Below are 55,065 nucleotides of genomic sequence, written 5' to 3'. Positions count from 1 at the left end.
AGCCATCGCTTTCAACGTTTCGGCACTACGCGCCAACAATCCAACGTTCCAACCCTTGGCCAGAAACAGCTCGGCGGTAGAGCGACCAATGCCGGAACTTGCACCTGTGACGATGATGGTCTTCATGTCTCTTCCGCCTCCAATGTCAGTGACGCCGCAGGAATCGCACGCAAATCATCGACGCGCAGCGGATGAGTTGGCTTGGACAGGCGGTTTCGTACAACCCAGATCAACCTCTGCTGCGCGCGAGTGATAGCGACGTAAGCCAGACGTTTCCATAACGGCTGGCCTGCCTCGGTCCGACCCATGCGGGCAGCGGCATAGATGTCCGGTGCGAACACCTGAACGGTATCCCATTGCGACCCTTGTGCCTTGTGGATCGTCACGGCGGCGCCATGCAGAAACGTCGCCCCCATACGGGCTGCATAGGGGATAAATGGTTCTTCTTCGTCCGGTTTTTCGATCTGCACGATCGATGCCGCGCTGACCTGGGGGTCTTCGGCCCCCATGACGTGCAGACGCGAGAATCCGGGCTTGCGGCCCGGCCCAAGATAAATCACCTGCGCTCCTTTGATCAGACCTCGGGCTTCGAGATCCAGCCGCTTTTTGCGATGCTTGAGCGGCAATTCAATGCCGTCGCAGATCAGCGGCTCACCCTCAAGCAGTTCCGTCTCGGGCGCACCGTGCACACTGCGAAAGGCTTGGATCAGACGGATGCGGGTGGCGTTGCGCCAGACAAGGACGGGGCTGCGGGCCATCAGGTCAACCTCAACCCGTTGCCCCCACACCACCCGGTCATCCTTGCGCGCGGTATCTTCGACCAGCCGCTCGAAATCTTCGAACCCCATGGTGGCGTCCGACAGGGCATGAGCAAGGTCCAGGATCGGATTATCCGCTGTCTGGCGATGCACACGGTGCAGGGTCAGCTTGCGCGGCTCGGGCAGACCGTCAAACACCATCGAACCGGATTGATTGACCGGAGCCAACTGTGCCGGGTCACCGAACAGAAGAAGTGTGGGGAAGATCTCCTGCAAGTCCGCGAATTGCCGGTCGTCCAGCATCGAGGATTCGTCGATGAAGCCTATGTCCAGCGGTTCGTCCCTGCGTTTCCAGCCTGTTATGAAATCCGAACCCCGCAGACCTGCCGCCGCCAGCGCCCCGGGGATGGACTTGTTATTTGCATAGAACGCTGCAGCCCGATCCAGTGCCTCGTCGGTCAAACCTTCGATCTCTGGCCGTTCGTCATTTCCCGCCAGCCATTCCGCGATGCGTTCGTATTCGGGATCGTAAACCGGCGTGTAAAGGATGCGGTGAATGGTTGTTGCCGGTACGCCGCGCAACCGCAGCACGCTGGCCGCCTTGTTGGTCGGTGCCAGGATGGCCAGGCTGCGTTTATCGCGGTTCTTGCGGCTTTCGAAATCGCCCGAGACAACCTGAACACCGGTTTCAGACAAGGCCTTGTACAGCTCGGCCAGTAGCAGGGTCTTACCCGAACCGGCCTTGCCGATCACTGCCATGACGCCGGACTTGCCGCTGCCTGGCAGTTTCAACAAGGCGTCATCATCAAGATCGACACCCGCCGCCTTGAGCATCTCGGAGATACTGTCGAACGCGGCGGCCTGGTCTTCGGAAAAGGTCACAAGGGGCAAGGACATGGCGCGACCCTACAGGGCTGCGCCATCGTGGACCAGATGTGGAATTTCGAATTCCGCGCGTTTAGGCAGACAATGCAAACCGATGCTGCGCCACGTTCCCGAATGCCGTGCGGAACCACAGCCGCGAAAGCTCGCGCGGAATACCGGCGCGTTCCGCAACCCTGTTACAGTCCTCGGCCGAATAGGGCCACAAGCCCACCGAGATCTGTTCCCGTCCCTTGCCCTGAGATCCCAGAACGGTCGGTGACGACCCTATCAGGCGATAGATGCGGATCATCCGTGCATCGAAGACACCCGCGATATGAGTCAGACCGAACCCCTCCATCACTTCTCCACCGCTGAGCATGATGGCCCCGGCGGTATGCGGGCTTGCTGTACGTGAGAGGCAGAACCGCGTCACCTCCCAGATCAGGGGGCTGCGAATAGGTTTGCCGCCTGTCAGGTGTCCAAAGACGTCATTTACCATGACAGGTCCGGTTGTTGGCAGTATCCGCATGGAACCGCCATGGCTGCCGTCAGCTTCTTCCCAGATGACGTAAAGCGGGTTCAGATCGTCATATTGATCACGTTCATGTCCAAAATTGTCGACCTGAACGTCCCACCCCAGTCGGGTTTTGAACTGGTCGGCGCGGTCCCGAAACATCCCGTCGGCCAAATCAGGATATTTGTGTAATTCATCGGCATAAACATAGCGCAGCATGACTTGATCCCCTTGTCGTCCAATGGCTGGAACAAAGGGGGTACGAAGGCATGGTTAAATTATTGTGAGAGCAACGCGCGTTGCTTAAACCACTATTAACCCACGGCTTAATGCCGTGGCGATGGCATGGGTTGTGTTTTGCGCGCCCAGCTTTGAGCGGGCGCTTTCGATGTAAGCACGCAAGGTGTGCTCGGAAATGGACAGGGAATGGGCCACCTGCGCGCGACTGTAGCCCAGCGCCAACAAGGTCATCGCATCAATCTCTCGGGGGGAAAGCCCGCGTCGGCTTTCTGGTTGCCGGTCCTTGGCGAATTCCAGCGCCTTGCGGTTGAAGAAATGTGCAATCAGGATCAGATCGTGTCCATATGTCCCAACAAATGCCTGCCAGCTGTCATCATCACACGAGTGGTTCACGGTAAAAAGTGCAAACTGGCCACTGGGTCCGCGCAGAGGGATCGAATATCCCTGATTGCCTACGCCATGATCCTTCGCGTCCTGCAAGAAGGCGCGGGCGGCTTTGCCTGACCAATCCAGCTGTTTCCAGTCCACCGGATGGAACCGCTGGAAGCATCCCAGAATGACAGGATCAATCCGGTGGTAGTTTCTGTCCTGATAGCGTTCGGCCCACGCATCCGGGTAGGTCGTGAACCCGTATTGATCCCCTGCGCCATCGACCCAATGGTAAATGATGTGATCCAGTTTCAGGCGATCCCGCAAACGAACGGCAACACCAGTCAGCTCTTCAAGCGTGCTGGTGTTTTCCAAATCCTCTGGGATCCGGCTCAAATCGTATTTCGTTACCATTCGCGGGCGCCCGTGCCTCATCCTGCATGGACGCAATTTCGGCCGCGGCGATCAGCCTGGTGTCATCAAGCTGTTCAGCAAGCGCGGTCAACCCGTTCGCCACCGCAAAGGCGTTGAGGTCCGACAATACGTCCAGTATCCACTCATTTTGCGCCATCAGGGTGTCCCCGAAATAGTTAACGAAGGGTTAACACAACCATAACATGTGTGCATTAATTTGGCCTATTCACTGCTTTCTACTCCCCAGAAATAGCGGGTCTCCGGATATTAAGCCCTTGTAAAGACAATAAGTAGTTCACTAACGCAAAACACCCGCACAACGGCTCGGCGCAGTGCGGGTGTTTCGTTTTATGCGTTGGTACTCAACCGCGAGCGGCAAGAACCTCTTCCAGAGTCCGCATGCCAGTGCGTGGTGCCTGGACCAGTACCGACATGTTGCCGGGCTTATGTTCGTTGCGCATCATTTTCATGTGCGCTTCGGGCAGGTCGTTCCAGGTGAAGACCTCGGACATGCATGGGTCCAGACGGCGTTCAACCATCAACTGGTTCGCGGACGCCGCCTGTTTCAGGTGGGCAAAATGCGAGCCCTGTAGACGTTTCTGATGCATCCACATGTAGCGCACGTCGAAGGTCAGGTTGTATCCGGTGGTGCCGGCGCAGATCACGACCATGCCGCCCTTTTTGACCACAAATGTCGACACAGGGAATGTGCTCTCACCCGGGTGTTCAAAGACCATGTCAACGTTGACGCCTTTGCCGGTGATATCCCAGATCGCCTTACCGAACTTGCGGGCCTCTTTGAACCATTCGGCATATTCAGGCGTGTTGACCGTTGGTAACTGCCCCCAGCAGTTGAAGTCCTTGCGGTTCAGAACGCCCTTGGCGCCCAGGTCCATGACAAAGTCTCGCTTGCTTTCGTCCGAGATCACGCCGATTGCGTTGGCGCCTGCTGTGTTGATCAGCTGGATCGCATAGGAGCCCAGACCGCCGGACGCACCCCAAACCAGAACATTCTGGCCGGGTTTCAGGTCGTGCGGCTCGTGACCGAACAGCATCCGATAGGCGGTTGCCAGCGTCAGCGTATAACAGGCGCTTTCTTCCCAGGTCAGATGCTTGGGGCGGGGCATCAGCTGTTGCGCCTGAACATTGGTGAACTGCGCAAACGATCCATCGGGTGTCTCATAGCCCCAGATCCGCTGGCTGGGCGAGTACATCGGGTCGCCGCCATTGCAATGCTCGTCATCGCCATCGTCCTGGTTGCAGTGAATCACGACCTCATCACCGACTTTCCAACGCTTCACCTTGTCGCCAACGGCCCAAACAATGCCTGAAGCATCCGAACCGGCGATGTGGAAGGGCTGACCATGGCCGTCGAACGGGCTGATCGGCTTACCCAGCGACGCCCAGACACCGTTGTAGTTCACGCCTGCCGCCATCACGAGGACCAGCACCTCGTGACTGTCCAGCTTGGGCACATCCACGACCTCCAGCTGCATGGCAGTGTCCGGCTCGCCGTGGCGTTCCTTGCGGATGGCCCATGCATACATCTGTTTAGGCACATATCCCATCGGAGGGATTTCACCCATTTCATAGAGGTCTTTTTCCGGCGCCTCGTACGACGCGATGCCGCTGTCGATGTCCAAAGCCATGCTGGCCTCCTTTATTAGACAGTTCTCGCCGCGACGCAGAATCGCGGTCTTCCCAGCATGAAATATTAACCGGTGAGAAATATTGCAACAGTTTTTGGTGCGTATTTTGAAATTTTATGACCCAGCGGATGCAGAAAGATCTTTCGCGCCTGCAGCATCAGGGGGTTGCACCCCAGGCGCAGAGGAGGCTGCATAGTAAGACAACAGGTCCGAGCGCTGCCCGGATGGCCGCAGGATACCATGGTCGCGCAACAAAATACGCCGATCTATCAGTTGATCCACTGCGTCCCGAACTGTTTGCTGATCATCTTCCGTCAAATCGTCACCCATTAGCATAGATAGCTGGTCGGTGAGGTGATCTTCCCGAACCTCACCGTTGTCCCGCACCAAACGACACACGGCAGGGAGGGGAGCAAATGGGATCGCTTCTGCAATTCGTCGCATCAGTTCGCGTGCAAGGTCGGTGGTCAGATCGCGTTCGTGTTCCTTTCGGAATTCCCGCAAAGAAATTGGTGTACCGTAACGGACGGAGGCAACACCAAACCGCTTATATCGCCCGATCAGACGGCGCCAGATCTGTTTCAGCGTCCAACGTGTGATCACCCCGATCCGCGCCCGAAATCGCCGTTCCGTCCCAAGGGCTGCAGCCGTCAGAATCGTATCTTCCAGCACCCGGTCGTAATTCAGCGCGACAGGCACAAAGACAACGTCGCGGCCCTCGGGTTCCGCGCCATCAGTAATGTATTTCAGAAGCCCCAGCTTCGGCCGGCCCAATTGCCCGGTCAGACTCAGCCCGCCTTCGGGAAACATGGCTTGGGTTACGCCGGCTTCGGTCGCATGACGCACATAACTTGCCAATACCTGCCGGTACAGATCACTGCCGGATTTGCGCCTAATGAAAAATGCTCCCATAGCCCGGATCAGACGGCTCAGCGGCCAGACACGGGCCCATTCACCTACCGCATAGGACAAAGCCGATTGCCGTGCGGCAAGGTAAGTGATCAGCACATAGTCCATATTGCTGCGGTGGTTCATCACAAATACCACGGTCGCCTGCGGATCGATCGTGTTGATGGCCTCTTCATCCTCGTAGCCGAGTCGGACCTTGTAGAACGTGTTGCTCAGCAGCCGGGCCAGGCGAATGGCAATGCTGAAATAAATCGTCGCTGAAAAAGAAGGCACGATTTCACGCGCATACCGGCGAGCCATTTCCGAGGCCACGGCCTCGGGCACGCCTTCTTCCTGCGCGTATCGTTGCGCGGCCTTGCTGACCTGAGGATCGTAGCTCAGCCTTTGAATCATATCGTGGCGTTCCGCCAGTTTGAACGGCTGGATCGGGCGTTGCAGTCGTTTGTTGAGCCGTGCAACGGCGCGTTCCAGACGCCTGCGAAAGAACCAACGTACGGAAGGAAAAAGAAAATGCGAAGCGAAGGTGATCGTGGCAAAGACCACGATCAGCACAAACAGCCAAAGCGGAAGTTCCACGGTCTGCGTCATGGATGCACAGTGCCACCAATCGCTACCACTCACAATCTGTAGAAACAGAAAGATGCCGCGATGCAGCGAATTGACATGTCCATAAAATTGCGCTTTAGAGGCCCTGTGTGAAATTTTGTTACCCATTGGATCACGAGGCCCGCACCATGACGCAGTCGCAGAAAGATCGCCCCTGGCTCATCCGGACATACGCCGGTCACTCTACCGCACAGGCGTCGAACGCACTGTACCGTAGCAATCTGGCCAAGGGGCAGACGGGATTGTCGGTGGCCTTCGATTTGCCGACGCAGACCGGGTATGACAGCGACCACACCCTGGCGCGGGGCGAAGTCGGCAAGGTTGGGGTTCCGATCTGTCACCTGGGCGACATGCGGCTCCTGTTCGATCAGATTCCACTGGAGCAGATGAACACCTCGATGACCATCAACGCCACGGCGCCTTGGCTTTTGGCCCTTTATATTGCGGTCGCCGAGGAACAGGGTGCGGACGTCTCGAAACTGCAGGGCACGGTCCAGAACGATCTGATCAAGGAGTATCTGAGCCGCGGCACGTATGTCTGCCCGCCGAAGCCGTCGTTGAAGATGATCGCGGATGTGGCCGAATACTGCTACACGAACGTTCCGAAATGGAACCCGATGAACGTTTGCTCTTACCATTTGCAAGAGGCCGGCGCGACACCGGAACAGGAACTGGCCTATGCACTGGCTACAGCCATCGCCGTTCTGGACGAACTGCGCCCGCGCGTACCAGCCGAGGACTTCCCGGCGCTCTGCGGGCGCATTTCGTTCTTTGTGAATGCAGGCATCCGCTTTGTTACCGAAATGTGCAAAATGCGCGCATTTGTCGATCTTTGGGACGAAATTCTGCAAAAACGTTACGGTGTGGAAGATCCCAAGTTTCGTCGGTTCCGTTACGGCGTTCAGGTCAACTCGTTGGGCCTGACCGAACAGCAACCGGAAAACAACGTCTACCGCATCCTGATCGAGATGCTGGCCGTGACTCTCTCAAAAAAGGCGCGTGCACGTGCCGTTCAGCTGCCGGCATGGAACGAAGCGCTGGGATTGCCACGCCCATGGGATCAGCAATGGTCGATGCGGATGCAACAGATTCTGGCTTACGAAACCGACCTGCTGGAATACGATGATTTGTTTGACGGAAACCCCGCTGTCGACGCCAAGGTTGAAAAACTGAAGGAAGGCGCGCGCGCGGAACTGGCCAATCTTGATTCGATGGGCGGAGCTGTCGCCTCAATCGAGTACATGAAATCGCGCCTTGTCGATTCAAACGCTGATCGCCTGAACCGGATCGAAAGGAACGAAACCGTTGTTGTCGGCGTCAACAAGTGGACCGAAGGCGAACCCTCGCCCCTTCAGACCGAAGACGGCGGGATCATGGTTGTCGATCCGGCGGTCGAGCAGGAACAGATCACGCGGTTGAACGCATGGCGGGCGGAACGGAACGAAGCCGCGGTTGCCGACGCTTTGGCAACGCTGCGCGAAACGGCCCGCACGGGCGGCAATGTGATGGAACCATCGATTGCGGCTGCCAAAGCTGGAGTCACGACCGGCGAATGGGCGGAAGAAATGCGCAAGGCTTATGGAACCTATCGTGGTCCCACCGGGGTTTCGGGTTCCGTCTCCAACAAAACCGAAGGGCTGGATGACTTGCGCGCGGCGGTTGACGCGGTCAGCGACAATCTTGGACGCCGTCTGAAATTCCTGGTTGGCAAACCCGGTCTCGACGGCCATTCAAACGGGGCGGAACAAATCGCTTTCCGGGCTCGCGATTGCGGCATGGACATCACTTATGAGGGCATTCGCCTAACCCCGGAAGAGATCGTGACCGCCGCCGCCGAGGAAGACGCCCATGTCATCGGCCTGTCGATCCTGTCCGGCAGCCATCTGCCCTTGGTTCAGGACGTGATCACCCGACTGGCCGAGGCCGGTCTTGCCGACATTCCTGTAGTGGTTGGCGGGATTATTCCCGACGAAGACGCCGACAGGCTGAAAGAAATGGGCGTTGCCAAAGTGTACACCCCAAAAAATTTCGAGCTGAATGCAATTATGGGTGACATCGTATCTTTGGCAGATCCACAAAATCTGGCAGCGGAATAGTTTTTCTCCGCCCATATCTCAGGCTATTTGCGGTTAATTGGGGATAGATAATATCCGCAAATGGAATTACCGTGCGCGTCAGTTTTAAGCTCTATCTGACAAACACGGAGAGAAATGATGGGGATCAACCTTGAAAAAATGTCCCGCAAGGAATTGCTGGAATTACGGGGTCAAATTGAAAAAGCCTTGAAAAAGGCCGAAACTCGTGAACGTCAGGAAGCGTTGAAAGCTGCGGAAAAAGCAGCGGCGGAATTCGGGTTTTCATTGTCGGAATTAGCTGCTGGGTCACAACGTTCGACCAAAGGGACAAAAGCCAAACCTAAGTATCGCAACCCTGCGGACCCGGAACAAACCTGGACAGGGCGCGGTCGCAAGCCGCAATGGGTACATGATGCGTTGAAAGCCGGTGCCGATATTTCCGATTTGGAAATTTGACCTAGGGGCGTTGTGTCAAAATGACAATTCATATTGGTGCCGAAAAGGGCGAAATCGCTGAAACCGTGCTTTTGCCGGGTGATCCATATCGCGCAAAATGGGCTGCTGAAACATTTCTGAGCGACGTAAAACAAATAAATAATGTTCGCGGTATGCTGGGATTTACCGGCTTTTGGAATGGAAATCCGGTCACCATTCAGGGCAGCGGCATGGGAATGCCGTCTCTTTCAATTTACGTCAACGAATTGATCCGCGACTATGGCGCCAAAACGCTGATCCGCATCGGGTCGTGCGGCGGGATGCAGGATGGCGTTGCCTTGCGAGACGTTATTCTTGCCATGACCTCCAGCACGCTCAGCACGCCATCGCGCGGCATCATGAAAGAGCTCAACTTCGCCCCCTGCGCCGATTGGGGTTTGCTACAGGCGGCGGCTTTGGCGGCAGCAGCGAAAGGCACACCGACTCATGTCGGTGGTATTTATTCGTCAGACGTTTTCTATGACGAACGTCCTGACCTCAACGAACAGATGGTGCGCCACGGTATTTTGGGCGTCGAGATGGAGGCCGCAGAGCTCTACATTCTGGCGGCACGCCACAAATGCCGGGCTCTGGCCGTTCTGACTGTCTCGGATCACCTGTTGACCGGAGAAGCCCTGCCCTCTTCCGATCGCGAGAGCAGCTTTGGCGACATGGTGGAAATTGCACTACAGGCGGCATTTCCGAGCGCCTGAGAACAAGTCGGCAGGCGTATTTGCACGCCTGCCGATTCAGTATTGCCTATCTCCCGTGTGAACCGTCGTATCCATTCCGGGTCGGGCTCTGCCACTCGTCCAATACACCGTCAGCCGGAGCAAAAACTTCGACAAGCAGCGGGTAACATGCTGCCGTGTCCGAGGAATGCTCGGACGAGCAATCACCACCCGGACAGGCGCTGAGGTTCCCGAGCAGGTCGATTTCCGCAAAAAACTCAAGATAATCGCCAGGCCGAACAGGTGACGCTTTCATAAAATACTGACCGGTATCCCGCGTGAATCCGGTACACATGAAAACGTTCAGAACATCGTGAACCGCTGGCTCAGCCTCGGAAAGAGGTATGCCCAGATGATCCGCTAGCGCCCGCGTCAGATTAGAGTGGCAGCAATGGTGATATTGGGATCCGGACAACAGGTTTCCCGTATACGGATCGCATCGCGTTCCGATCACGTCATGAACCGATCCACCAAATTCATCGATACCGTACCAACCCAGCGTATCCGTTGTGATTGTGGCCATCGGACGCAAAGACGGGAAACTGGACCACATCCGCTCGCCCGTGGTCAGGTGAGTGCCGTGCAGGGCGCGGGTTTTTCCTGAATAGAACCGTTCGGACAGATCGTTGAGGTTCCAAAGGTTCAAATCGCCAACCTGCGGGCCCTCGACCGATGTAATTCTAAAAAAACTTCCAGCCGGAACCTCGAAACACCGCGCCTCGCGCGGTGGGATCAGAACATCATGAGTCTTTGTCGCGCCGTTTCGAATTGATTGCATCCAGGCCAGATTCGGCTTGGGCAAACTGTCATTCGGGTAGCATATTACCGGAGCGACAGCGCGACGGGCTTCGGCATCCACAGGCGGGCGATTGGTGATTCCAGAATCTGACATGGCCGGCAGAGTGGAGCAGTTTGGCGCCGCGCGAAACCCCCGTTACATAGAACCGTCAAGACTGGTCTTTCAGGCATTGCACAGGTTGCGCGTCGGAATGCGATACTGCGCCGCAATAGCTGCACCGCCAGACGCCTTCGGCCCTGTGCTGTCTCCACCGGCAATCGCGCGACAAGGACGACGTGCGCGCACGCCAGACGAAATAAGCAAAAACACCGGCAGCAAGTAAAAGCAGAAGGACAGGCATTCTTCTGCTTTCACCATTAGTGAAGGGATTTCAAGTGGTGCAGACGTCCAAGTGACGGGTTCATCTGCTAAGCAGCATTGGCATATTCGAACAGGTCGGGCTCGTGATCCGCTTCAACTGGCGTGGCTTCAGGCGAGTAATAGGCCCAAGCCTGCTCGAGCAACTCCAGCGCTTCTTCAGCCTGCGTTTTCGTGTTTTTCGTGTCCATCGGAGTGATCCCGTATTGATCCAATCACTCCTCCCCAAGCGGAAAGATAGTCCTGATAATCGGCGCGCGCATCGCCCAATTTTGCAGACTGGGGTTGCGCCTGCCGCAGACCGGCAAGCGCAGGGGTCGTGGGTGGTTAAACCGCCCGTTCGACCATCATCTTCTTGATCTCTGCAATTGCCTTGGCCGGGTTCAACCCTTTGGGGCACGTCTTGGCGCAGTTCATGATCGTGTGGCAGCGATACAGTTTGAACGGATCTTCCAGATCGTCCAACCGTTCACCTGTCGCCTCGTCACGACTGTCGATGATCCAGCGATAAGCATGCAGCAGAGCAGCAGGGCCAAGATACCGATCCCCGTTCCACCAGTAGCTGGGGCAAGACGTAGAGCAGCTGGCGCACATCACACACTCATAAAGGCCGTCCAGCTTCTTGCGATCTTCGATGGATTGCTTCCACTCTTTCGCGGGCCGATTGGTTTTGGTTTCCAGCCACGGCATGATGCTGGCGTGCTGCGCATAAAAATGTGTCAAATCCGGGATAAGATCCTTGACCACCGGCATGTGCGGCAGCGGATAGATTTTCACGTCGCCCTTGATCTCATCCATTCCGTAGATACAGGCCAGCGTATTGATCCCGTCGATATTCATCGCACAGGATCCGCAGATTCCCTCGCGGCACGAGCGGCGGAAGGTCAGGGTCGGGTCGATCTCGTTTTTGATCTTGATCAGCGCATCCAGAACCATCGGCCCGCAGGTATCCATGTCGACGAAATAAGTGTCGACGCGCGGGTTCTGCCCGTCTTCCGGGTTCCAGCGGTAGATCTGGAATTTGCGAGTATTGGTCGCGCCTTCCGGCTTGGGCCAGGTCTTGCCGGTGGTGATCCGGGAATTCTTGGGGAGGGTCAGTTGTACCATGGGTTCCTCTCCTTAGAACGTCCGCGCCTTGGGCGCGATTCTATTCAGGCTGATGCCGCCTTCATCCTCGGTCGTCAGCGGATCGACGATCACGGGGCGATAGCTCAGCTCAACCTTGTTGCCTTCGACGCGGGACACCGTGTGAACACGCCAGTTTTCGTCATCACGCTCGGTGTAGTCCTCATGCGCATGGGCACCACGGGATTCCTTGCGCGCATCGGCGCCCACGATCGTGGCCAGGGCACTCGGCATCAGATTGGTCAGTTCCAGCGTCTCCATCAGGTCGCTGTTCCAGACCAGCGAGCGGTCGGAAACCTTCAGGTCGTCCATCTTGGCCGCGATTGCAGTCATTTTCTCGACACCTTCGGCCATGGTTTTGGCCGTGCGGAATACGGCCGCGTCCGATTGCATCGTTTTCTGCATCTCAAGCCGCAGATCGGCCGTCGGGATCGCTCCGTTGGCGTTGCGGATCGCGTCGAAGCGGTCAAACGCCTTGTCAACCGACGCCTGGTTCAGAACAGGGTTCGGCGCCGTGGCATCCACGACCTTTCCGGCCCGGATCGCTGCGGCACGCCCGAATACCACAAGGTCGATCAACGAGTTCGAACCCAAACGGTTCGCGCCGTGGACCGAAGCGCACCCGGCCTCGCCAACTGCCATCAGACCCGGAACTACCGCTGTCGGGTTTTCAGGCGTCGGGTTCAGAACCTCACCCCAATAGTTCGTCGGAATACCACCCATATTGTAGTGCACGGTCGGCAGAACGGGGATCGGCTCTTTGGTGACGTCAACACCGGCAAATACGCGGGCCGATTCCGAAATCCCCGGCAAACGCTCGGCCAACGCTTCTGCTGGAAGGTGGCTGAGGTTCAGGTGTATATGGTCCCCGTCATCCCCGTGCCCGCGACCTTCACGAATTTCCATGGTCATCGAGCGCGAGACATAATCGCGCGGCGCGAGGTCCTTGTACTGAGGCGCGTAGCGCTCCATGAACCGCTCACCTTCCGAATTGGTCAGGTAACCGCCCTCGCCGCGTGCGCCTTCGGTGATCAGGCAGCCCGAACCATAGATGCCGGTGGGGTGGAACTGCACGAACTCCATGTCCTGCAGGGCCAGACCCGCGCGGGCCACCATGCCGCCGCCGTCGCCGGTACAGGTATGGGCCGAGGTTGCGCTGAAATAGGCGCGACCGTAGCCGCCGGTCGCCAACACCACCATCTTGGCGTTGAAAACATGCATCGTGCCGTCGTCCAGCTTCCAGCAGACGACGCCCTGACATTGCCCGTCTTCGGACATGACCAGGTCGATGGCGAAGTATTCGATATAGAACTCGGCGTTGTTCTTCAGCGATTGACCGTACAGCGTGTGCAGGATCGCGTGACCGGTCCGGTCAGCGGCGGCACAGGTGCGCTGCACGGCGGGGCCTTCGCCGAATTCCGTGGTGTGGCCGCCAAAGGGGCGCTGGTAGATCTTGCCTTCTTCGGTCCGGCTGAACGGAACACCGTAGTGCTCCAGCTCATAAACGGCCTTGGGCGCCTCGCGTGCCAGATATTCCATCGCGTCGGTGTCGCCCAGCCAATCAGACCCCTTGACGGTGTCATACATGTGCCATTGCCAATGGTCGGGGCCCATATTCGACAAAGATGCAGCGATACCACCCTGCGCCGCTACTGTATGAGATCGGGTCGGGAAAACCTTGGTCACGCTGGCGGTGCGCAACCCCTGCTCCGCCATTCCCAGCGTCGCTCGCAGACCGGCCCCACCGGCGCCGACAACGACCACGTCATATTCATGCGTTTCGTATTCGTATGCAGCCATTTCTTTCAGCTCCGGGGATTAAAGGGCAATGCGCGCGATGGCGAAAACACCGGCAGCAGCAGCGCCATAGGACAAACAGATGGTCAGGATAATCAGCACCTTTTCCATGGTGCCGTGGACATAGTCTTCCAACATCACCTGTGCGCCACTGGCAAAGTGCTTGAAGCCGACAATCAACGTCAGCGCAGCGACAATGGCCGGGAACGGACGCGAGTAGTAGTCCAACACGACATCATAGGGCTGGCCCAATATCGGACCAAATGTGAAGATAAACAATGGAACAAGGATCAGCAGCGCAACCGAGCTGACTTTCATGCTCCAGAAATGTGCGGTGCCGGACTTGGCTGAACCAAGGCCAATCGCGCGTTTGCGGTCGGTCAGATAACGCATGTCAGGCCTCCTTTATCCGACGATCAACAAGGTCAACAGGGTCAGGACCACCGATCCGATCACAACGGCCCAACCCAGCTTATAGGCAGTCGGAAGATCCAATCCGATCCCGTTGTCCCAGATCAGATGCCGCACGCCAGCCAGTGTGTGATACCAAATACCCCACAGTGACAAAGCCATCACCAGATCGCCCAGAACCGAAGTCAACCACCAGTTCGCGCGCTCGAACGCTTCGGGCGAAGTCGCGGCAGCGAGAAACCACCAGACGATCAGCAGCGCCGTCACGATCATTGCGTTTCCCGTGATCCGCGTCAGAATGGATGTGACCGAGGTCAATTGTGGACGATAGATCGACAAGTGCGGAGATAGCGGGCGGTTGCCCCGATTTACATCGGCCATGGCGGCTCCTTTTCGGTTGGCTACCGAACGTTTTACCGCTTTTTGCGACTCTGTCACGTGCTGCAAGTGCAAAAATCACTAAATTCGGCCCAATTTGACGTATTATGTGCAATTGTGATCACACAAAATAATGTCGTGATCACAAATCTCATTCAGCCGTGCCTATGTTAGCGTTTTCAATGCCAAAGCAATGTGATCACGAATCTGCAATCCGGTTATTTCAGCCGGGCAGTTTGCTGTGTCACTTCTCGTAGCAGCTTTTTTCGTATGCGCTCGGGATAATCGGAAAAGCCGGCTGCCGAAACGACAAAGGCGCCTTCGCCGACGATCACATTCTCAAAAAAATAGGCCGTCAGGTCCGGCTCGCTTTCTTCAATGGCGATGGCATTCACCGTAATGCCGCGGTCGCGCAACAGGTCGCGCATCTCAGATGGTTCCACCCCTTCGTTCGAAATACCGTCCCCCGACAGATCAATAAGATGCCTGCTGCATTCCGACACGGCATCGAAACTGGACACTGTAACCTCGAGCGCCTCGCCGATGGCCGTAGAGAAATTGCGCCACACGCGCGGATCTTTCGCGACTTGCTCGGCGAAGTGATCCAGCGTCGCGAAACTGTCAATTCGGGTCCAGGGAATCGTCACGCGCTGGCGCGAGCTGCCGGTCCATTGCACAAGCATCAGATGTGCCTGTCCCCGTACCAATGCTTCGGAAACGACTGGGTCACGCAAGCCAGCGGCCAGACCGTCCATCTGAATCCGAAACTCCGTTGAATCCACCGAGCCCGACACGTCGACGGCCAATGCCAGCGCCAGTTCACAGGCCGCGGCAGGTGGCGCCAGGCACAGGCACGCCACGAGATTACGGAGCACTTTCATACCTGCAGCCTAGCACGATTGGCGCGGGCTGCATTCAAATGAATGTAACCTCGGATCAGCAGTTCATCAGGTCAAACCGGCATCAATGCCCAATAATCGAGGTCCAACAGTACCTCGGGCAGGTATTTACCGCCTTCGTTTCGCAAGGCGAAAGGATCACCACCTTTGGTCGCAACCAATCTCAGGCGAAGGGCGCCAACACCCGGAACACTTGTTTCTGCCTTATCCAAAACCTCGGACCATGCCTTGATCGTGTCGCCCGCAAAGCAGGGATTTGCATGCGCCCCGCCGTTCAGGCCAACGATCATCTGCGCGTTCGCCAGGCCGTTGAAGGACAAGGTTCGGGCCATTGAAATCACGTGGCCACCATAAATCAGACGGCCTTCGGGGCGGAAGGTCAGGTCAAAATGCACCTTTGCTGTGTTCTGCCACAGCCGGGTTGCCAGCATGTGCTCGGCCTCTTCGACCGTGACACCGTCGACATGGTCGATTGTTTCACCGATTTCATAATCGCCCCAGCGATGCGACTCGCCTGCCTGCTCAAAATCGTAGTTTGAAAAATCCAGCCCCTGCGGGACCACAAGATCCTGCGCGCCCAATGCATTCTTCAGCTCGGGCACCAAAGTTTCGGGTGCCGGCGCATCAGGGTTCGATTTGCGCACCATGACCCATCGCACATACTCGATCACCACTTCGTCGCGCTGGTTCAGGCCCCGAGTTCGAACCCAAACAACCCCCGTTTTGCCATTCGAGTTCTGCTTGAGACCGATAACCTCGGATTCCGACCGCAGCGTATCGCCGGGATAGACCGGTTTCAGCCACCGACCCTCGGCATAGCCCAGATTGGCCACCGCATTTAGCGATATGTCCGGCACGGTCTTGCCAAAGACCACATGGAATGCTGCCAGATCGTCAACCGGACTTTGCGGCAAACCGCAATTCCGGGCGAATTCGTCCGAGGAATAAAGCGCGTGCCGCGCCGGGTAGAGCGCGTGATAGAGCGCGCGTTCGCCCTCTGTCACGGTGCGGGGCACTGCGTGGTGCAGTACCTGTCCGACTGAATAATCCTCGAAGAATTGACCCGGATTGGTTTTTGCCATTACTGCTGCCCCAGTTTCATGTCAGGTGAATAGTCGGCCTCGACCTCTTTGATAACCGCCTGCGCGCAGCGCATGACATTGCTTGCCGCATCGAATGCGTAGGAGGGGGAACCGTGCAGCTCCCACCCTTTGGCCAGCGCATCGGAGACCTTGTGACAGAAGGCGGACGTATCCTCCTCGGTCAGGAGTCGATAGAGTTTTGCCATAATGTCAGCTCCTTACGAGGGGAAAGGCGAGGGTCCGACCAACCCATGAACATAACCGATGATCCCGAACAACACGATGGAAGCGACAAAGAACATAGCGTCCTTGCCGTACGTGCCCGGCTCGCCGGGGGTCCATTCGGGTTCTGCTCGGTTGATCACGATCACTTCGACGACAGCCCATGCCAGAAGCCCGCCGAACAGAATGATCGAGGCCAAATCGCCATTCACCAGCAAGTGCGCAAAGGCCCATGTCTTGAAACCGGTCAGCATCGGATGGCGCATTTTGTTGAGGAGTTTGCCTTTGGTTCCGGCAGGACTCATCATGAAGATCGCGATCAGCACCAGCAGATTGTTGATATGGATCATGAATGTCGGAGGCGCCCAGACAAAGATCGTATCGGTCATCCTATATCCGAAGATCATCAACAGGATGGCGGCGGCCAGTGCCAGTGCCACTGCGCCTTTCCCGGCATCGCCCATCGCGGCACGCCGTTCGGGCATCACGCGTTTGAACAAATGCGCGGCCCACCAAAGCGCCACGCCAAGGATCAGAAGAACAAAGCCCATGCTGGCTTACCCCGCTTGCAAAGCTACAATCGCCTCTGCTTTTGCCAGAATTTCGCGGGCAGTTACAACGTGTAGGTTTTCAACGATTTTGCCGTCGACGACGGCGACCCCCTGCCCTTGCGCCTCGACCTCTTCAAACGCCGCGATCTGGCGGCGGGCAAGGTCTATTTCCACGTCTGACGGGGCGTAGGCCGCATTGGCGATATCCACCTGTGCAGGATGGATCAGGGTCTTGCCGTCAAAGCCCATGTCGCGCCCTTGCGCACATTCAGCGGCCAAACCATCGCCATCTTTGAACGCATTGTAGACACCGTCGACGATTATCAACCCTTCGGCCTTGGCGGCCAGCAGACACAGACCCAAAGAGGTCATCAACGGCATTCTGTCGGGGCGGAACCGGGTTTGCAGTTCCTTGGCCAAATCATTTGTGCCCATGACAAATCCCGCCATCAAGGGATGCGCCGCAATTTCGGCAGCGTTCAACATCCCCCGGGGGGTTTCCATCATGGCCCAGATCGGAAGATCGCCAGTGATCGCAGCCAGTGCGTCCACATCTGCGGCCCTGTTGACCTTGGGAAGCAACACCACATCAGCGCCCATCTCACGCACCGCCTCTGCATCCGCCTGCCCCCATTCAGTATCGAGCCCATTGATTCGAACGATTTTGACCCGTGCGCCAAATCCACCTGCTTCCAATGCGGCCTTGAGCGTTGCGCGGGCGTTGTTCTTTTCATCGGCAGCAACCGCGTCTTCCAGGTCGAAGATGATCGCATCCACGGGCAGGGTGCGCGCCTTGTCCAAAGCCCGCTCTTTCGAGCCGGGAATATAAAGAACCGAACGGTACGGGCGCTGACGGGGATCCATTGATTTTTCCCTTTGAAATAAAGTTGCGCGAAATGGGGCATTTTTTTCCGGAAAGTTCAAGTGGAAAATTGCCGCAATGCAGCATTCCCGCCGGTGCGGCGCAACGGGCGTTGCCTTAACGGAAATTCTTCATCGTCCCGTCACCCTTTCGGCTGCAGGTGAAAAGGGGACCGACATGAATTCCACTATGATCAAGATGACAATGGGCTTGGGCATCGCGGCACTGGCGGCGCAGCAATTGAACGCTCAGACCCGCCAATGTGCACCGCGCACCGACGTGATTGAACAACTGGCAGAGACCTATGGCGAAACACGCAGGGGGATCGGACTCGCACGCCAGGGTGCGGTGATGGAGGTTTTTGCCTCGGACGTCACTGGTAGTTGGACAATCACTGTGACCCTGCCGGATGGCACAACCTGCCTTGTTGCCTCGGGTCAGTCTTACGAAACGCTGGCCGAGGCGCTGCCACCCAATACCTGAGTGTCAGGTCAGCGCATCCCAGATCAGCTTGCTTCCCGTAATGGTCAGCAGAACATAGGCAATTCCAAAAAACAGGCGCTCGGACACCATCCAATGCGCCCGGACGCCCAACCAAGCGCCAATCACCGCAAATGGCGCCAACAACAAATCGGCCCACGCTGTGTGCCATGTAAACAGGCCTAAAAAGGCGTACGGAACGAACTTCGCAGCATTGATGACCCAGAACACCAGAACCGTGGTGGCCTGAAACTCGGTTTTCGAAAGACGTTGCGACAACAGATAGACCGCGGCTGGCGGCCCGCCAGCATGGCTGACGAAACTGGTAAACCCGGCAACGAGACCGGCAAACAATCCCGCAGGCGGCGGCAGGCGATTGGCGAACCCGCGCACCCAGCCACGCGACTGAGAGATGTGCCAGACGACGAAACCGACGGAAATCCCTCCGATCAACAGGCGCAGCAGGTCGTCGTTGGTGGCGCGAAACAGCCATGCGCCCAGCGCCACACCGGGCACCGCACCCAACATCAGAAGGCGCGAATCCTGCCAGCTCCAACGTTTCCAATAGGGCCGCAGAGTCGCGACATCGATGATCATCAGGATGGGCAGCATGAGTGCCAACGCCTGCCCCGGCTCCAGTATCAAAGCCAGAATCGACGAGGACGCAAAGGCCACGCCCGACCCGAAGCCGCCTTTTGAGATACCCGCAAAGATCACCGCCGGGATTGCCACAGCAAAAAACATCAGGTTCAATTCGAACATGCGGCGGCCCCGGAACAGCTTGCTATGATGGCCCTTTAGCGCAATCAGCGTATGCAGCGCAAACGGTATGCGGTCGCATGCCGCGCCGCAGAACACTTGCGCAATGCCGTTTAAACGACTAGCAAAATCGCGATTTCAAAACCGACCGGAGACAATCCAAATGGCCAGACCCAAGATCGCGCTGATCGGCGCAGGTCAGATCGGCGGCACGCTCGCCCACCTCGCAGCAATGAAAGAACTTGGTGACGTCGTGCTGTTCGACATCGCCGAAGGCATCCCGGAAGGCAAGGCGCTGGACATTGCCGAATCCGGACCCGCGGAAGGGTTCGACGCCCAACTGAAAGGCACCCAATCCTATGAGGACATCGCAGGCGCCGACGTATGCATCGTCACCGCCGGTGTGCCCCGCAAACCGGGAATGAGCCGCGACGACCTGCTGGGCATCAACCTGAAGGTCATGAAATCGGTCGGTGAAGGCATCGCGGCCAACGCGCCTGATGCATTCGTCATCTGCATCACAAACCCGTTGGACGCGATGGTCTGGGCCTTGCGCGAATTCTCGGGCCTGCCGCACAACAAGGTCTGCGGCATGGCTGGCGTATTGGACTCGGCCCGCTTCCGTCACTTCCTGGCCGAAGAGTTCGAAGTGTCGATGCGCGACGTCACCGCCTTCGTGCTGGGCGGTCACGGCGACACCATGGTCCCGTCGGTGCGTTATTCGACCGTCGCCGGTATCCCTCTTCCCGATTTGGTCAAGATGGGCTGGACGACGCAGGACAAACTGGACGCCATCGTGCAGCGCACCCGTGACGGTGGCGCCGAAATCGTTGGCCTGCTGAAAACCGGCTCGGCCTATTATGCACCGGCTACGTCGGCGATCGAAATGGCTGAAGCGTACCTGAAGGATCAAAAGCGTGTCCTGCCCTGCGCCGCCTACTGTGATGGCGAACTGGGTGTCAGCGGCATGTATGTCGGCGTGCCCACCGTCATCGGTGCCGGTGGCATCGAAAAGGTCGTCAATATCACCCTGAACGAGGAAGAGCAGGCCGGTTTCGACAATTCGGTCAACGCCGTGAAGGGCCTGATCGAGGCTTGCAAGGGGATCGACAGCTCGCTGGCATAAGGTCTGGAATTCCGGACCCACGACTTGAATGCGCGCTTTTCGGCGCGCATTTTCTTTCATACCTATCGCATTCGAGCATCATTCTTTCCGGTAATTATGTCATTCAAACTCACTGTTTTTTTGTTGGCCGTGCCAATTCTATGTCTGGCATTCATACGAACCTCACACTCCTCCACTGCGCGAGATTGGGCGCGCGTAATCCTGCCGTGCTATTTCGTGCTGTGCTTTCTCTGTGGTGTGTTCGGAACGCTCTTCATGATGTTTGCTATTTTGACGGCCGTTCAAACTGACCTTCCCTGGATGGAACTGCTGAGTATGGCGTTGGAAAGAACGTTTCCTTTCTTTTTGGTTGGTGCCGCAACTGTACTGATGTGGATCTGGCAGAATCGATACTGGTCCTGACTCGTCAAGAGTGCAGGTTATTCGGTTTTGTGATCACACCCCAAAATGCTGTGATCACAAATAGTGAAAATCTTCGTAAAAAACAGCGCTCCCATAAAAAAACCCTTTAAACTTGACCACTAGACGCCCCTATAACGGATAAATTCGCAGTCAGACGGGACACTTTCGATGAACATTCACGAATATCAGGCCAAAGCCCTTCTTCGCAGCTATGGCGCACCGGTATCCGATGGCCGCGCCGTATTGCGCGCCGAGGAAGCCAAAACCGCAGCCGGTGAATTGGACGGGCCACTTTGGGTCGTCAAGGCACAGATCCACGCGGGCGGCCGTGGCAAGGGTTCGTTCAAGGAAGCTGACGCGGGTGACAAAGGCGGTGTCCGTCTGACCAAATCGGTTGAAGAAGCCGCCGAGGAAGCCAAGAAGATGCTGGGCCGCACGCTGGTGACCCATCAGACCGGCCCGGCGGGCAAGCAGGTCAACCGTATTTATATCGAGGCCGGTTCGGGCATCGAACGCGAGCTGTACCTGGCCCTGCTGGTGGACCGCCAAACCAGCCGCATCTCGTTCGTTTGCTCCACCGAAGGCGGCATGGACATCGAAGAAGTGGCTGCCGCCACGCCTGAGAAAATCCTGTCCTTCTCGGTGGACCCGGCCACCGGCTATCAGCCCTATCATGGCCGCCGGATCGCCTTTTCGCTGGGTCTGCAAGGCGCGCAGGTCAAGCAATGTGTCAAGCTGATGAACCAGCTCTATAACGCCTTCGTCGAGAAGGATATGGAGATGCTGGAGATCAACCCGCTGATCGTCTCGGACAGCGGCGATCTGAAAGTGCTGGATGCCAAGGTCGGCTTTGACGGCAACGCGGTCTACCGCCACCCCGACATCGCCGAACTGCGCGACACGACCGAGGAAGACCCCAAGGAACTGGAAGCGTCGAAATACGACCTGAACTACATCGCGCTGGATGGCGAGATCGGCTGTATGGTCAACGGCGCCGGCCTTGCGATGGCAACGATGGACATCATCAAGCTCTATGGTGCCGAGCCTGCCAACTTCCTCGACGTGGGCGGCGGTGCGACCAAGGAAAAAGTGACCGAGGCGTTCAAGATCATCACCTCGGACCCGAACGTCAAAGGCATTCTGGTCAACATCTTCGGCGGCATCATGCGCTGCGACGTCATCGCCGAGGGCGTTGTCGCCGCAGTGAAAGAGGTCGGCCTGCAGGTTCCGCTGGTCGTGCGTCTGGAAGGCACCAATGTCGAGAAGGGCAAAGAGATCATCAACACCTCTGGCCTGGACGTGATCGCGGCGGACAACCTGAAGGACGGTGCCGAGAAGATCGTGAAGGCGGTTAAGGGCTAAGTCCTGATGGGCCTGTTTACACGATTTCTGACTATTGGTGCTTGCCTCGTGGGTCTATCGGCCTGCGAGGATGGCGCAGGTGGTGAGGTATCCAAGTCGCTATTGGACAATCCTGCCGCACGGCAACACGAAGCGCAGCAAGTGTTTCTAACAATGCGCGATCTTTGTCTGCGCAAGCCAGTTACGTTCGTCGACGCAAAGAATACGGCTCGACAACATGAAATTGGCTTGCTCGTCGATATCCGTGGTTGGGACGATTTCAACCACTACGGCAAAGCCAGATTCAAGATATATACGGACAAGCTCGGGCTGCGCGCTAACAATGCCAAGCCCGTACCCAAAGGAACTGTATTCGACAGATACAGTTGTTCCGCCGAGTTCAGGGGAACTTGGGCAGATGAGTTTGCCGTCGAGCTTGGAAAGGAACTCACCGCTAACGGGTTTCAAACTGTCAAACCGCTCGGTCGGACGACTGGAAACACATCCGTGGCGACTAAAACCGTTGCTTACCAAGGTACTTATCAACGCGACGGCGTGAATTTCAAAGTGGAAATCATGGAAGCTGGCGGCACAACCAAACGAACTTACGACACGGTCACACACTATATTTCAGGTACGAGGGTTAGAATCACGAGCCTGTTTAGTGTCGATCGTCTGTGACGCTCAAAATCTAATGCCTGGGGCGAGACCTTCGGCTTAAAAACAGGAGAACGCCAAATGGCAGTCCTCATCGACGAAAATACCAAAGTGATCTGTCAGGGCTTTACCGGCTCGCAAAACAGATCGCCTTTGGTATGGACTGCCTGATCTGTCTGGAAATGTAACCCTATGACCATCCCCATCTTCCTCATAGGCCTAGAACGCGCCACCGGGCGGGCGCGTTTGATGGAGCAGGAGCTGCAAAAGGCGGGCCTGTCGGCGACGCGCGTCAACGCTGTCGACTGCGATGCCGCCACCCGTGAGGATTTCCTGCGCGAGTGCAAGGCCGAGGGGCCGTGGGGTTATTTCCACACCAAGGACATGGCCTGTACGCTCAGCCATGCCAAAGCGTGGGAGGCCGTCATTGCCTCGGGGGCTGAACAGGCGTTGATCCTTGAGGATGACGTATTCCTGACGTCTGAACTGGCGGACTGGCTGAACGATCCCTCCTGGTGGCCAGCGGATGCGGATATCGTGCGGTTCGAACGCTGGCGCAGCAGCAAGCTCTACGTGGCGCTTGGGCGCGAACGGTTGTCCCATCTGGGGCGAGAGCTGCGCCTGATGCGCTCGCGCAATCCGGGCGGCGCGGCCTATGCATTGACCCGCGAGGCGGCGGAGCATTTCCTGGCGCAAAAGCCCTATGACATCACACTTGACGGTTTGCTGTTCAACCCGTCCGCCTCGGCGGCGGCGCGGCAGGTCAACATCTATCAGGTGATCCCCGCGATGGTCGAACAGGGCAACGAGGCCCCCGGTGAAGTGCAGATGGGCGCACCGCGCCATCGCCCGACCGGTTGGCCTCTGATCCGGCAAAAAGTCCGTCGGGGCATCGCTGAAATCAGCAGCGGCCTCCGCACGATCACCAATCTGGCGCTGGGACGCGCCACGCTCGAAAAAATCACCTATGCGCCGCAGGTTCTGCCAGCGGCTGAACCCCATCAATCCAACACCGCCTAGAGAAAGGGACAAAATGGCAGTCCTCATCGACGAAAACACCAAGGTCATCTGTCAGGGCTTTACCGGCTCGCAAGGCACATTCCACAGCGAACAGGCCATCGCCTATGGCACCAAGATGGTCGGCGGCGTGACCCCCGGCAAAGGCGGGATGACCCATCTTGACCTGCCCGTGTTCAACTCGGTCCACGAAGCCAAGGCCGTCACCGAAGCCAACGCCTCGGTGATTTATGTTCCGCCCCCCTTTGCGGCCGACTCGATCCTCGAAGCGATCGATGCCGAGATGGAAGTGATTGTCTGCATCACCGAAGGCATCCCGGTGCTGGACATGATGAAAGTGAAGCGCGCGCTGGAAGGCAGCAAATCACGCCTGATCGGCCCGAACTGCCCCGGTGTGATTACGCCTGACGCCTGCAAGATCGGCATCATGCCCGGCCACATCCACAAGCGTGGCTCGGTCGGTGTTGTGTCCCGTTCCGGCACCCTGACCTATGAGGCCGTCAAGCAGACCACCGATGTGGGTCTGGGTCAGTCCACCTGTGTGGGCATCGGCGGCGACCCGATCAAGGGCACCGAGCATATCGACGTGCTGGAATGGTTCCTGGCGGATGACGAGACCGAGTCGATCATCATGATCGGTGAGATCGGTGGTTCAGCCGAGGAAGAAGCCGCGCAGTTCCTGGCGGATGAGGCCAAGAAGGGTCGTCAAAAGCCGACCGCCGGTTTCATCGCAGGCCGCACAGCCCCTCCGGGCCGCCGCATGGGCCACGCGGGCGCGATTGTCGCCGGTGGCAAAGGCGGTGCCGAGGACAAGATCGAAGCCATGCGCTCGGCCGGTATCGTTGTGGCCGAAAGCCCGGCGCAGCTGGGTGAGGCTGTGCTGGAAGCGATTGGGTAAGCAGAGATGGGTTTGATTGAGACGATAACGCTCGGATACAAACGTAGCTTCGATTTCACCGGACGTTCTTCGAGAACTGAGTTCTGGGGCTTCCTAGTTTTCGTAGTTATCGTCTCAATCGCTTTCGAAGCTGTTCTAGAGTTTGAAACAGCCGCTCAACTGTTTCTTCTAGTATCAATTGTCCCACTGATCTCAGTGAGCTTTCGCCGCATCAATGACACTAGTTCGTTTCAGGTTGTTTCGAAGGTAATTCTCGGGTTCTATTTTGCATCAGTATTGTTTGCTGCGTACGCGGCCGTATCTCGAGACGGAAACGCATTGGTAATTTCACACTCGCTAGCGCCGTTTACTGGTTTGGCGATGATAGTCAGCGTGTTGCTGCTGATGCGCCCATCAGCAGCTACCGAAAATCACCCGGACTCGACTGGCGAGTAGGCATTCCAAATGTACTCAACAAAGACGGATACACACTATTCGATTAAAACTTCGGAAGAATGGCTAACTTCATGACCTTCTCCGTCGCCATCCGCACCTGTTTCTCCAAGTTCTTCACCTTCTCGGGTCGCGCCTCGCGGCCTGAATACTGGTTCTTTTTCCTGTTCATCGTGATCTGGAGCTTTATCGCCGGGATCATCGACTGGCGGTTCTTCACTCAGGTCTCGGTCGCGCAAACGGATGAGGTCAAATCTGTTGCGGCTACGTCCTCGCAACCGGTTCAGAGCATCGTGGCACTGATCGTTTTCATCCCTCATCTGGCCGTGGCCTTCCGGCGGATGCACGATACCGGGCGCAGTGGGCTATACGCCCTGCTGCCGATCCTGCTGATCGTCGGAGCATTTGCAGTTCTCGTCTTTGGCATCGGTATCGCCAGCCAATTTCACGGTGGAACAATGGATATTTTGCTGACACGCGCCACTTTGCTTATCGTAATTCCGACACTGCTGGTTTTGTTTGTGTCGCCCCTCCTGGTTCTATGGTGGCTCGCACGCCCCAGCCAACCAGGCACCAATCAATACGGTCCCAACCCAACAGAGGTAGCCCAATGACCGAACACACGCCCAACTCCGCCTTTCATGCTTCAAGCTTCATGCAAGGACACAATGCCGAATATCTGGAGCAGCTTTATGCCCAGTACACCAAGAATCCGGGTGCAGTAGATGCCGCCTGGGCCGAGTTCTTCCAGGCGATGGGCGACGCCACGCCGGACGTGCAGAAAGAGGCCGAAGGGCCATCCTGGGCCCGCACCGACTGGCCGCCGATGCCCGCCGACGATCTGACCGGCGCGCTGACCGGGGAATGGGCCGAGATCGACGCCAAGGCGGCAGGCAAGAAGATCAAGGAGAAGGCCGAGGCCAAAGGTGTCGAGGTCAGCGACGACCAGATCAAACGCGCGGTTCTGGACAGCCTGCGGGCACTGATGCTGATCCGGGCCTACCGGATCCGGGGCCATCTGGCCGCCGATCTGGACCCGCTTGGCATGCGCGCTGCCAGCACGCACCCGGAACTGGACCCCAAGACCTATGGGTTCACCGATGCCGACATGGATCGTCCGATCTTCATCGATAACGTGCTGGGGCTGCAGATGGCCTCGATGCGGCAGATCGTCGAGATCGTAAAGCGAACCTATTGCGGCACCTTCGCGCTGCAATACATGCATATATCGGACCCGGAACAGGCCGCTTGGCTGAAGGAACGGATTGAAGGCTACGGCAAGGAAATCCAGTTCACCAAGGAGGGCCGAAAGGCCATTCTGAACAAGATGGTCGAGGCCGAGGGCTTCGAGAAGTTCCTGCATGTGAAATACATGGGCACCAAGCGGTTCGGTCTGGACGGCGGTGAAAGCCTGATCCCGGCGATGGAGCAGATCATCAAGCGCGGCGGCGCGCTGGGTGTCAGCGACATCGTCATCGGCATGCCGCACCGGGGTCGACTGAACATTCTGGCCAACGTCATGGGCAAACCCTACCGCGCCATATTCAACGAATTCCAAGGTGGCAGCTTCAAACCCGAGGACGTGGATGGCTCAGGCGACGTGAAGTATCATCTCGGGGCCTCCAGCGACCGTGAGTTCGACGGCAACAGCGTGCACCTTTCGCTGACCGCGAACCCCTCGCATCTCGAGGCGGTGAACCCGGTTGTGCTGGGCAAGGTCCGCGCCAAGCAGGATCAGTTGAACGACACCGATCGCACCAAGGTGATGGGTATCCTGCTGCACGGTGACGCGGCCTTTGCCGGTCAGGGCGTCGTGGCCGAAGGGTTCGGCCTGTCGGGCCTGAAGGGGCACAAGACCGGCGGCACGATGCATATCGTGGTGAACAACCAGATCGGGTTCACGACCGCACCGCACTTTAGTCGCTCGTCACCCTATCCGACTGACATTGCGCTGATGGTCGAAGCACCGATCTTCCACGTTAACGGCGATGACCCCGAGGCGGTGGTCCACGCGGCCAAGGTGGCGACCGAATTCCGTCAGAAGTTCCACAAGGATGTGGTCATCGATATCTTCTGCTATCGCCGTTTCGGTCATAACGAGGGCGACGAGCCCATGTTCACCAACCCGATCATGTACAAAAAGATCAAAACCCATAAGACCACGCTCAGCCTCTATACCGAGCGGCTGGTCAAGGACGGGCTGATCCCCGAGGGCGAGATCGAGGACATGAAAGCGGCCTTCCAGGCGCATCTGAACACCGAGTTCGATGCCGGAAAGGACTACAAACCCAACAAAGCCGACTGGCTGGACGGGCGCTGGTCTCATCTGGACAAGAACAAAGAGGAATACGTCCGCGGCGAAACCGCGATCTCGCCCGAGACACTGGCCGAGATCGGCAATGCCCTGACACACGCTCCGCAAGACATTGCGATGCACAAAACCGTCGCCCGCCTGCTGGATCACAAGAAGCAGATGTTCGACTCGGGCACCGGGTTCGACTGGGCCACCGGCGAGGCGCTGGCCTTCGGGTCCTTGCTGACCGAAGGTTATCCGGTGCGATTGTCCGGTCAGGACGCAACGCGCGGTACGTTCAGCCAGCGCCACTCCGGCTTTGTCCATCAGGAAACGGAAGAGCGGTACTATCCGCTGAACAACATCCGCGCCGGACAGTCGAACTATGAAGTGATTGACTCGATGCTGTCGGAATATGCGGTGCTGGGCTTTGAATACGGTTACTCGCTGGCAGAACCCAATGCGCTGGTTCTATGGGAGGCACAGTTCGGCGATTTCGCCAATGGCGCGCAGATCATGTTCGACCAGTTCATCAGCTCGGGCGAAAGCAAATGGCTGCGCATGTCCGGTCTGGTCTGCCTGCTGCCGCACGGGTTCGAAGGCCAGGGGCCCGAGCACTCCTCGGCGCGACTGGAACGGTTCCTGCAGATGTGCGGTCAGGACAACTGGATTGTCGCCAATTGTACGACGCCCGCGAACTATTTCCACATCCTGCGCCGTCAGTTGCACCGCACGTTCCGCAAGCCCTTGATTCTGGTAACGCCAAAGTCGCTTCTGCGCCACAAGCTGGCAGTCAGCAATGCCGAAGATTTCACAACCGGCTCCAGCTTCCACCGGGTGCTGTGGGACGACGCACAAAAAGGCAACTCGGACACCAAGCTGGTCAAGGACGACAAGATCAAGCGCGTGGTGATGTGTTCCGGCAAGGTCTATTTCGACCTGCTGGAGGAACGCGACGCACGAGGCATCGACGATGTCTATTTGATGCGGATCGAGCAGTATTACCCCTTCCCGGCCCATTCACTGATCAACGAGCTTGAGCGCTTCAAGCAAGCCGAAGTGGTCTGGTGTCAGGAAGAACCCAAGAACCAGGGAGCGTGGTCCTTTATTGAACCCAATATCGAGTGGGTTCTCACCCGGATCGGCGCGAAACACAAGCGTCCGGTCTATGCCGGTCGCGCAACCTCGGCTTCGCCCGCAACGGGCCTGGCCAGCCAACATAAAGCCCAACAAGAGGCGCTCGTGAACGAAGCGCTGAGCATCGAAGGAAAGTAAGCGATGACGATTGAAGTTCGAGTTCCCACGCTTGGCGAGTCGGTCACCGAAGCCACGGTTGCGACATGGTTCAAGAAACCCGGCGACGCTGTAGCCGTGGACGAGATGCTCTGTGAGCTTGAGACCGACAAGGTCACGGTCGAAGTACCTTCACCTGCCGCGGGTGTGATGGGCGAGATTGTCGCCGCCGAAGGGCAAACCGTAGGCGTCGACGCATTGCTGGCCACCATTGCAGCAGGCGAGGGCGCTGCCCCGGCCCCTGCACCGGCGGCAGAGCCGGCTGCGGCCCCGGCTGCGGCGAGGGACAGCGTTGACGTGATGGTGCCAACGCTGGGCGAATCCGTCACGGAAGCTACTGTTTCGACCTGGTTCAAACAGGTGGGCGACAGCGTTGCCCAGGATGAGATGCTGTGCGAGCTGGAAACCGACAAGGTTTCCGTCGAAGTTCCCGCACCTGCTGCCGGTGTTCTGGCCGAAATCACGGCCCCGGAGGGTGCAACCGTGAATGCCAGCGCCAAGCTCGCGGTGATCTCGGGCTCGGCAGCGGGTGCTGCTGCTCCGGCCACTGCCGCGGCGGCAGCTCCTGCGGTGGCAGCAGGCACCGGCAAGGACGTATCAAATGCGCCATCCGCAGAAAAAGCCATGGCCGAGGCCGGTCTGACCGCCGATCAGGTTACCGGAACAGGGCGCGATGGCCGGATCATGAAGGAAGACGTGGCTCGCGCGGTTGCAACGGCATCGGCCCCAGCGCCTGCGGCGGCTGTGCCCGCCCCCGCTGCCCAGGCCCCGCGCGCGCCTGTCGCCGCCGAAGATGAGGCCCGCGAAGAACGGGTCCGCATGACCCGCCTGCGCCAGACTATCGCCAAGCGCCTGAAGGACGCGCAGAACACCGCCGCCATCCTGACCACCTATAACGAGGTGGACATGACCGAGGTGATGGCACTGCGTAATCAGTACAAGGAGCAGTTCGAGAAGAAGCATGGCGTGCGTTTAGGTTTCATGTCCTTCTTCACCAAGGCCTGCTGCCACGCGCTGAAAGAAGTACCCGAGGTGAATGCCGAGATCGATGGCAACGACATCGTCTACAAGAACTTCGTGCATATGGGCGTTGCCGCCGGTACGCCGCAAGGTCTTGTGGTTCCGGTTATCCGTGATGCTGACAGCATGTCTTTTGCCGCGATCGAAAAGGCCATCGCCGAGAAAGGCAAGCGCGCCCGCGACGGCAAACTGAGCATGGCCGAGATGCAGGGCGGCACCTTCACCATCTCGAACGGTGGCGTCTATGGCTCATTGATGTCCTCGCCCATCCTGAATCCCCCGCAATCGGGTATTCTGGGTATGCACAAGATCCAGGACCGTCCGATGGTCATCAATGGTGAGATCAAGATCCGCCCGATGATGTATCTGGCGCTTTCCTATGACCACCGGATTGTTGATGGCAAAGGTGCTGTGACCTTCCTTGTTCGCGTTAAAGAGGCGTTGGAAGACCCGCGCCGTCTGCTGATGGATCTGTGATCATGGCGACTCATGTACTCTGGCAGGCCGATGTGGCCGATTTCGATGTCTGGCTGAAAGTGTTCAAAGAAGACAAGAAGATGCGGGAGGCCGCGGGTATACGCGATCTCCACATCTGGAAGGACCCGGATCAAAAAGATCATGCAGTGGCGCTGTTCGAGATCACGGATCTAGACCGGGCCGAGAGCTTCATCGAATCTGAGGAACTGGCCATGCACCACGAACGCGGTGGCGTTGCCCATATTCAGATCAAGGTGCTGGAGCCGGTTTAGACAGAATTCCTGGCCATCTAAATCTTTTAGGTTGCCTGTTTAACAATAAACTCCTCGGGTTTTAGGAGAACAAAATGGCAAATTATGACGTCATCGTAATCGGCGCCGGTCCAGGCGGCTATGTCTGCGCCATCCGCTGCGCGCAACTGGGCCTGAAAACTGCCGTGGTCGAAGGGCGCGACACGCTGGGCGGCACCTGTTTGAACGTAGGGTGTATCCCTTCGAAGGCGTTGCTGCATGCCAGCCATCAACTGCATGAGGCCGAGCACAACTTTGCCAAGATGGGCCTGAAGGGCAAAAGCCCCTCGGTCGATTGGAAGCAGATGCAGGCCTACAAGGAAGAAACGATCGAGGGCAACACCAAGGGCATCGAGTTTCTGTTCAAAAAGAACAAGATCGACTGGCTAAAGGGCTGGGGCTCGATTCCCGCCGCAGGTAAGGTGCAGGTCGGCGATGAAGTGCACGAGGCCAAGAACATCATTATCGCATCCGGGTCCGAGCCCGCATCGCTGCCAGGTGTTGTGGTTGACGAAAAGGTCGTTGTGACTTCGACCGGTGCGTTGTCGCTGGGCAAGATCCCGAAAAAGATGGTGGTCATCGGTGCAGGTGTGATCGGATTGGAGCTGGGCTCGGTCTATCAGCGTCTGGGCGCCGACGTGACTGTGATCGAATTCCTGGATGTCATCACGCCCGGAATGGACCCCGAGGTTCAGAAGACCTTCCAGCGCATCCTCAAAAAGCAGGGCTTGAAGTTCGTCATGGGCGCGGCGGTGCAAAAGACCGAAGCCACCAAGACCAAGGCCAAGGTGACGTATAAGCTGCGCAAAGATGACAGCGAGCATGTGATCGACGCCGACACGGTACTGGTTGCCACCGGTCGCAGGCCCTATTCCGATGGTCTGGGATTGGAGGCACTGGGCGTCGAAATGACGCCGCAGGGGCAGATCAAGGTGGGCTCTGACTGGCAGACCAATATCCCGGGCATCTATGCCATCGGCGACGTCACCGAAGGCCCGATGCTGGCCCACAAGGCCGAAGATGAAGGAATGGCTGCTGCCGAGCAGGTTGCGGGCAAGCATGGCCACGTGAATTACGGCGTCATTCCAGGTGTGATCTATACCTGGCCCGAAGTGGCCAATGTGGGCGAGACCGAGGAGACGCTCAAGGCTGAGGGTCGTGCCTACAAGGTCGGTAAATTCATGTTCATGGGCAATGGCCGTGCCAAGGCAAACTTTGTCGCAGACGGTTTCGTGAAAATTCTCGCCGACAAGGAAAGCGACCGAATCCTAGGTGCGCATATCATCGGCCCGGCGGCCGGTGATCTGATTCACGAGGTTTGCGTAGCGATGGAATTCGGTGCTTCGGCAGAAGATCTGGCCCTTACCTGCCATGCCCACCCGACCTATTCCGAGGCGGTCCGCGAGGCCGCGTTGGCGTGTGGCGACGGGCCGATTCATTCGTAAACTGCCGCAAGACCGAACCGGAGGAAGCGAGGCTCTGCCTCGCGCTCCGGGATATTTTCGGCCAGATGAAGATCGGGTACTTATAGATTTCTTCGGCCGAGGTTCTTCACGAGCGGCGCGGAGGAGTCACAGGGCTGTTACCACAAGGTTTTGGCCGCCCGCGCGCCCCATTCCGTGTCATAACGATCCCCGCCTTCTTCGCCTTTCGTCATTTCGGCCAGAATGGACCCGGCGCTGGGCAGCTCGGCACTTTCGTCTCCGCTGACCCACGTACGTGCGCGCATGAGCGCTCGGGCGCATTGTGTGTAGATTTCGCCGATTTCGACGATGATGACCGTCGCCGGGCGTTTGCCCTGTTTTTCGAATTGAGAGCGGAGCGCCACGTCCGCGGTCAATCGGGCGGATCCGTTCAGGCGCACCACAGTATTGGACCCCGGCACCAGAAACATCAGTGACACGCGTGGGTCGCGGACGATGTTTCGCAAACTGTCCAGCCGGTTGTTGCCCCGCCAATCCGGCATCGCCAGCGTTCCGGGATCAAGTTCGACTACCACCGGACCATCATCGCCGCGCGGACTGCCATCGACGCCCTCCGGCCCGACGGTGCTCAGCACGCACAGGCGCGATGCCATGATCCACTGGCGGTAGAGCGGTGTCAGCCGGTGCGCGACCTTGCGGATGGCCGGAGTACCCGGTGTGCCATAAAGCGCTTCGAGTGCTGCGATGTCTTCAATGTACTCCATCCGGATCAAATCCTACTTCCCGCATCAATTCATTCGATCGTGTCTCGATATCCTGCTCCAGACGACCCAGAAAATCCTTGCGCTCAACGCCCGGTTCAATTGGGTTCAGGAACTCGACTATAGCCCGGCCAGGCTTGCGCAGAATACCGGTACGAGGCCAGAAAACGCCCGCGTTCGTGGCCGCCGGAATACAGGGATAACCCAGACCTTCGTACAAGACCGCGGTTCCGACCTTGTAGGGTTTGTGGGCCCCCGGTGCGACGCGTGTGCCCTGCGGATAAATCACCAGCTGACCGGGTTCCGAGAATTCGCGTGCAACATCCTTGACCATCTTGGCAACGGCAACACCCTTTTTGCCGCGATCAACCGGGATGCAGCCCAACCTGCGTGCATACATACCGATAACGGGGGTCCAGAGGAGTTCACGTTTCATGATGAACTTGCCGTGGGGGATGGCGTCGAAAATGATGATGATGTCCAGAAAGGATTGGTGCTTGGCGCCGATCACAACTTCGCCCGTTGGAATGGCTCCGCGAACCTCGGTATGGATGTCCACCATCCAGCGCGCCAGCCACCGCGTTGTTCGTGCGTAGGTCTTGCAGGCCCGCAGCGCGCCGCGCTTGGAAAACAGCGCGTAAGGAGCAAAGATCAGCCCAAGGATCAGCATCCAGGCATAGATCGTGATCATGAAGATCAGGGACCGTATCCATTGCAGGGCCATGGCCATCAAGAAAGCTCCTTCAACTTGCGACGGGCTGCGGACCAGGTCGCCAGAAATGCAACGGTCGCGCCCAATAGTGGGATCAGCGCGGGCAACAACCATCCAAACCCCTGAAAGCCCAGGCCGGTCAGAAAACCGCCTTCGTTCGACGCTTCGGGCAGCAACAGCACGCCGGACATGCCCAGCAAAGTTCCGATGGCAGCCCCGAACAATGCCCGGAATGTGAACCTGCGAACAAAAGCACCGGCGATGAAACGGTCCTGAGCACCAACCAGACGCAATACCTCGATGATCTGCGCATTGGCGGCAAGAGAGGCATTGGCCGCCAGCGTGATCATTGCCGCTGTGGCGCCACCGATCAAAAGAATTGACACCCACCCGAGCCGCCGAAGCGAGGTCGCGGCATCAACCAAGGGCTCACGCCATCTGGAATGGTCGTCCAACACTGCGCCAGGGACTTCGGCCCCCAACCGCAGGCGCAGGCCAGTCGCATCCAAGCCAGGCTCACCAATGGTGATTTCAATCAACTGCGGGACAGGCAAAGTGTCCAGCGGCAGGTCAGGGCCAAACCACGGCGTCAATAAAGCCGCCTGTTCCTCGGTCGTCAGCGCGCGGGCCGATGCCACACCGGGCGTCTGACTCAGCACGGTCAGGGCCGCCGCGGTCTGCGCGGCCTGCTGCTCGGCCGGGGCGTTGATCCGCAGGGTTGCAACCCCCGCAAGTTCTGAAGCCCAGCGATCGGCCAATCGTCCCGAAGCAAGCGACAGGGCCAGCGCAAAGACCGCGAGGAAAGCCATGGCGCCCGACACGAACAGGGTCAGATGCGCGGTGAACCCAGTTGGTGGGACGACCCGGTCCGCACGCCTGTCCCGGCGCAACATGCCGCGGATGTCTCCCTTGCTCATAGATCGGCCCCCGCAAGGTGCAGTCTGCGCTGCGAGATGCGAAGAACACGCGCCTGAACCTGGCTTTTGGCAGCTCGGATCAGGCTCAGGTCATGCGTGGCGATCAGGACGGTTTTTCCCATTCGGTTCAGCTCGATCAAAAGGCGTAGCAGACGCTGGGACATCTCCCAGTCGACATTGCCCGTGGGTTCATCCGCCAACACTACGTCGGGCGACAGAATGACCGCGCGTGCCAGCGCCGCACGCTGGCGTTCACCGCCAGACAGCTCGGGGGGGCGGGCCTCAAGCCGCGCGCCCAGCCCTACCCAGTTCAAAAGCTCGGTCAGGTTGTTCTGCTCGGCCTCGGCCGCGCGTCCAGACACCATCATCGGCAATGACACGTTTTCGGCCAGCGTCATGTGATCCAGAAACCGGCAATCCTGATGCACCACGCCGATACGGCGGCGCAGCAGCGCCATCTGGTCCCGGTCAAGCCGCGCGACGTCTTCTTCGAACACGCTGAGACGCCCTGACGTCGGTAGCAACGCACCATAGCAAAGCTTGAGCAGCGTGGTCTTGCCCGCACCGGAAGGACCGGTCAGAAAATGGAAGGATCCGGGTTGCAGACGTACAGACACATCGCTCAACAGCTCTCCGCCGCCATAGCTGTAGCTGACATTTTCCAGCTCGATCACGCCTGCCCCCTTTTGTTCTGAGGCTTGTCTTGCCTTAGTGCGGCCGTGGTTTCAATGCCTCTACCGGTCCCATTTGGTGACACTTAACCCCCTGAAACCGAAAACACGCTTTGCTGATAGGGTTTAACGGAATATAATTCCTGAAAAAACTAGTATCAGGCCGACAGGCAGGCCAGGAGGCAGTATGCGACTTACATGTCCGAATTGCAGTGCCCAGTACGAGGTTCCGGATGACGTGATCCCCGAAGGTGGGCGGGACGTGCAGTGTTCAAACTGCGAGCAGACGTGGTTTCAGCCCAAGCACCCGGAAGCACAAACCGAGGCGTCCGAGCCAGAGGTTCACGAAACCGCTGAGCCTGTGCCCGAGGAGCCAAAGGAACCCGTTGCGGACGCTTCAGAAGCCATGGCTGAATCTACCGCGAAACCGGAAGAACCCAAGGTTGAAGAAGCCCCGGAGCCGGCCGCGAGTACAAGTAACGTTGATCCCGCCGTGGCGAATATTCTTAAGGAAGAAGCCGCGCGCGAAGCCGATCTGCGTGCCAAGGAAGGCGTGAGTCTGGAAAGCCAGCCGGATCTGGCGCTCGACCCGCCGGTTGAACCCAAGGTTGAGCCGGAAAGACCGACCGCGACCAAAACCGCCACTGATGCCGGTCAAAAAGACGCCCTTCCAGATGTCGAGGCGATCAGTTCCGGTTTGCGCAGCGATGATACTCCAAAGGCTGCCGAAACGGAGCCTCCTCCTGAACGGAGATCCGGTGGGTTCATGCGTGGCTTTGCCCTGATCGTGATCATCGGTGTTGTGCTGATCCTGATTTATGGGAATGCAAGCCGGATCAGTGAAGCTGTACCGCAGGTCGATCCCGTGCTGCAGTCCTATGTCTCACTGGTCGATCAGGCGCGCCTGTGGCTTGAGGCTCAAACCGGCAGCGGGGCGCCTCAGAACTGAGGCGCTCAGAACCGCTCAAGCAGCCTTTTCAGGTATTCCAGTTCGATCTGAGGCCGGTCGGATTCGCCGGTGCGGCGGCGAATTTCATCCAACAGTTCGCGCGCACGGCGGTATACGTCTTCGCCTTGCAACAAGTTGTCGTCGGTCGAGATGGACCCGGCCGAACCCGGCGTCCGCCCCAGCGGATCACGATTCTGGGCTTGCATGTCACCTTCCTGAGTGCCCTGCCCCGGCTGGTTCTGCTGGTTTTGCGCCAGCGCCTCACCCAGCGACCGTATCCCTTCGCGTAAGGCTTCCATAGCCTCGGACTGGCGATCAATAGCTTCGGCCAGATCGTCGCTGCGCAGAGCGTCTTCAGCCTCGTCCATGGCCCGTCCGGCCCGGCCCAGCGCCTCACGCGCGGCTTCACCCTCGGGTGTCCCGCCACCCGGCAAGCCCTGTTCCTGACGCCGCAACTCCTCTCGCAGCGCCTGCTGCCGGTCCGCCAGTGATCCCTGACCCTGCTGACCGTCACCGGCCTGATCAGAGCCCTGACCCTGACCGCCCTGGCCTTCGTGACTCTGACCGCGGCCCTGACCACCCGAGCGACCCTCGTTGCCCTGATTTTCACCCGCCTGCGCGCCTGGGTTGAACTGTTCCTGCAGATCCCGGAATGCCTGATCGCTAAGACCCTGTTGTTCGCGCAGAGTCTCGGCCAATCCCTCCATCGCCTGCTGGCCTTCGGACTGTCCGCCTTGCCCCTGACCTTGCGTGACACGCATGTTTTCCATCATCTGCTGGAACTCTTCCAGCGCCTGCTGCGCCTCGGCCATACGGCCCTGTTCCATCAGTTCCTGAATGCGATCCATCATGCGTTGCAGGTCGTCCTGCGTCATCTGCAAGGTTTCACCACTTTGGCCGCGTTGGCGTTCGTCAGATTCGTTTTCCTGCGCCAATCTCTGAAGCTGTCGCATGTAATCCTGCGTGGCTTCGCGCAACTCCTGCATCAACTCCGCGATTTCTTCGTCGCTTGCGCCGTTTTTCATGGCTTCGGTCAGACGCTCCTGGGCGCGGCGCATCCGCTCCAGCGCATCGGCCAGAGTGCCTTCTTCGATCAGAATCGCCAGATCCCAAAGGGCCTGCGCAATTTCCGCCTGCTGTTCGGGTTTGAGGCCATAATCCTCGAACGCCTCCAGCCGGCGCAGCAAGACCCGCAGCCGCAGGTAAGCGGTTTCTGATCTGAACAGATCTTCAGGCAAATGCGACACGGCGCGCAGCACCTGAGATACGCGCAGCGCATTTTCCCGCGACCAAAGCAGGTCACGCCGCTGTTCGATCACGGCCGCGGCCAGCGGGTCAAAAAACCGTCGCGCGGGCAACGCGGTCGCGTAAGGTTCAGAGGCAGACTGTTGATCAGCCGCATCCTGCGCCATCAAAGTGATCCGAACCGGCAGATGTGCCCATGGGTGCTGCGAGAAGTCTTCAATCAGGTCTTCGGTGAAATCTGTGCGTTCGCCGGTAATGGGCATCGGCAGTTGAACCGAGATTTCCGCGCGGGGTTCAGGTTCGGTTTTCAATCCATATCGGCGGTCCACCGCCGCCAGATCAAGCTCGATCAGCGCTGTGCCAGAGACAATGCCGTAGTCGTCGCTGGCAGCAAATGGCAGTTTCATCTGACCGCCAGCCTCAGCCTCGGCTGTGCCGGCGACCGAAATCTGTGGAGCCGCATCAGAGACCATGGCAACCGACCAGCCCCGACCAGCAGGACCATCAATCGTCAACTGACCAGAACGTTCAGCGACAAAATCCTGTTCCGGACCGGTCGCTGCCTCGGCGCCTGCCGCTGAAGTGGATTCAGTCAGACTGTGCGCCCCGACCTCGCCATAAAACCTTAAAGTGACCCGGCTTCCCTGGGGAACCGTCAGCACCGGATCATCTTGATCGGCCAGGTAAAGCGTCGGCAGGCCCGTGTAACGGGGTGGTTCGACCCAGCCTTCCCATGTCGGACCTTGCCCTGCGACCGCAGTGCCGGGCGTCATTTCTGCAACTGAACCAATCCGCCAAATCGATCCAAACAGCGTTGCCACAACCAGAGCCAGCAGCGCCGCGTATCGCAGCGCATAGGGATCCCGAGCGGCAAGCCTAAGGTCCGGCTTGACGGGTTCGGCTTGCGCCGCCCTTTGCGACATACGCGCCTGATGAGCCTGCCACAGCGCGACCGAATCAGCATCCATCGCACCGATGGCCTGTTCATCCATCAGCGCCTGAATGGGGCGTCCTGGCAGGGTTTCGTCCAATCGAACCAAGGCTTCGCCCCGCGTCGGCAGATGCAGACGCCGCACCCCGATTACGGCTGCCGCCAGCAAACCCAAAAGCGCCAAAATACCGGCAATCCAGACGGTTTCGACGTTAACTAAGTCCTGAAGACCCAGCATAAGCGCGGCCATTATGGCCATCAGGATTGAAAAAACGGGCCAGAATGCCCGAAGAACTTGCTCGGCCAGCATCCCTGCATGCGTCAGCCACAGGGACAATCTTGGAATTGGCAGGTTCGATAAGTTGCGCAACGCGGGCCTCCTGACCGGGCCCGCGCGGTTATCGCGTCAAAGCCACGGAGGTATGGTATCGCGCTTTATGATTTCGTCAAAGCTTGGGCGTTCACGAATTACTGCGAATTGATCACCGTTTACCAGCACCTCGGGGATCAGGGGGCGCGTATTGTATTCGCTGGCCATCACTGCTCCGTAGGCTCCGGCACTGCGGAAAGCGATCAGATCACCCGATTGCAAAGGCGGCATATTGCGCTGCTTGGCAAAGGTATCACCGGTTTCGCAGACCGGTCCAACGATGTCATAGGGTTGCTGTTCGACACCGGGCGCAGGTTCCGTCACGGCGACGATATCGTGGTGCGCCTCGTACATCGCGGGGCGGATCAGGTCGTTCATCGCGCCATCGAGGATCAGAAAATCGCGGTCCTCGCCGGACTTCACGTAGATGACCTTGCTGACCATCAATCCGGCATTGCCCGCGATCAAGCGGCCCGGTTCAATTTCGATCTCACACTCAAGATGGCCCAGCGTTTTCTTGATCAGCGCGCCATATTCCACCGGCAACGGCGGTGCGTCGTTCGAACGGGTGTAGGGAATACCAAGCCCACCACCCAGATCGAGACGGCGAATATTGTGACCCTCGGACCGCAACCGTTCGGTCAGCTCGGCGACCTTGGTATAGGCCAGCTCGAACGGCTCCAGCTCGGTCAGTTGCGAGCCGATGTGAACGTCGATCCCGATGACCTCCAGCCCCGGCAGGCTGGCGGCGCGGGCGTAAACCCCGCAAGCACGGGCGATCGGAATCCCGAACTTGTTCTCGGATTTTCCGGTTGCAATCTTGGCGTGGGTTTTAGCGTCCACGTCCGGGTTCACCCGTACGGTGATCGGCGCAACAACGCCCAACTCCAGGGCAACAGCGTTGATCACTTCCATCTCGGGTTCGGATTCGACGTTGAACTGGCGAATGCCACCGGTCAACGCGGTTCGAATTTCATCGGCTGTTTTGCCAACGCCTGAGAACACGATCTTGTCGCCCGGCACACCCGCCGCCTTCGCGCGCAGGTATTCGCCACCCGAAACCACATCCATACCCGCGCCCGCCTGCGCCAGTGTCTTCAGGATGGCCTGATTGCTGGCCGCTTTCATCGCGTAGCAGACAAGATGATCAGTCCCCTCAAGCGCATCATCGAACAGCTGAAAGTGCCGCAGCAAAGTGGCCGTGGAATAGATGTAGAACGGTGTTCCGACCGCGGCTGCGATTTCGGAGATCGGGACATCCTCGGCGAAAAGCGCGCCGTCGCGGTAGAGAAAGTGATCCATGACTGCGCGCTTAGACCAAAAGAGGCATATGGATCAAATGATTCCGACAGGTCTTCCGGGGTCTACCAGCTCTCAGAAAGTCGTTGACGCTCCGACCCGCGCGTATCCCGAGACAGAAACGCCCGAGGATTTCGGCGCGGCCGCAGGTTCCGGTTGCGGCTTGTACGACGGGTCGCATGCGGCAAGAACGGCAAGCGACAGGATCAGGCCGATTATTCTCATGGTCTGTTTCTTTTCTATGAAGGTTTCGGTCTCGATCCCAGATGGGGTTCCGTTTCTGTGTGTTCAACGGGTTGGCGGTCAGAAACCGACAAACAGGCCGACCGGTCCGCGATTCACGCCGACGCCCCCCGCGACATAAGACCCGCTGCTGCCGACGCCGACCGCCGCGTTGAAAGTCGGTTGGACAGGTTCACCGTCGGCGCCGCAACCGGCAAGCACCAAACTGGCTGACAAGAATACGATCACTCGGACAAGCGCGGTCATATCATCGCCTTCCATCGTTTGATCTGGGCACGGACCTGATCCGGAGCCGTGCCACCATAGGACTGGCGTGAGTTTACTGAATTGTCGACGCCAAGCACAGTATAGATGTCCTGAGTGATTTCGGCATGGACCGATTGCATGTCATCCAGCGTCAGGTCGGGCAGGTCGCAACCCTTGCCCTCGGCCATGGCCACCAGCGATCCGGTGATGTGATGCGCATCGCGAAACGGCAGACCCAGCACACGCACCAGCCAGTCGGCCAGATCGGTCGCGGTCGAGAAACCCGACCCGGCAGCGGCGGCAAGGCTTTCGCGGTTGGCGGTCATGTCCTTGACCATGCCCTCCATAGCCGCCAGCGCCAGCATCCAATTGTCCGCGGCGTCAAAGACCTGTTCCTTGTCTTCCTGCATGTCCTTGGAATAGGCCAGCGGCAGGCCCTTCATCACCATCATCAGCGCTGTGTTGGCACCGTAAATCCGACCCACCTTGGCGCGGATCAGTTCAGCCGCGTCAGGGTTCTTTTTCTGCGGCATGATCGACGAGCCGGTCGAGAACCGGTCGGACAGGGTGACAAAGCGGAACTGTGCCGAGGACCAGATCACCAGTTCCTCGGCAAAGCGCGACAGGTGCACGGCGCAGATCGAGGCGGTCGATAGGAACTCCAGCGCGAAATCACGGTCGCTGACCGCGTCCAGCGAATTGGCGGCTGGGCGGTCAAAGCCCAGCGCCTTCGCCGTCATGTCGCGGTCAATGGGGAAGGACGTCCCAGCCAGCGCAGCAGCCCCCAGCGGGGATTCGTTCATGCGCGCACGGGCATCGCGGACACGACTCAGGTCGCGGCCAAACATCTCGACGTAAGCCATCATGTGATGGCCCCATGTCACCGGCTGGGCAGTTTGCAGGTGCGTGAAACCGGGCATGACCCAATCCGCCCCTGCTTCGGCCTGCGCCAAAAGCGCGCGGATCAGGGCCAGCAATCCGGTTTCTGCTGCGTCCAGTTGGTCACGGACCCAAAGTTTGAAATCGGTTGCGACCTGATCATTGCGGCTGCGGCCTGTGTGCAAACGACCTGCGGGCTCACCTATCACTTCCTTTAGCCGGGCTTCGACATTCATGTGAATGTCCTCCAGCGCGGTCGAGAACTGAAGTTCTCCGTTCTGAATCTCTGACAAAACGGTGAGCAGCCCTTCCCGAATGGCCTGCGCATCACTATCAGTAATAACGCCTGTGGCGGCCAACATGGCGGCATGGGCGCGCGAGCCTGCGATGTCCTGGGCTGCCATCCGCTGATCGAACCCGATCGAGGCATTGATCGCCTCCATGATCGCGTCTGGACCGGCGGCAAAGCGGCCGCCCCACATCTGGTTCGAGGATTGATCGGTCATGTTGCAAAAACCCGGAGTTGATATGCGCCTATTTCGTCTGATCCCCCTTTATATGGCCCTTGCGCTGGGTGCAAACGCGGCTTTGGCGACGGATGCTGAAACCCTGGGCCCGCTGCGCGAAGGCAGCCTGAAACGGCTGATCCTTCACAAAGAGCCCAAACCAGTCGAAGTGGTGGAGTTCGAGCTTGAGGACGACGGCGGCACGGGATCGCTGGCCGATTATAAGGGCAAATACGTGTTGCTGAATTTCTGGGCCACATGGTGCGCCCCCTGTCGCAAGGAAATGCCACAAATCGCTGAATTGCAGGCAGAGTTTGGCGGCGATAAATTCGAGGTACTGACACTGGCCACCGGACGCAACTCCCCAGCCGGGATCAAGAAATTCTTCGAAGAAAACGGAATAAGCAACCTGCCGCGCCATCAGGATCCGAAACAGGCTGTCGCCCGGGAAATGGGTGTCATTGGCCTGCCGATTACTGTCATCATCGACCCGGACGGCAACGAAATCGCGCGTCTGATCGGCGATGCGGAATGGAATTCAGACAGTGCCAAAGCCATCATTTCCACTTTGGTTGAAGGGAATAGCTGACGCCTTGCGCGTCGTCCGCGTTATTTTGTGCTAAACTGGAACCGGCCCCGAAGGGCCGGTTTTCGTTTGCGGGCTCAAGGAAGGATGACGGCAATGAAACCAGTAGTTTTGCTGATTGGTCGACTGCCTAATGTGATAGGTGACGTGGCACGGCAGTTGGACCATCTGCCGATCCAATGGCTCGGCGCACATGATCAGGATGAGGTCCGACGGCAATTGGACGCCGAACCTCGGATTGCCTGTGCGATCATGGGGGCTGGCCTGGACGACAAAGTGCGCGGGGAAATGGTCGGTATCATCGCCGCGCGCAGGCCGGATATCTGTATCCACCTCAAGGATCGCTCGTCCGGGCCCGAAGGGTTGGTACCGTTTGTCGAACGCGTCGTGCAGCACGAAGTGCTGGAAAGAATGGAAAACAGCTGACGCCACGCTACCTTTGACAGGATTTCAACTCCTTTGCAGTTTGTCCGAAGGAGGATGGAATGCCACTCGAAATATTACTGGTGCTGGTGGTCGGCGGCATTGCCGGCATCACCCTCTTGCTGCACCTCACAGGCAATTCGCGGCAGTTCGAACTGACGCCTGCCTCGGCGCGCGCGCAATGGGTACGCCATTTTCCCGATGATGACGTGATCGACGTTACGGTGGCGCATGACGGCCATTCGGCTTTGGTACGCACAAGCACCGGCAACGGGCTATTGTGGTCCTTTGGCGCAGATACCGTCGGCCGGCACCTGCTGGATTATGATCTGCTGAGTCATCCCGAAGGTTTTGAAATCCAATTCCACGAATTCTCTGCGCCAAGGACAATCATCCGACTGGATGACTTCGAACGAAGCCACTGGCGCGACCTGATGGAGCCCGCATGACGGATCAAGTGACATTTCCGGACGCCGTGCAATGGGCCGTCCCGTTTTTCATTGCTGCCATTTTGGCGGAATTCCTATGGATATCGGTCAAGGGCCGCGGCGGGCGATACGAGACACGCGATGCTGTCACCTCGCTGATCATGGGGGCTGGCAACATTGCCTCGGGTTTTCTGCTGGGATTTATCGCTTACGCATTCTTCATGTGGCTGTGGCAGATCACGCCGCTGAATCTGGGCACCTCGATACCGGTCATCCTACTGTGTTTCGTGCTCGACGACCTGCGGTATTACTGGGTGCACCGGCTGGGCCATAGGGTTCGCTGGGTCTGGGCCAGCCACGTGAACCATCACAGCTCGCAACATTACAACCTGACGACCGCGCTGCGGCAAACCTGGACCTATACGTTCACTTTCATGATGGTCGTCCGCGCGCCCCTGATCCTGCTTGGGTTTCACCCGGCGATGGTTTTGTTCTGCGGTGGCCTGAACCTGATATACCAGTTCTGGATCCACACTGAGGCCATCGGCAAGATGCCCCGTTGGTTCGAGGCCGTGATGAACACGCCAAGCCATCATCGCGCGCATCACGGGCGTAACGCGCGTTATCTCGATTGCAACTATGCCGGCGTGTTCATCATCTGGGACAAGCTGTTCGGGACATTCGTCCCCGAGCAGGAGGATGACCGCGTCGACTATGGGCTGGTCCATAATATCGGAACCTTCAACCCTCTGCGGGTGGCCTTCCACGAATGGGTTGGTATCTGGCGCGACGCGACGCAGCCGGGCCTGACTCTGCGCCAGAGGCTGGCTTATTGCTTTGCACCACCGGGTTACAGTCATGATGGCAGCCGCGATAACTCGGACCAGATCAAGGCCAAGCACCTTGCCCGCCATCCTGAACTTCGCGGAACGCCCGGTTTCGAGCAATTCGATGCAAATCCGCCCAATACGCGGGCCGAAAGGATCTGACCCCTGGCGACAACTCGCCCATCAGCTTGATTCAGGCGCTCGGCACTCCATATCGCAACAGAGTTTCGTTAGCGGATTGCCGAGGGCCATATGACAAAAATTGTGACAATTTCCACTGCTGTAGGTCTTTCAGGTATTCTGCTGGCAATGATGGCGGCATTCGGCGGGGCGACTTCACCGCTGTTGGCCCTTGGTTTTTCCATGGCAGCGATTGGCTTGTTTGGAGCCCTGTTTGGCGCCGCAACATCACTGGGACGAGCGTGGCAATCGACACGTTGAAGTGATTGCGCTGCGATCCGCGCATTTCCGACACCCATAGACCAACCGCCTTAACGTCAGATTCACTTGTTTGCCGTGAAATCGGTGCCGGACCTAATGACGGCACGATCAGGGGAACGGTGTGCTCATGCGGAAGAACAAACTGGCAGACCTGCCCGAAGGGGCGGACAGCCCATTGAACGCAGCGGTAACGTCGCGCGACGCGTCAGCCGTTCAGATGGCCACCGATGCGGTGAAGCATAAACAATGCAAGCTGGCTTTTCAGCCGGTCATGCAGGCCCATCCACCCCATGACGTCGCGTTTTACGAAGGATTCATTCGCGTCCTGGATGATACCGGGCGCGTCATTCCCGCGCGAGAGTTCATGCCGCAGGTCGAAACCACACCGATTGGCCGCGAACTGGATTGCATCGCGTTGGAAATGGGATTGCGGACATTGATCCGGAATCCCGGCATTCGGTTGTCGATCAACATGTCCGCGCGATCCATCGGTTTTGCCCGATGGTCTCGGGTGCTGGAACGGTTTCTGAAAAAGGATCCTATACTCGGTGAAAGGCTGATCCTCGAAATCTCGGAAAGCTCTGCCATGCTCGTGCCCGAACTGGTGATCGACTTCATGGACCGGTTGCAGTCGCGTGGCATTGCCTTCGCCCTGGACGATTTCGGGGCAAGCAATTTCAGCTTTCGCTACTTCCGTGAATTTCTGTTCGATGCGGCAAAGATTGACGGCCAGTTCATTCGGGGCATCAGCGACAATCCCGACAATCAGGCGCTTGTCCGCGCCCTGATCGCCGTTGCGCGGGAATTCGAGATCCTGGTCACAGCCGAATCGGTCGAAACACAGCAGGACGCCGAGTTTCTTGTCGCCAATGGCGTCGGCTGCCTGCAGGGGTTCCTGTTTGGCGCTCCGTCGGTCACACCGCCGTGGAAGTCCGGGATCATAGCCAAAACAGGGACTTAGCACCCATATCCGACTGCGGAACTCCGCCGGTCTTCATGCTGGGACAAGCTGTCCGTTGCTGCACGTGCAGCATTAAGGTATTTCAGAACATGCTGGAGCGGGGAACACGAGGCGCTCTTGGATTGGGCGAGTGTTTCACTGCCTGCCGGGCTGTCAGATTTCCCACAGGACCTTGACGGTAAAGGATTGACTGTATGACCAACGTAGTAATCGCATCCGCCGCACGTACGGGCGTCGGTAGCTTTAGCGGTTCGTTTGCGAACACCCCTGCACATGATCTGGGCGCTGCCGTCCTGGAAGCAGTTGTTGAACGCGCCGGGATCGACAAGGGCGAAGTTAGCGAAACCATAATGGGTCAGGTCCTGACCGCTGCCCAGGGTCAAAACCCTGCCCGTCAGGCCCATATCAACGCAGGCCTGCCGCAGGAAAGCGCAGCCTGGGGCATTAACCAGGTATGTGGCTCGGGCCTGCGCGCTGTCGCATTGGGCGCACAGCACATCCAGTTGGGTGACGCCGAAATCGTGGCCGCCGGTGGACAGGAAAACATGACCCTGTCGCCCCACGCCGCCGCCCTGCGCGCCGGGCACAAGATGGGCGACATGAAATACATCGATACGATGATCCGCGACGGCCTGTGGGATGCCTTCAATGGCTATCACATGGGTCAGACCGCCGAAAACGTTGCCGAGAAATGGCAGATCAGCCGCGACATGCAGGACGAATTCGCTGTCGCCTCGCAAAACAAGGCCGAAGCCGCACAAAAGGCCGGCAAGTTCGACGACGAGATCGTGCCCTTCACCATCAAGACCCGCAAGGGCGATATTGTGATGGACAAGGATGAATACATCCGCCATGGCGCCACCATCGAAGCCATGGCAAAGCTGCGCCCGGCCTTCGCCAAGGAAGGCTCGGTCACGGCAGCCAACGCCTCGGGTCTGAATGATGGTGCCGCAGCGACTCTGCTGATGTCGGCTGAAAATGCGGAAAAGCGCGGTATCGAACCGTTGGCCCGTATTGCGTCTTACGCGACCGCCGGCCTGGACCCGTCGATCATGGGCGTCGGACCAATCTACGCTTCGCGCAAGGCGCTGGAAAAAGCGGGCTGGTCGGTCGACGATCTGGATCTGGTCGAAGCGAACGAAGCCTTCGCCGCGCAGGCCTGCGCCGTGAACAAGGACATGGGTTGGGACCCGTCGATCGTGAACGTGAACGGTGGCGCCATCGCCATCGGCCACCCGATCGGCGCGTCGGGCTGCCGTGTTCTGAACACGTTGCTGTTCGAAATGAAGCGGCGTGACGCCAAGAAGGGTCTTGCGACCCTCTGCATCGGCGGCGGCATGGGTGTCGCACTGTGTGTGGAGCGCGACTAAGTGCTTTGACAACCGCATAAAAAAGGGCGTCCATTGGGCGCCCTTTTTTGTTACAATCGGGTCTTATCCCTTAGATGCGACAATATCGCCAAACAGAAAGACATTAACGAGCACGAAACGATATTGCGCAGCAATCACTCTCAGAGTAACAGAATTACCAAGACGACTAAATTTGGAGGATTCCTAAATGGCACGTACAGCACTCGTAACCGGCGGTTCCCGCGGCATCGGCGCAGCAATTTCCAAGGCGCTGAAGGCCGAAGGATACAATGTTGCCGCCACCTATGCGGGGAATGACGAAGCCGCGGCGAAGTTCAGTGAAGAAACCGGCATCGCCACCTACAAATGGAACGTCGCCGATTATGATGAATCGAAGGCCGGCATCGAGAAAGTTGAGGCCGAAGTCGGCCCGATCGATATCGTTGTCGCCAACGCCGGCATCACCCGCGATGCGCCGTTCCACAAGATGACGCCGGAACAGTGGCATCAGGTGATCGACACGAACCTGACCGGCGTGTTCAACACCGTGCATCCCGTCTGGCCGGGTATGCGCGAACGCAAATTCGGTCGCGTGATCGTGATCAGTTCGATCAACGGCCAGAAGGGTCAGTTTGCGCAGGTGAACTATGCCGCCACCAAGGCAGGCGATCTGGGCATCGTGAAGTCTCTGGCGCAGGAAGGCGCGCGCGCCGGAATAACCGCAAATGCCATTTGCCCAGGCTACATCGCCACCGAGATGGTCATGGCAGTGCCGGAAAAGATACGCGAGGCAATCATCGGGCAAATCCCGGCCGGTCGTTTGGGCGAACCGGAAGAGATCGCGCGTTGTGTTGCGTTTCTGGCCTCGGACGATTCTCAATTCATCAACGGCTCGACCATTTCGGCCAATGGTGCGCAGTTCTTCGTCTGATCAGGCGCCTGCACAATGAAAGTGGGCCGGTCCGTCTGGACCGGCCCTTCTTTCATCCCGTAAGAAAGCGCGCGCTGCGATCAGCGGGAACCGAATAACATGTTCAACAGAGATTTGATCGCCATGCCACGCGCCTCATGCGCGCGCTGAAAGGCGCGGCGGGTTGCTGGATTGGTCGTCATTTCGATCATTGGCGCAGTCCTTTCAGATCAGTTGTGTTTGACTTTCACATAATATGGACTCAATTATCACAACCACAAACGAGCTTTTTCGGGACTTCAGTTAAGCAAAACTTAATCGATTATGAGTGACCGCCTGCCCCCTTTGACCGCTTTGCGCGCATTCGATGCGGCCGCGCGTCACTTGTCATTTGCAAAAGCCGCCGAGGAACTGCATGTCACCCCGGCCGCCTTGTCCTTCCAGATCAAATCGCTGGAAGAGCACCTGGGGCGGCCGCTGTTCCGCCGATTGAATCGCGCCGTTGAATTGACTGAGGCCGGTCGCAGTCTTGCGCCTGGCGCGGCCGAAGGGTTCGCAACATTGCAATCGGCCTGGCGCACCGTTCGAAGGCACGGAGACGAAACCAGCCTGACCGTCACGGCGGGGCCGGCCCTGACGGCCAAGTGGTTAGCGCCCCGCCTGTACGAATTTGCCCGCGCGCACCCCGAGATTGACCTGAAGTTCTCGGCCACGCTGCGCAACATGGATCTGGAGCGTGATGACGTCGACGTGGCAATCCGGTTTGGATTTGGCCCTGACGAAGGGTTATACGCGCTGCCTGTGCGAAAGGAGTGGCTGACGCCGGTAATGACACCTGAACTGGCCGAAGAGTTCCACACTCCGGAAAGCCTGCGCGATGCTCCCCTGATCCATGACGACTCGATCAGTTTCCTCAAACCACCTGCGGACTGGGACACATGGTTCCGGGCGGTTGGGGTGGATTTCACCCCCACCCACGGGGCGCGGTTTTCCCATGCGGATCACGCGATTGATGCCGCCGTGGCGGGCGTGGGCGTGGCCTTGGGGCGGCGCGCGATGATCATCAAGGATCTGACCGAAGGGCGCCTGGTCGCCCCATTCAAAGTGGCCATCGAAACCCGCGGGCGCTTTCGTTTCTTGTGTCTGCCCGGCGCGGAAACCCGGCCGCAGATCGCGGCATTCCGGGATTGGTTCGTAGCCGAGATTGAAAAAACCGCGCATATCTCGGATGAGTTCCGGATAATTCCCGTCGAGGACGTTCCACCTAAATGACCAAAACCCGTGCCACCGCCATCGGATTCGTCGCTGTCCTCCTCTGGTCCCTTCTGGCCCTGTTGACGGTCGGATCTGCCCCAACGCCGCCATTGTTGCTGAATGCTGTTTGTTTCACTCTGGGCGGCTCTCTGGGCCTGATCTGGACGTGGCGGACTGGTGGGCTAGGGCAGCTCAGAACCGTTCGGTGGCGAGTGTATATATTCGGCACCATTGGGCTATTTGGCTATCACGCGCTGTATTTCTCGGCGCTGCGTATGGCTCCGGCGGCCGAGGCCGGGCTGATTGCCTATCTCTGGCCACTTCTGATCGTCCTGTTCTCAGGGCTGTTGCCCGGCGAGCACCTGCGCCCTGGTCACCTGATTGGTGCGTGTCTTGGCTTTGCTGGGGCTGCCCTGATCATCACGGGTGGCGGCGGCACCGGGTTTCAGGCCGGTCACCTGCCGGGGTATGCGCTGGCCTTTCTGTGCGCGCTGACATGGTCTGGCTATTCGGTCCTGTCCCGGCGCCTGGGGGAAACGCCTACCAGCACGGTCGCCGTTTTCTGTACCCTGACGGCCATCGCTTCATGGATCTTGCACGTGGCGCTGGAAGATACGATCTGGCCTGAAACGGCCCTTGGGTGGGCTTCGACCATGGCGCTTGGGCTGGGGCCTGTCGGCCTGGCTTTCTATGTTTGGGATATTGGCGTCAAACAGGGCGACATTCAGATGCTTGGCACCAGTTCTTACGCGGCACCCCTGTTATCGACAGTGGTGCTGATATTTGCCGGGATCGCCGCCCCGTCCTGGGGCTTGGCGATCGCGGCGGTGTTGATCACAGGTGGTGCCTTAATCGCAGCACGCGCCAGTCTGAAGTCTTAGTTCGACAGACGTTCGATCTCTTCTTTCAGTTTCAGTTTTTGCTTTTTGAGTTGTGCAATATGGAGATCATCGATGCCTGGCGAGCGTTGGGCTTCTTCCACTTCAAGACCGAGAATTTCGTGTTTTTTCTTCAGCTCCGTCAGATGTGCGCTCACGCTCATGGCGATCCTCCTTGTTTGGTGTGTATATTCCACCTAGGAAGTTGATCACATCGTTTCCACCCTGTCACGCCGCAGATGCACAGATTCTGTAATAAATCCGACAAATTCGGCTGGTCATTGCCTATCACGGTGAAAACCCCGGCAGGGGCGCCCCGTTCCGCAGCACTTTTGACACTTCAGGCGAATAACTCTCACCATCCATCTCATGCCGATCACCCGCGTGTAAAATCAGGGGCGCATGAAGCCGAAAAGCCGCGCGGCCGCCCTTGCGGGCCCTAAGGATAACCAACTCGGCATCTCGTCCCGTGCGCGCGGAAAGCGGCAGCACCTCAAGCGAGCCCAAGCGGCCCGCGCAGGCCGCCAGCATGTCTGCCAGCCGATCGGCCTTTTGGATCACATGAAGGTAACCGCGCGGTGCCAGGCGTCTGGCTGCCGTGTCGATCCAGTCTGCCAGGGGCGTTTGCTCACCCAACGCGACGCGGCGTCCATCATCTGTGGCCGGACTGTGCGCCCCTGCTCGATAATATGGTGGGTTGGCAATGACGTGATCGAATTGCCGCTGCCTAAGATCGGACGGCATGGCGCCAAGATCGGCCTCGACCACTTCAAGGCGCACACCATTCTCGGCTGCGTTGCGACGCGCCAGATCGGCGTAATCCGGCTGCAGCTCAACACCCGCAAGTTGCAACTCCTCGACCCGCGCGGCGAGGCAAAGAACCGCAGCCCCGGCCCCGCAACCCAATTCCAGCACTGATTGGCCACTGGTTGCCGGAACCGAGGCCGCGAGCAATACCGGATCAACCCCCGCGCGATAACCCTTGCGCGGCTGCCACAGACGGACACGACCACCCAGAAAATCGTTTCGGGTCAGTTTGCTGTCGGCAAAGGCACTCATCGGCCCAGCGGAATCTCGTTGTCACGCATCACCCGCTCGGCTCGGGTCAGGTCCTCGGCGCGCACCATCAGACGCCGGGGGAAGATTCCGATACCACCTTCGAGGATGCTCATATTTACGTCCATCTGAAAGCAGTCTATATCCTCGCCCTCAAGAAGAGCGGATGCAAAGGCCAGGATTGTTGGATCGGTGCTGCGCAGAAGTTCTTTCATGGGGATGGATGTAAGGGCAAGGTAAGGCGAAAGTCGAGCCTTGTATCAGGAGTGTGATGACTATCAGCACGATCTCGAAACCGCATGAGCGACTGGCGGAAATTCTGACCGATGAAATGGCGTCGGTCAACGCACTGATCCGTACCCGCATGGCTTCCGAACACGCGCCCCGCATTCCCGAAGTTACGGCCCATCTGGTCGAAGCAGGTGGGAAAAGACTGCGGCCAATGCTGACACTGGCTGCCGCCCGGCTGTTTGGCTATCAGGGCGATCATCACGTTCGGCTGGCAGCAACTGTCGAGTTCATCCATACCGCGACCTTGCTGCATGACGATGTTGTCGACGAAAGCGCAAAACGGCGCGGGCGTCCGACGGCAAACCTGCTTTGGGACAACAAATCCAGCGTGCTTGTGGGCGATTACCTGTTTTCGCGCAGCTTCCAGTTGATGGTTGAAACCGGCTCGCTGCGGGTTCTGGACATCCTTGCCAATGCCTCGGCCACTATCGCCGAAGGCGAAGTGCTTCAAATGACCGCAGCAACCGATCTGCGGACAGATGAAAGCGTGTACCTGCAAGTCGTTCGTGGCAAGACGGCTGCATTGTTCTCGGCGGCGACCGAGGTCGGCGGCGTTATCGCTGGTGCATCAGAGGCGCAGGTTCAGGCGCTGTTTGCCTATGGTGACGCTTTAGGCGTTGCCTTTCAGATCGCCGACGACCTGCTGGACTATCAGGGCGACAGCATGGCAACCGGCAAGAATGTCGGCGACGATTTCCGCGAACGCAAGCTGACGCTGCCTGTGATCAAAGCCGTGGCTCAGGCGACACCCGAAGAACATGCGTTCTGGCAGCGAACGATCGAGAAGGGCCGCCAGCACGAGGGCGATCTGGACCATGCCCTGAGTCTGATGAACAAATACGCCACGTTGGAAGAAACACGTAAGGACGCTCTGGGTTGGGCCTCAAAAGCGAAAGCAGCGCTGGAGGCACTGCCGGATCATGAGATCCGCACCCTGCTGCGCGAACTGGCCGATTACGTGGTCTCGCGCCTCAACTAAGCAGTGTTGCGCGGCACCACCATTCGGAATGGGCTGCACCAATCTCATAGGCTGCAAAATGCGCGTCCTTCATGGTTGGGTACAGCGCGAAACAGGTCGACCCCGACCCTGACATCCGCGACATAAGCGCACCTCGGGTGCCTTCCAGTTCGTTCAGAACACTTGTGATCTGGGGGGCTACTGTCTTTGCTGCAGGTTCAAGGTCATTGCGTTGTTTCACAAGCCAGTCAGCAGCAGCCTGAGGGGACTCAAAGACAGGAACCTCATCAGGCATGCCGGGATTGCAACGTGAGCCCAATGCGCTGAACACCGCACCTGTGGGCACGTCGACACCAGGGTTCACCAACAAAGCGGGCAATTTCGGCAGATCGGCCCGCGTGACCTGTTCCCCGATGCCCCGCATCCGGGCGGCTTTGGAACAAATGCAGACCGGAACATCCGCGCCGATCGTCAGAGGCAACGCATGGGGAAAATTCAATCCCTGCGCTTGAAGAACCCTCAACACCGCCGCTGCATCCGCAGATCCACCGCCAATTCCACCGCCATGGGGAAGCATCTTGTCCAGATCGATCCGACCCGTCCAACCCACGGCCTGCGCCGCCTGCCAGATCAGGTTGCGGTGATCTGTGGGGACACCGCTTGCAAATTCTCCGGTAACGTCGATGGTAAGCTCTGGGCCCGGTACAAAGGCCAATCGATCCCCAACGTCGGCAAACACCACCAGAGAATCCAGCAGGTGATAGCCATCCTCGCGCTGGCCGGTCACATGCAGGGTCAGGTTGATCTTGGCCGGCGCAAAGGCCTCAGCCGTCATTGGCGACCTTCAGAGGCTCTGCACCCTCTTCCTCCAACACCGCATCCAGCCCGATCTCGATCTTGCGGCGGATACGCTCGGGATCGGCCTCACCGTCGGTATCTTCCGGATCGATAAATGACAGGGCCCGTTTCCACTGGAATTCAGCCTCGCGCGCGCGGCCGACGGCCCAATAGACGTCACCCAGATGGTCATTGACCACCGGGTCGACCGGCATCAGTTCGACTGCGCGTTCCATATGCTCGACCGCCTCGTCATAACGACCCAGACGGAACAGCACCCAGCCAAGGCTGTCGACGATGTAGCCACTGTCCGGGCGCGCGGTGACGGCGCGTTCGATCATCTCCAGGGCTTCATCCAGCTTTTCGCGCCGCTCAACCAGGGAATAGCCCAGATAGTTCAGCACCTGCGGCTGATCCGGGTTCAGTTCGAGTGCACGGCGGAAATCAGCCTCGGCATTGTTCCAGTTTTTCTGACGCTCGTGCGAGATGCCCCGGGCGTAGTGCAGAAACCAGTTGTTGCCTGAATTCTCTTCGGTCAGGGCGATGGCCTTGTCGTAGGACGTCACCGCCGCGGCATAATCCTCCTGCTGGCGCAGCAGATCGGCCAACGCCACATGCACACCCGGAAGATCAGGCTGTTGGATGGCGAGGTTCTGCAGCACTTCTATGGCAGCCTCGGTCTTGCCCGAACGGCGCAGAACCTCGGCGCGGCCAAGCTCGGCGGCATGGTGGTCAACGCTATCCGGCGGAACCAAACGGTATGCTTCGACCGCCAGATCAAACTGATCCAGCCCTTCCAGAAGCTCGGCGCTCAGCAGAATTGCGTCAATGTGATCGGGGCGCAGAAAGCTGGCAATACGGGTGTAGAGCAGCACATAATCCGACGCAGCTTCGGTATTCAACGCGGCCCCTACTGAAAAATACACCTCGGCCATTCCGTCCTGGGCGGACCGGACATGCGTGAACGGCAACGTTTCACCAGCCTGCAGACGGGCAACATAGTCTTCAATGAATGGATCGCTGCCGGCAGAGAAAACTTCATCCAGAAACTGCAGCGCCTCTTCATTGCGATCAAGCTGTGACAGAACCTCTGTCCGCGCCAGTGCTGCCCGGCGCGAGAAGCGCGACACTGCCCCCTCATCAGCGGCAAATACCGCCTCAGCGCCCTCAAAGTCGCCGACCGAAGCCAGCGCCATCGCCTTGTGGTACATCGCAAACTCGCGCAGGCCTTCTTGAGTGGCGACGGAATCAAATTGTTCCATTGCGCGGGACATTGCCCCCTGACCCATATGGGCCCAAGCGATCATCAAGCCATCAACCAAGGGGCCTACGCCTTGCGTTTCCGGGTCGCGGGCCAAAAGCTCGTCCAGCTTGTTCCCGACGATCAGATTTGCCGAAATGGCCATTCTTGCAGCCTGACTTGGCAAGCCACGGTCTTCGATTGTCTGCGCAATCGGCAAGGCCCCGGCGACGTCTCCCAGCGCAAGACGCGCCAGCAGAACGCTTTCCTGCAACTGGTCGTTCTGCGGATCATATTTGAGCGCCCGGGCATAATATTGGGCCGCAGCAGTGTAGTCGCTTTCGTAGATGGCCTGTCTGCCGGCCAGATACGCTCCGGCGCCGGAATCCGCAAATGCGGATACAGATACGGTCGAGGTGAGAATCGCAGCCACTGCCGCGTCGCGAACCCGGGAAAACACCAAAAGCCTGCCTTGTTGTCGTTGTCTGTCCGACAAGCTAGGGCTTTGGCGGGAAAGTGGCAATGGCAGAGCCTTCACGACCCCGCCACTGCCCCTGTTTTTGCTTACATGTTGGGATAGTTCGGCCCGTCACCACCCTGCGGTGTGGTCCAGGTGATGTTCTGGCTGGGATCCTTGATGTCACATGTCTTGCAGTGGACGCAGTTCTGGAAGTTGATCACGAATCGCGGACCGCCTTCATCCTCGACCATCTCGTATACGCCCGCCGGGCAATACCGCTGCGCCGGTTCGTCAAACTTCGGCAGGTTGACCTTTACCGGAATCTCTGGGTCGGTCAGCTTCAGATGGCAGGGCTGGCTTTCCTCGTGGTTGGTCATCGCAAACGAGACGTTGGTCAAGCGGTCAAAGGACAACGTGCCATCAGGTTTGGGATAGTCGATGG

The 55,065-nt window shown here is 58.4% G+C and carries 62 protein-coding genes (1 of these 62 only partly in view); 27 read left to right on the top strand and 35 right to left on the bottom strand.

The features are described 5' to 3' along the window. From AC2TEL_RS14340 to AC2TEL_RS14310, 7 genes are all read right to left on the bottom strand, one after another. Window positions 1-126, bottom strand: partial view of an SDR family oxidoreductase gene (locus tag AC2TEL_RS14340; RefSeq protein ID WP_480862571.1) — the 5' portion only. Its footprint begins 603 nt before the window's first position; only the first 126 of its 729 coding nucleotides appear in the window; its start codon is at window positions 124-126; the stop codon falls past the left edge of the window. Further along, on the bottom strand, window positions 123-1,655 hold the full coding sequence (locus tag AC2TEL_RS14335; protein WP_480844064.1) for an ATP-dependent DNA helicase: 1,533 nt from the start codon (window positions 1,653-1,655) through the stop codon (window positions 123-125). The genes AC2TEL_RS14340 and AC2TEL_RS14335 overlap by 4 nt, the downstream gene beginning before the upstream one ends. Before the next feature lie 61 nt (window positions 1,656-1,716). Next, window positions 1,717-2,355: an acyl-homoserine-lactone synthase gene (locus AC2TEL_RS14330; RefSeq protein ID WP_480904735.1), complete on the bottom strand. Its 639-nt coding sequence runs from the start codon at window positions 2,353-2,355 to the stop codon at window positions 1,717-1,719. Window positions 2,356-2,439: 84 nt separating this feature from the next. Then, window positions 2,440-3,159: a helix-turn-helix transcriptional regulator gene (locus tag AC2TEL_RS14325; protein WP_480904733.1), complete on the bottom strand. Its 720-nt coding sequence runs from the start codon at window positions 3,157-3,159 to the stop codon at window positions 2,440-2,442. Next, a complete protein-coding gene (locus AC2TEL_RS14320) occupies window positions 3,098-3,316 on the bottom strand; it encodes a hypothetical protein (RefSeq protein ID WP_480844061.1) in 219 nt (72 codons plus the stop codon). The genes AC2TEL_RS14325 and AC2TEL_RS14320 overlap by 62 nt, the downstream gene beginning before the upstream one ends. Before the next feature lie 205 nt (window positions 3,317-3,521). Beyond that, on the bottom strand, window positions 3,522-4,808 hold the full coding sequence (ccrA, locus tag AC2TEL_RS14315; RefSeq protein ID WP_480844060.1) for a crotonyl-CoA carboxylase/reductase: 1,287 nt from the start codon (window positions 4,806-4,808) through the stop codon (window positions 3,522-3,524). A 114-nt stretch (window positions 4,809-4,922) separates the two neighbouring features. Next, the gene (locus AC2TEL_RS14310) at window positions 4,923-6,305 is read right to left on the bottom strand and encodes a 1-acyl-sn-glycerol-3-phosphate acyltransferase (RefSeq protein WP_480904730.1); all 1,383 of its coding nucleotides are present in this window, start codon (window positions 6,303-6,305) and stop codon (window positions 4,923-4,925) included. A 146-nt stretch (window positions 6,306-6,451) separates the two neighbouring features. On the opposite strand from AC2TEL_RS14310, the gene AC2TEL_RS14305 reads away from it, so the two are divergent. From AC2TEL_RS14305 to deoD, 3 genes are all read left to right on the top strand, one after another. Beyond that, complete coding sequence (locus AC2TEL_RS14305) at window positions 6,452-8,419, top strand: protein meaA (RefSeq protein WP_480904727.1); 1,968 nt, start codon at window positions 6,452-6,454, stop codon at window positions 8,417-8,419. A gap of 117 nt (window positions 8,420-8,536) precedes the next feature. Continuing rightward, complete coding sequence (locus AC2TEL_RS14300; RefSeq protein WP_480844168.1) at window positions 8,537-8,854, top strand: H-NS histone family protein; 318 nt, start codon at window positions 8,537-8,539, stop codon at window positions 8,852-8,854. 20 nt (window positions 8,855-8,874) lie between these two features. Next, window positions 8,875-9,585, top strand: coding sequence for a purine-nucleoside phosphorylase (gene deoD, locus AC2TEL_RS14295; RefSeq protein ID WP_480844057.1), 711 nt, complete (start codon window positions 8,875-8,877; stop codon window positions 9,583-9,585). Between the two features lie 46 nt (window positions 9,586-9,631). Here the strand turns inward: deoD and AC2TEL_RS14290 are convergent, their stop codons facing one another. The 12 genes from AC2TEL_RS14290 to AC2TEL_RS14235 form a co-directional block, all read right to left on the bottom strand. Further along, window positions 9,632-10,495, bottom strand: a complete 864-nt coding sequence (locus tag AC2TEL_RS14290) for an urea carboxylase-associated family protein (protein ID WP_480904724.1) — start codon at window positions 10,493-10,495, stop codon at window positions 9,632-9,634. A 69-nt stretch (window positions 10,496-10,564) separates the two neighbouring features. Then, window positions 10,565-10,759 (bottom strand): hypothetical protein, encoded by a 195-nt coding sequence (locus tag AC2TEL_RS14285; RefSeq protein ID WP_480904722.1) that lies wholly within the window; start codon window positions 10,757-10,759, stop codon window positions 10,565-10,567. A 50-nt stretch (window positions 10,760-10,809) separates the two neighbouring features. Beyond that, window positions 10,810-10,974 (bottom strand): hypothetical protein, encoded by a 165-nt coding sequence (locus AC2TEL_RS14280; RefSeq protein WP_480844054.1) that lies wholly within the window; start codon window positions 10,972-10,974, stop codon window positions 10,810-10,812. Window positions 10,975-11,086: 112 nt separating this feature from the next. Further along, window positions 11,087-11,866 carry a succinate dehydrogenase iron-sulfur subunit gene (locus tag AC2TEL_RS14275; RefSeq protein ID WP_480844053.1) on the bottom strand — a complete coding sequence of 260 codons (780 nt, stop codon included), beginning with the start codon at window positions 11,864-11,866 and terminating at the stop codon, window positions 11,087-11,089. Window positions 11,867-11,878: 12 nt separating this feature from the next. After that, a complete protein-coding gene (gene sdhA, locus AC2TEL_RS14270) occupies window positions 11,879-13,684 on the bottom strand; it encodes a succinate dehydrogenase flavoprotein subunit (RefSeq protein WP_480904719.1) in 1,806 nt (601 codons plus the stop codon). A gap of 18 nt (window positions 13,685-13,702) precedes the next feature. Beyond that, window positions 13,703-14,074, bottom strand: coding sequence for a succinate dehydrogenase, hydrophobic membrane anchor protein (gene sdhD, locus AC2TEL_RS14265; RefSeq protein ID WP_480844051.1), 372 nt, complete (start codon window positions 14,072-14,074; stop codon window positions 13,703-13,705). Window positions 14,075-14,086: 12 nt separating this feature from the next. After that, on the bottom strand, window positions 14,087-14,473 hold the full coding sequence (gene sdhC / locus AC2TEL_RS14260) for a succinate dehydrogenase, cytochrome b556 subunit (protein WP_480844050.1): 387 nt from the start codon (window positions 14,471-14,473) through the stop codon (window positions 14,087-14,089). A 215-nt stretch (window positions 14,474-14,688) separates the two neighbouring features. Then, window positions 14,689-15,351, bottom strand: coding sequence for a DUF1194 domain-containing protein (locus tag AC2TEL_RS14255; RefSeq protein WP_480844049.1), 663 nt, complete (start codon window positions 15,349-15,351; stop codon window positions 14,689-14,691). A 71-nt stretch (window positions 15,352-15,422) separates the two neighbouring features. Further along, entirely contained in the window at window positions 15,423-16,451 is a 1,029-nt protein-coding gene (locus AC2TEL_RS14250; RefSeq protein ID WP_480904716.1) for a MaoC family dehydratase, read from the bottom strand. After that, window positions 16,451-16,657 carry a DUF1737 domain-containing protein gene (locus AC2TEL_RS14245; RefSeq protein WP_480844047.1) on the bottom strand — a complete coding sequence of 69 codons (207 nt, stop codon included), beginning with the start codon at window positions 16,655-16,657 and terminating at the stop codon, window positions 16,451-16,453. The genes AC2TEL_RS14250 and AC2TEL_RS14245 overlap by 1 nt, the downstream gene beginning before the upstream one ends. Before the next feature lie 12 nt (window positions 16,658-16,669). Beyond that, the gene (locus AC2TEL_RS14240) at window positions 16,670-17,224 is read right to left on the bottom strand and encodes an NnrU family protein (RefSeq protein WP_480844046.1); all 555 of its coding nucleotides are present in this window, start codon (window positions 17,222-17,224) and stop codon (window positions 16,670-16,672) included. A 6-nt stretch (window positions 17,225-17,230) separates the two neighbouring features. Continuing rightward, entirely contained in the window at window positions 17,231-18,088 is an 858-nt protein-coding gene (locus AC2TEL_RS14235) for an HpcH/HpaI aldolase/citrate lyase family protein (RefSeq protein WP_480904714.1), read from the bottom strand. Window positions 18,089-18,275: 187 nt separating this feature from the next. On the opposite strand from AC2TEL_RS14235, the gene AC2TEL_RS14230 reads away from it, so the two are divergent. After that, a complete protein-coding gene (locus tag AC2TEL_RS14230) occupies window positions 18,276-18,569 on the top strand; it encodes a hypothetical protein (protein ID WP_480904711.1) in 294 nt (97 codons plus the stop codon). A 3-nt stretch (window positions 18,570-18,572) separates the two neighbouring features. On the opposite strand, the gene AC2TEL_RS14225 is transcribed toward AC2TEL_RS14230, so the two are convergent. Further along, complete coding sequence (locus AC2TEL_RS14225) at window positions 18,573-19,328, bottom strand: sulfite exporter TauE/SafE family protein (protein WP_480844043.1); 756 nt, start codon at window positions 19,326-19,328, stop codon at window positions 18,573-18,575. 160 nt (window positions 19,329-19,488) lie between these two features. Here AC2TEL_RS14225 and mdh point away from each other — a divergent pair, with 160 nt between their 5' ends. The 11 genes from mdh to lpdA all read left to right on the top strand — a co-directional run bounded on the left by mdh (window position 19,489) and on the right by lpdA (window position 32,016). Continuing rightward, entirely contained in the window at window positions 19,489-20,451 is a 963-nt protein-coding gene (gene mdh / locus AC2TEL_RS14220; protein ID WP_480844042.1) for a malate dehydrogenase, read from the top strand. A 570-nt stretch (window positions 20,452-21,021) separates the two neighbouring features. Beyond that, complete coding sequence (gene sucC, locus AC2TEL_RS14215) at window positions 21,022-22,215, top strand: ADP-forming succinate--CoA ligase subunit beta (RefSeq protein WP_480844041.1); 1,194 nt, start codon at window positions 21,022-21,024, stop codon at window positions 22,213-22,215. Window positions 22,216-22,221: 6 nt separating this feature from the next. Then, on the top strand, window positions 22,222-22,875 hold the full coding sequence (locus AC2TEL_RS14210; RefSeq protein WP_480904708.1) for a hypothetical protein: 654 nt from the start codon (window positions 22,222-22,224) through the stop codon (window positions 22,873-22,875). A gap of 168 nt (window positions 22,876-23,043) precedes the next feature. Further along, the gene (locus AC2TEL_RS14205) at window positions 23,044-23,871 is read left to right on the top strand and encodes a glycosyltransferase family 25 protein (protein WP_480904705.1); all 828 of its coding nucleotides are present in this window, start codon (window positions 23,044-23,046) and stop codon (window positions 23,869-23,871) included. Between the two features lie 13 nt (window positions 23,872-23,884). After that, window positions 23,885-24,766 (top strand): succinate--CoA ligase subunit alpha, encoded by an 882-nt coding sequence (sucD, locus tag AC2TEL_RS14200; RefSeq protein ID WP_480904702.1) that lies wholly within the window; start codon window positions 23,885-23,887, stop codon window positions 24,764-24,766. 6 nt (window positions 24,767-24,772) lie between these two features. Further along, window positions 24,773-25,201, top strand: a complete 429-nt coding sequence (locus tag AC2TEL_RS14195; RefSeq protein ID WP_480904699.1) for a DUF805 domain-containing protein — start codon at window positions 24,773-24,775, stop codon at window positions 25,199-25,201. Between the two features lie 71 nt (window positions 25,202-25,272). Next, window positions 25,273-25,812, top strand: coding sequence for a DUF805 domain-containing protein (locus AC2TEL_RS14190; protein WP_480904696.1), 540 nt, complete (start codon window positions 25,273-25,275; stop codon window positions 25,810-25,812). Continuing rightward, window positions 25,809-28,766: a 2-oxoglutarate dehydrogenase E1 component gene (locus tag AC2TEL_RS14185; protein ID WP_480904694.1), complete on the top strand. Its 2,958-nt coding sequence runs from the start codon at window positions 25,809-25,811 to the stop codon at window positions 28,764-28,766. Before AC2TEL_RS14190 ends, AC2TEL_RS14185 begins: the two co-directional genes overlap by 4 nt. Window positions 28,767-28,769: 3 nt before the next feature. Then, window positions 28,770-30,281, top strand: coding sequence for a 2-oxoglutarate dehydrogenase complex dihydrolipoyllysine-residue succinyltransferase (gene odhB, locus AC2TEL_RS14180; RefSeq protein WP_480904692.1), 1,512 nt, complete (start codon window positions 28,770-28,772; stop codon window positions 30,279-30,281). 2 nt (window positions 30,282-30,283) lie between these two features. Then, the gene (locus AC2TEL_RS14175; protein ID WP_480844034.1) at window positions 30,284-30,553 is read left to right on the top strand and encodes a hypothetical protein; all 270 of its coding nucleotides are present in this window, start codon (window positions 30,284-30,286) and stop codon (window positions 30,551-30,553) included. 74 nt (window positions 30,554-30,627) lie between these two features. Further along, complete coding sequence (lpdA, locus tag AC2TEL_RS14170) at window positions 30,628-32,016, top strand: dihydrolipoyl dehydrogenase (RefSeq protein WP_480904689.1); 1,389 nt, start codon at window positions 30,628-30,630, stop codon at window positions 32,014-32,016. Window positions 32,017-32,153: 137 nt separating this feature from the next. On the opposite strand, the gene AC2TEL_RS14165 is transcribed toward lpdA, so the two are convergent. Genes AC2TEL_RS14165 through AC2TEL_RS14150 form a run of 4 tightly spaced genes read right to left on the bottom strand, consistent with a single transcriptional unit; the run spans window position 32,154 to window position 35,059 of the window. Then, the gene (locus AC2TEL_RS14165; protein WP_480904686.1) at window positions 32,154-32,759 is read right to left on the bottom strand and encodes a pyridoxamine 5'-phosphate oxidase family protein; all 606 of its coding nucleotides are present in this window, start codon (window positions 32,757-32,759) and stop codon (window positions 32,154-32,156) included. Next, the gene (locus AC2TEL_RS14160) at window positions 32,746-33,486 is read right to left on the bottom strand and encodes a lysophospholipid acyltransferase family protein (RefSeq protein ID WP_480844031.1); all 741 of its coding nucleotides are present in this window, start codon (window positions 33,484-33,486) and stop codon (window positions 32,746-32,748) included. The genes AC2TEL_RS14165 and AC2TEL_RS14160 overlap by 14 nt, the downstream gene beginning before the upstream one ends. Then, complete coding sequence (locus AC2TEL_RS14155; protein WP_480904683.1) at window positions 33,486-34,385, bottom strand: cell division protein FtsX; 900 nt, start codon at window positions 34,383-34,385, stop codon at window positions 33,486-33,488. Before AC2TEL_RS14155 ends, AC2TEL_RS14160 begins: the two co-directional genes overlap by 1 nt. Continuing rightward, window positions 34,382-35,059, bottom strand: coding sequence for a cell division ATP-binding protein FtsE (locus AC2TEL_RS14150; RefSeq protein WP_480844029.1), 678 nt, complete (start codon window positions 35,057-35,059; stop codon window positions 34,382-34,384). Before AC2TEL_RS14150 ends, AC2TEL_RS14155 begins: the two co-directional genes overlap by 4 nt. Window positions 35,060-35,243: 184 nt before the next feature. Between AC2TEL_RS14150 and AC2TEL_RS14145 the strand changes: the two genes are divergently transcribed. Next, window positions 35,244-36,005, top strand: a complete 762-nt coding sequence (locus tag AC2TEL_RS14145; RefSeq protein ID WP_480904680.1) for a zinc-ribbon domain-containing protein — start codon at window positions 35,244-35,246, stop codon at window positions 36,003-36,005. 5 nt (window positions 36,006-36,010) lie between these two features. On the opposite strand, the gene AC2TEL_RS14140 is transcribed toward AC2TEL_RS14145, so the two are convergent. From AC2TEL_RS14140 to argH, 5 genes are all read right to left on the bottom strand, one after another. Next, window positions 36,011-38,551 carry a TIGR02302 family protein gene (locus AC2TEL_RS14140; protein ID WP_480904677.1) on the bottom strand — a complete coding sequence of 847 codons (2,541 nt, stop codon included), beginning with the start codon at window positions 38,549-38,551 and terminating at the stop codon, window positions 36,011-36,013. Between the two features lie 36 nt (window positions 38,552-38,587). Then, window positions 38,588-39,853, bottom strand: coding sequence for a diaminopimelate decarboxylase (lysA, locus tag AC2TEL_RS14135; protein ID WP_480904674.1), 1,266 nt, complete (start codon window positions 39,851-39,853; stop codon window positions 38,588-38,590). A 72-nt stretch (window positions 39,854-39,925) separates the two neighbouring features. Next, on the bottom strand, window positions 39,926-40,075 hold the full coding sequence (locus tag AC2TEL_RS14130) for a hypothetical protein (protein WP_480844025.1): 150 nt from the start codon (window positions 40,073-40,075) through the stop codon (window positions 39,926-39,928). Between the two features lie 78 nt (window positions 40,076-40,153). Next, window positions 40,154-40,339, bottom strand: coding sequence for a hypothetical protein (locus tag AC2TEL_RS14125; protein WP_480844024.1), 186 nt, complete (start codon window positions 40,337-40,339; stop codon window positions 40,154-40,156). Next, a complete protein-coding gene (argH, locus tag AC2TEL_RS14120) occupies window positions 40,336-41,724 on the bottom strand; it encodes an argininosuccinate lyase (protein WP_480904671.1) in 1,389 nt (462 codons plus the stop codon). The genes AC2TEL_RS14125 and argH overlap by 4 nt, the downstream gene beginning before the upstream one ends. 22 nt (window positions 41,725-41,746) lie before the next feature. Here argH and AC2TEL_RS14115 point away from each other — a divergent pair, with 22 nt between their 5' ends. The 10 genes from AC2TEL_RS14115 to yddG all read left to right on the top strand — a co-directional run bounded on the left by AC2TEL_RS14115 (window position 41,747) and on the right by yddG (window position 49,784). Further along, entirely contained in the window at window positions 41,747-42,313 is a 567-nt protein-coding gene (locus AC2TEL_RS14115; RefSeq protein WP_480844022.1) for a TlpA disulfide reductase family protein, read from the top strand. Window positions 42,314-42,406: 93 nt separating this feature from the next. Further along, window positions 42,407-42,736: a hypothetical protein gene (locus AC2TEL_RS14110; protein ID WP_480844021.1), complete on the top strand. Its 330-nt coding sequence runs from the start codon at window positions 42,407-42,409 to the stop codon at window positions 42,734-42,736. Between the two features lie 59 nt (window positions 42,737-42,795). Then, window positions 42,796-43,182 carry a hypothetical protein gene (locus AC2TEL_RS14105; RefSeq protein WP_480904668.1) on the top strand — a complete coding sequence of 129 codons (387 nt, stop codon included), beginning with the start codon at window positions 42,796-42,798 and terminating at the stop codon, window positions 43,180-43,182. Next, complete coding sequence (locus AC2TEL_RS14100) at window positions 43,179-44,150, top strand: sterol desaturase family protein (RefSeq protein ID WP_480844019.1); 972 nt, start codon at window positions 43,179-43,181, stop codon at window positions 44,148-44,150. Before AC2TEL_RS14105 ends, AC2TEL_RS14100 begins: the two co-directional genes overlap by 4 nt. Before the next feature lie 90 nt (window positions 44,151-44,240). Continuing rightward, window positions 44,241-44,429, top strand: coding sequence for a hypothetical protein (locus AC2TEL_RS14095; RefSeq protein ID WP_480904665.1), 189 nt, complete (start codon window positions 44,241-44,243; stop codon window positions 44,427-44,429). Between the two features lie 127 nt (window positions 44,430-44,556). Further along, a complete protein-coding gene (locus AC2TEL_RS14090; protein WP_480904663.1) occupies window positions 44,557-45,390 on the top strand; it encodes an EAL domain-containing protein in 834 nt (277 codons plus the stop codon). Between the two features lie 194 nt (window positions 45,391-45,584). Beyond that, on the top strand, window positions 45,585-46,760 hold the full coding sequence (locus AC2TEL_RS14085; protein WP_480844016.1) for an acetyl-CoA C-acetyltransferase: 1,176 nt from the start codon (window positions 45,585-45,587) through the stop codon (window positions 46,758-46,760). A 187-nt stretch (window positions 46,761-46,947) separates the two neighbouring features. Then, complete coding sequence (gene phbB, locus AC2TEL_RS14080) at window positions 46,948-47,670, top strand: acetoacetyl-CoA reductase (RefSeq protein ID WP_480904660.1); 723 nt, start codon at window positions 46,948-46,950, stop codon at window positions 47,668-47,670. A 303-nt stretch (window positions 47,671-47,973) separates the two neighbouring features. Continuing rightward, on the top strand, window positions 47,974-48,921 hold the full coding sequence (locus AC2TEL_RS14075; RefSeq protein WP_480904657.1) for a transcriptional regulator GcvA: 948 nt from the start codon (window positions 47,974-47,976) through the stop codon (window positions 48,919-48,921). Continuing rightward, window positions 48,918-49,784, top strand: coding sequence for an aromatic amino acid exporter YddG (gene yddG, locus AC2TEL_RS14070; RefSeq protein WP_480844013.1), 867 nt, complete (start codon window positions 48,918-48,920; stop codon window positions 49,782-49,784). The genes AC2TEL_RS14075 and yddG overlap by 4 nt, the downstream gene beginning before the upstream one ends. Here the strand turns inward: yddG and AC2TEL_RS14065 are convergent. The 3 genes from AC2TEL_RS14065 to AC2TEL_RS14055 all read right to left on the bottom strand — a co-directional run bounded on the left by AC2TEL_RS14065 (window position 49,781) and on the right by AC2TEL_RS14055 (window position 51,052). Further along, a complete protein-coding gene (locus tag AC2TEL_RS14065; RefSeq protein ID WP_480844012.1) occupies window positions 49,781-49,945 on the bottom strand; it encodes a YdcH family protein in 165 nt (54 codons plus the stop codon). The two genes, yddG and AC2TEL_RS14065, sit on opposite strands and share 4 nt — an antisense overlap. A 124-nt stretch (window positions 49,946-50,069) precedes the next feature. Next, window positions 50,070-50,840 carry a tRNA1(Val) (adenine(37)-N6)-methyltransferase gene (locus tag AC2TEL_RS14060; protein ID WP_480904654.1) on the bottom strand — a complete coding sequence of 257 codons (771 nt, stop codon included), beginning with the start codon at window positions 50,838-50,840 and terminating at the stop codon, window positions 50,070-50,072. After that, window positions 50,837-51,052: a putative signal transducing protein gene (locus AC2TEL_RS14055; protein WP_050604033.1), complete on the bottom strand. Its 216-nt coding sequence runs from the start codon at window positions 51,050-51,052 to the stop codon at window positions 50,837-50,839. Before AC2TEL_RS14055 ends, AC2TEL_RS14060 begins: the two co-directional genes overlap by 4 nt. A 56-nt stretch (window positions 51,053-51,108) precedes the next feature. On the opposite strand from AC2TEL_RS14055, the gene AC2TEL_RS14050 reads away from it, so the two are divergent. Next, window positions 51,109-52,107 (top strand): polyprenyl synthetase family protein, encoded by a 999-nt coding sequence (locus tag AC2TEL_RS14050; protein WP_480844010.1) that lies wholly within the window; start codon window positions 51,109-51,111, stop codon window positions 52,105-52,107. Here AC2TEL_RS14050 and AC2TEL_RS14045 read toward each other — a convergent pair. The 3 genes from AC2TEL_RS14045 to AC2TEL_RS14035 all read right to left on the bottom strand — a co-directional run. Next, on the bottom strand, window positions 52,100-52,921 hold the full coding sequence (locus AC2TEL_RS14045) for a 4-(cytidine 5'-diphospho)-2-C-methyl-D-erythritol kinase (protein ID WP_480844009.1): 822 nt from the start codon (window positions 52,919-52,921) through the stop codon (window positions 52,100-52,102). The genes AC2TEL_RS14050 and AC2TEL_RS14045 overlap by 8 nt on opposite strands. Then, window positions 52,911-54,596: a tetratricopeptide repeat protein gene (locus tag AC2TEL_RS14040; RefSeq protein WP_480904651.1), complete on the bottom strand. Its 1,686-nt coding sequence runs from the start codon at window positions 54,594-54,596 to the stop codon at window positions 52,911-52,913. Before AC2TEL_RS14040 ends, AC2TEL_RS14045 begins: the two co-directional genes overlap by 11 nt. A 131-nt stretch (window positions 54,597-54,727) precedes the next feature. Then, window positions 54,728-55,065 (bottom strand): 4Fe-4S dicluster domain-containing protein (locus tag AC2TEL_RS14035; protein ID WP_480904648.1); only part of this gene is annotated, 338 nt, incomplete at its 5' end.

This window comes from Ruegeria sp. HKCCD9138 (assembly GCF_057220975.1).
This window is presented reverse-complemented; position numbering and strand designations above follow the sequence as displayed.

Bases quoted from the DNA above. Each gene is read 5' to 3' on its own strand.
- AC2TEL_RS14290 (WP_480904724.1), bottom strand. From the start codon at position 10,495: ATGTCAGATTCTGGAATCACCAATCGCCCGCCTGTGGATGCCGAAGCC.
- AC2TEL_RS14225 (WP_480844043.1), bottom strand. From the start codon at position 19,328: ATGTTCGAATTGAACCTGATGTTTTTTGCTGTGGCAATCCCGGCGGTG.
- AC2TEL_RS14060 (WP_480904654.1), bottom strand. From the start codon at position 50,840: ATGAGTGCCTTTGCCGACAGCAAACTGACCCGAAACGATTTTCTGGGT.
- AC2TEL_RS14065 (WP_480844012.1), bottom strand. From the start codon at position 49,945: ATGAGCGTGAGCGCACATCTGACGGAGCTGAAGAAAAAACACGAAATT.
- AC2TEL_RS14165 (WP_480904686.1), bottom strand. From the start codon at position 32,759: ATGGAGTACATTGAAGACATCGCAGCACTCGAAGCGCTTTATGGCACA.
- AC2TEL_RS14325 (WP_480904733.1), bottom strand. From the start codon at position 3,159: ATGGTAACGAAATACGATTTGAGCCGGATCCCAGAGGATTTGGAAAAC.
- AC2TEL_RS14330 (WP_480904735.1), bottom strand. From the start codon at position 2,355: ATGCTGCGCTATGTTTATGCCGATGAATTACACAAATATCCTGATTTG.
- deoD (WP_480844057.1), top strand. From the start codon at position 8,875: ATGACAATTCATATTGGTGCCGAAAAGGGCGAAATCGCTGAAACCGTG.
- AC2TEL_RS14235 (WP_480904714.1), bottom strand. From the start codon at position 18,088: ATGGATCCCCGTCAGCGCCCGTACCGTTCGGTTCTTTATATTCCCGGC.
- lysA (WP_480904674.1), bottom strand. From the start codon at position 39,853: ATGGATCACTTTCTCTACCGCGACGGCGCGCTTTTCGCCGAGGATGTC.
- AC2TEL_RS14055 (WP_050604033.1), bottom strand. From the start codon at position 51,052: ATGAAAGAACTTCTGCGCAGCACCGATCCAACAATCCTGGCCTTTGCA.
- AC2TEL_RS14090 (WP_480904663.1), top strand. From the start codon at position 44,557: ATGCGGAAGAACAAACTGGCAGACCTGCCCGAAGGGGCGGACAGCCCA.
- sdhA (WP_480904719.1), bottom strand. From the start codon at position 13,684: ATGGCTGCATACGAATACGAAACGCATGAATATGACGTGGTCGTTGTC.
- AC2TEL_RS14160 (WP_480844031.1), bottom strand. From the start codon at position 33,486: ATGGCCATGGCCCTGCAATGGATACGGTCCCTGATCTTCATGATCACG.
- AC2TEL_RS14185 (WP_480904694.1), top strand. From the start codon at position 25,809: ATGACCGAACACACGCCCAACTCCGCCTTTCATGCTTCAAGCTTCATG.
- yddG (WP_480844013.1), top strand. From the start codon at position 48,918: ATGACCAAAACCCGTGCCACCGCCATCGGATTCGTCGCTGTCCTCCTC.
- AC2TEL_RS14250 (WP_480904716.1), bottom strand. From the start codon at position 16,451: ATGGCAAAAACCAATCCGGGTCAATTCTTCGAGGATTATTCAGTCGGA.
- AC2TEL_RS14145 (WP_480904680.1), top strand. From the start codon at position 35,244: ATGCGACTTACATGTCCGAATTGCAGTGCCCAGTACGAGGTTCCGGAT.
- AC2TEL_RS14230 (WP_480904711.1), top strand. From the start codon at position 18,276: ATGATCAAGATGACAATGGGCTTGGGCATCGCGGCACTGGCGGCGCAG.
- mdh (WP_480844042.1), top strand. From the start codon at position 19,489: ATGGCCAGACCCAAGATCGCGCTGATCGGCGCAGGTCAGATCGGCGGC.
- AC2TEL_RS14075 (WP_480904657.1), top strand. From the start codon at position 47,974: ATGAGTGACCGCCTGCCCCCTTTGACCGCTTTGCGCGCATTCGATGCG.
- AC2TEL_RS14300 (WP_480844168.1), top strand. From the start codon at position 8,537: ATGGGGATCAACCTTGAAAAAATGTCCCGCAAGGAATTGCTGGAATTA.
- AC2TEL_RS14115 (WP_480844022.1), top strand. From the start codon at position 41,747: ATGCGCCTATTTCGTCTGATCCCCCTTTATATGGCCCTTGCGCTGGGT.
- AC2TEL_RS14285 (WP_480904722.1), bottom strand. From the start codon at position 10,759: ATGGTGAAAGCAGAAGAATGCCTGTCCTTCTGCTTTTACTTGCTGCCG.
- AC2TEL_RS14320 (WP_480844061.1), bottom strand. From the start codon at position 3,316: ATGGCGCAAAATGAGTGGATACTGGACGTATTGTCGGACCTCAACGCC.
- AC2TEL_RS14275 (WP_480844053.1), bottom strand. From the start codon at position 11,866: ATGGTACAACTGACCCTCCCCAAGAATTCCCGGATCACCACCGGCAAG.
- AC2TEL_RS14190 (WP_480904696.1), top strand. From the start codon at position 25,273: ATGACCTTCTCCGTCGCCATCCGCACCTGTTTCTCCAAGTTCTTCACC.
- AC2TEL_RS14240 (WP_480844046.1), bottom strand. From the start codon at position 17,224: ATGGGCTTTGTTCTTCTGATCCTTGGCGTGGCGCTTTGGTGGGCCGCG.
- AC2TEL_RS14045 (WP_480844009.1), bottom strand. From the start codon at position 52,921: ATGACGGCTGAGGCCTTTGCGCCGGCCAAGATCAACCTGACCCTGCAT.
- AC2TEL_RS14155 (WP_480904683.1), bottom strand. From the start codon at position 34,385: ATGAGCAAGGGAGACATCCGCGGCATGTTGCGCCGGGACAGGCGTGCG.
- AC2TEL_RS14105 (WP_480904668.1), top strand. From the start codon at position 42,796: ATGCCACTCGAAATATTACTGGTGCTGGTGGTCGGCGGCATTGCCGGC.
- sucD (WP_480904702.1), top strand. From the start codon at position 23,885: ATGGCAGTCCTCATCGACGAAAACACCAAGGTCATCTGTCAGGGCTTT.
- AC2TEL_RS14210 (WP_480904708.1), top strand. From the start codon at position 22,222: ATGGGCCTGTTTACACGATTTCTGACTATTGGTGCTTGCCTCGTGGGT.
- odhB (WP_480904692.1), top strand. From the start codon at position 28,770: ATGACGATTGAAGTTCGAGTTCCCACGCTTGGCGAGTCGGTCACCGAA.
- sdhC (WP_480844050.1), bottom strand. From the start codon at position 14,473: ATGGCCGATGTAAATCGGGGCAACCGCCCGCTATCTCCGCACTTGTCG.
- AC2TEL_RS14050 (WP_480844010.1), top strand. From the start codon at position 51,109: ATGACTATCAGCACGATCTCGAAACCGCATGAGCGACTGGCGGAAATT.
- argH (WP_480904671.1), bottom strand. From the start codon at position 41,724: ATGACCGATCAATCCTCGAACCAGATGTGGGGCGGCCGCTTTGCCGCC.
- AC2TEL_RS14095 (WP_480904665.1), top strand. From the start codon at position 44,241: ATGACAAAAATTGTGACAATTTCCACTGCTGTAGGTCTTTCAGGTATT.
- AC2TEL_RS14100 (WP_480844019.1), top strand. From the start codon at position 43,179: ATGACGGATCAAGTGACATTTCCGGACGCCGTGCAATGGGCCGTCCCG.
- AC2TEL_RS14110 (WP_480844021.1), top strand. From the start codon at position 42,407: ATGAAACCAGTAGTTTTGCTGATTGGTCGACTGCCTAATGTGATAGGT.
- AC2TEL_RS14195 (WP_480904699.1), top strand. From the start codon at position 24,773: ATGGGTTTGATTGAGACGATAACGCTCGGATACAAACGTAGCTTCGAT.
- AC2TEL_RS14205 (WP_480904705.1), top strand. From the start codon at position 23,044: ATGACCATCCCCATCTTCCTCATAGGCCTAGAACGCGCCACCGGGCGG.
- ccrA (WP_480844060.1), bottom strand. From the start codon at position 4,808: ATGGCTTTGGACATCGACAGCGGCATCGCGTCGTACGAGGCGCCGGAA.
- AC2TEL_RS14130 (WP_480844025.1), bottom strand. From the start codon at position 40,075: ATGAGAATAATCGGCCTGATCCTGTCGCTTGCCGTTCTTGCCGCATGC.
- lpdA (WP_480904689.1), top strand. From the start codon at position 30,628: ATGGCAAATTATGACGTCATCGTAATCGGCGCCGGTCCAGGCGGCTAT.
- AC2TEL_RS14125 (WP_480844024.1), bottom strand. From the start codon at position 40,339: ATGACCGCGCTTGTCCGAGTGATCGTATTCTTGTCAGCCAGTTTGGTG.
- phbB (WP_480904660.1), top strand. From the start codon at position 46,948: ATGGCACGTACAGCACTCGTAACCGGCGGTTCCCGCGGCATCGGCGCA.
- AC2TEL_RS14245 (WP_480844047.1), bottom strand. From the start codon at position 16,657: ATGGCAAAACTCTATCGACTCCTGACCGAGGAGGATACGTCCGCCTTC.
- AC2TEL_RS14085 (WP_480844016.1), top strand. From the start codon at position 45,585: ATGACCAACGTAGTAATCGCATCCGCCGCACGTACGGGCGTCGGTAGC.
- AC2TEL_RS14175 (WP_480844034.1), top strand. From the start codon at position 30,284: ATGGCGACTCATGTACTCTGGCAGGCCGATGTGGCCGATTTCGATGTC.
- AC2TEL_RS14310 (WP_480904730.1), bottom strand. From the start codon at position 6,305: ATGACGCAGACCGTGGAACTTCCGCTTTGGCTGTTTGTGCTGATCGTG.
- AC2TEL_RS14255 (WP_480844049.1), bottom strand. From the start codon at position 15,351: ATGAAAGTGCTCCGTAATCTCGTGGCGTGCCTGTGCCTGGCGCCACCT.
- AC2TEL_RS14335 (WP_480844064.1), bottom strand. From the start codon at position 1,655: ATGTCCTTGCCCCTTGTGACCTTTTCCGAAGACCAGGCCGCCGCGTTC.
- AC2TEL_RS14305 (WP_480904727.1), top strand. From the start codon at position 6,452: ATGACGCAGTCGCAGAAAGATCGCCCCTGGCTCATCCGGACATACGCC.
- sucC (WP_480844041.1), top strand. From the start codon at position 21,022: ATGAACATTCACGAATATCAGGCCAAAGCCCTTCTTCGCAGCTATGGC.
- sdhD (WP_480844051.1), bottom strand. From the start codon at position 14,074: ATGCGTTATCTGACCGACCGCAAACGCGCGATTGGCCTTGGTTCAGCC.